Source organism: Thalassolituus alkanivorans (assembly GCF_020447205.1).
In the GTDB taxonomy this organism is placed as follows: Bacteria; Pseudomonadota; Gammaproteobacteria; order Pseudomonadales; family Oceanobacteraceae; genus Venatoribacter; species Venatoribacter alkanivorans.
In genome coordinates, this window is record NZ_JAJAEL010000037.1 from 232402 (window position 1) to 290072 (window position 57671).

The window sequence follows — 57671 nt, forward strand, 5'->3', positions numbered from 1 at the left end:
GTCGGGCAGGTGGTCCACAGGTATATAAGCTGGACACTGCCAACAAAGAGGTAGTGCGTGTAACCTTTGAGGGTGGCTACAATGCCCGTGCTCGGATTACCGCAGATGGTCGTAAACTGGTGTATGTCCATAAGGCTAATGACCGCTTTCATATCGCATCTCAGGACGTGAAAAGTGGATTAGTGCACATTCTTACCAGTGAGACGGAATTGGATGAGTCTCCTAGTGTTGCACCCAATGGAAGTATGGTAATTTATGCTGCGAGTGAAGCGAACCGAAGCATTCTGGCGGCCGTATCGGTCGATGGCGATGTTAAGTTCCGCTTACCATCAAAATATGGTGACGTCAGGGAGCCTGCTTGGTCGCCGATTTTCCAATAATTCAAACTCACTTTCGGACTGGAAGACTGTTATGCAAACTACTGCACTGTATAAAACCTTAGGTTTGGCCTTTGGGGCTATGTTGATTTCTGCTTGTGCAAGCAAGGGAGACGTAAATGAGGGTGCAGGTTCTACTGTTGCACCAACAGCTACTGAACAACAGGCCGAAGATACCAATGCTGTTGAAAGCGCTGGTGTAAATGGTGAAGCTCTGGAAGCAGAAGCAAACGAAGCTCAGGCTGCACTGCGTGAACAAACTGTATTTTACTTTGACTTCGATCAGAGCACTCTGAAGAGCGAAGGCAAAGCGGCTCTGATGGCTCATGCGGCTTTCCTGGCGGCTAACCCAGCAGCCTCTGTTGTTCTGGAAGGTCACGCTGATGAGCGCGGTACCGTTGAATACAACCTGGCTCTGGGCGAGCGTCGTTCTATGACCGTACGTCGTTTCCTGATGGCTAACGGTGCCAACGGTTCTCAGCTGAAAGTTGTGAGCTTTGGTGAAGAGCGTCCGGTAATGATGGGTCACGACGAAGGCTCTTACGCCAAGAACCGTCGCGTTGAAGTGAAATACCAGAGCCGTTAATGAAATCTGTCGTCCTGACCTTTGCGCTGGTTGCAGTAACTGCCAGCGCCAATGCGGATGATCAGTGGGTATCTGTTGGTGCGGCCCGTCCGGTCGCACCGGCAACCCAGAACACTCCGACCGACTCCTCTGTCCGGGCTGCTGTAACAACCCCGGCAAACAATGCTCCTGCTGTTATTCCCGCTGCTTCTTCTGGTTTGTTATCTGAAATGTCCATGCAAATGGAACAGATGCAACAGGAAATTGCTGAGCTGCGTGGTCGTGTAGAAGAGCAGGATAATCTGATCCGACGTCTGACTCAGGAGCAACAGGAACGTTACCTGGATCTTGATCGCCGGATAGCTGCTTTACTGGCTGGTGGTTCACCTGCGGCTGCTCCGGTGGCGGTAGTGAAAGAATCTCCTGCAGAAGCTTATAAGAATGCGATGACGCTGGTGCGTGAGAAAAAATTCGCTGAAGCCAACGTAGCCTTTAACGATTTTGTGAAAAATTACCCGCAGGATCCGTTAGTAGGTAATGCGCTGTATTGGTCTGGTGAGGTTTATCTGGTTCAGAGCGATCTGGATAAAGCCCTGGAGAGCTTCCGTAAGGTGGTTACCCAATATCCTGATCATGACAAAGCAGCCGATGCGACCTATAAAATGGGAATCACACTGCATAAGAAGGGTGATGTGGCGCAGGCAAAGGTCTGGCTGCAGAAGGTTATTGATCTGTACACCGGCAAGGCCGACGGTACGGTCAGACTGGCCAAGTCCTATCTTGCAAAGCTTTCCTGACAGGCCTTTTAAGGCCTGTTTTTCTTTCTGAATATTCTTTGTTATCGCGCCTGAAAGCCCATGAATTCTGGGCTTATAACCTGTCTTTTGTAGCCACCGGATGACGCTAAGTCCCTGATAGTGAAACTTTTTTCGAAAAAAGGGTTGTCAGCTCCGGAAAATTAAGTATTATATGCGCCTCTTCCGGGTCGTTAGCTCAGTTGGTAGAGCAGTTGGCTTTTAACCAATTGGTCGCAGGTTCGAATCCTGCACGACCCACCAATTTTTACGGAAGAGGTAAGTTACTGAAAAGGTTGACTTTTTTTTAGAACCCGGTAACATACGCAGCACTTAAGGGTCGTTAGCTCAGTTGGTAGAGCAGTTGGCTTTTAACCAATTGGTCGCAGGTTCGAATCCTGCACGACCCACCAACATCTAAAAGGGGAGAAAGCGAAAAGCTTTCTCCCCTTTTTATTTGCCTCCCGGAACCCCATCTGTTCTGTGCAGGGTTCTGGTCCGCAGAGTGACGCAGCGGACAGTGTTCTGTCTGTGATAAAATTGCCACGTTATATCCATGTCTGACAGAGAGATGTATGAACGAAACCATACCTGCCGCACAACAGATTGTCCGTGATTTCTGGTCTGCACCAGCGGCACCGCTGACGGCCGAGCAAAGCGCTGCACTTAAGCAGGAAATCCGTGAATTACTGATTCAGGAAGATGCGGCTCTGGTTGCCCACTATTACACCGACCCGGAAATTCAGGCTCTGGCGGAAGAAACCGGCGGTTGTGTGGCCGATTCTCTGGAAATGGCCCGCTTTGGCCGTGACCACAAAGCCAGCACGCTGATTGTGGCTGGTGTGCGTTTTATGGGTGAAACCGCCAAGATCCTCAGTCCGGAAAAGCGCATTCTGATGCCGACGCTGGAGGCGACCTGCTCGCTGGATATCGGTTGTCCGGTAGAAGAGTTTTCGGCTTTCTGTGATCAGCATCCGGATCGCACCGTGGTGGTGTATGCCAATACCTCGGCGGCGGTAAAAGCGCGTGCCGATTGGGTGGTTACCTCGAGTATTGCTCTTGATGTGGTCAATCATCTTAAACAGCAGGGGCAGAAGCTGATCTGGGCACCGGATAAACACCTGGGTAATTATGTGCAGCGTGAAACCGGGGCTGACATGATTCTGTGGGACAGTGCCTGTATTGTTCACGATGAATTTAAAGCCAAAGCGCTGGAAGATCTGAAGAAGGTTCATCCGGATGCGGCGGTGCTGGTGCATCCGGAATCGCCGGAGTCGGTGGTGAAAATGGCTGATGCCGTGGGCTCGACCAGTCAGCTGATTGCGGCAGCCAAAAACTTACCGAACCCTGTGCTGATTGTGGCTACCGATAAAGCCATCTTTTATAAGATGCAGCAGGCGGCGCCGGATAAGCTTCTTATAGAAGCGCCAACTGCAGGTAACGGTGCAACCTGTCGCAGCTGTGCGCATTGCCCGTGGATGGCGATGAATGGTCTGCAGAGCATCCGTGATGTGCTGGTCAATGCCGATCAGGAAATTCTGATTGAAGAAGGTCTGCGTCAGCAGGCGGTGGTCAGCCTGCAGCGCATGCTGAATTTCAATAAAGGCTGAAATTTAATAAAGCCTTTATAGAATGAAGCCTGAGCACAGCAAATAAAAATGGGCCTTCTGGCCCATTTTTTATGTCTGTTTTTCAGGTGTTATGAGTGCGATCAGGGAAGAACTGCGGCGGTATTGGCCATTACCCGCAGCCGCTGCCCCAGTGCGGCTTCCTGCTGAAAATCATGGCTCTTTTTTGCCAGCTGTAAGGCCAGTTCCATCTGTCGCAGCGCTTTGGCGTGGTAGCCCGAATAAAACAGATATTCAGCATTGGCACGATGGCCCAATAAAATCATATTGGCATCACCTGCGGCTTCACCCAGCATGCGCCAGACTGCCGGATTGGTACTGCGCAATTCGCTCAGTTGTTTGAGAATGGCTACTGCCTCATTTTTCTGGCCAGACTGGCGTAGCAGGGAGGCTTTGGTGCTCAGCAGCAGATAATCCTGGGGATCGAAAGGCAAAGCATCGTTAATGGCGTCGATGGCTTCGGCGAATTTATCTTCCGCCGCCAGGCTGCTGGCATTCAGGGCGACTACGGCAGAGTGATCGCGCCACGGGCTGATGATTTTTTTCAGATAAGCACGGCTGGCGCTGTTGTCGTTATTTTCCAGTGCCAGTCTGGCCAGGCTGTACAGCGCAGCGGCCTGTTCGGCGCTGCTGCGCGGTGTGACCTGTAACTGGTGGGTGAAGTAATCCACGCGCTTGTCAGCATTAAGCTGGTAGCGGATTATGGCTTCGTTCTGCAGTACCCGGAATTCAAAGCTCGCCAGACGGGGTTTGCGTGGGTATTTTTGCGCACGGTCAGCGGCATCGGCGACCCGTGATTCGGTTACCGGGTGGGTGAGTAAGAATTCCGGTGGACGTTCGTTGTAACGATTGGCCAGCAGCATCTGCTGAAACATGGATGGCATGGCGTAAGGATCGAGCCCTGCCGTGGACAGCGTACGCATACCGATACGGTCTGCTTCCTGTTCCCATTCGCGAGAATAGGCCAGGCGGCTCTGAATGCTGGCGGCCTGGCTGGTGAGCAGTCCGGCAAAGCCAGCATCGGGGTTGTTGGTGGCAATCAGCAGAATGCTGGCCAGTAACGTGGCAATGGCAATGGGTTCTTGCTTTTCTGCCGCTTCAATCTGACGCGCGAAATGGCGCTGACTCAGGTGAGCCAGTTCGTGTGCCAGAACGGCTGACAGCTCGTCTTCGTCGCGGGTGTGTAACAAAATGCCGAAGTTGATGCCAATAATGCCGCCGGGTACGGCAAAAGCATTTAATTCCGCGCGATCAACAACAACAAATTCAAATTCGGATTGTTTTACTTCGCTGTGGGGGACCAGGCGGAAAATCAGGTTTTCCAGAAATTCGGTTATCAGCGGGTCATCTAACGTTTTTGCCTGTGCCCGCAGCTGGCGCAGCCAGACCCGTCCGAGATCATGTTCTTCCTGCAGGGATACATAGCTGGAGGCGCTGTCGCCAAGATCCGGCAGATCGGCGGTCGCAGCCTGGGTGGTTGGGATACTAAGGGCGGCATAACTGCTCAGCAGCAACAGCGCCAGACGTGTTAGGCGGAAATTCAAGCCCGGATTCCTGAAGTTGATTTGCGTTAGACCCGCCAGGGTGCAGGAGTTCAGCAGGTCTTATGGATCATTGTCGCTGAACTGCAATTCCCTGTGCAGGCGTTATCAGCAGACATCCGTATATAATGAGGCTTCAGTTTGGCAAAAGGCGTGCGCTGTGTCTAATTCAAACCAATATCATCAGGCTCTTGATGCTTCCGGACTGGAATGCCCATTGCCATTGTTAAAAACCAAGCTGGCGCTTAAAGCGCTGGCGATCGGTGAAGTGTTGTGGGTGAAGGCAACCGATGCCGGCTCGTGGCGTGATATCCGCAAATATATTGCAATGACCAATAATGAACTGGTGGCCGCTTCCGATGTCGATGGTTGCTATCAGTTCTGGATTAAAAAAGGAGCCTGAGGGCATGATTAAGGTATTCCGGCGCTGGATTGACCGCTATTTTTCCGATGAAGAAGCGCTGCTGTTGCTGTTGCTTATTACGGCGGTGTTGCTGGTTATTATCACGTTAGGCAAGGTACTGGCACCGTTCCTGACCGCCATTGTACTGGCGTATCTGTTGCAGGGGACAATGAATTACTGCAAGCGCCGGGGGCTTGGTCATCTGGGCGCAACCGTGCTGGTTTTTATGCTGTTTGTCAGCGTACTGATGCTGTTATTGCTGATTATTCTGCCCGCCACCTGGCAGCAGCTGACACAGTTTTTCTATGAATTGCCGCGTATGGCCAGTAAGGGTCAGGAACTTCTGATGCTGCTTCCACAGCAGTATCCGGATCTGGTGTCGGTCGATCAGGTGAAAGTCTGGACCAAACAGATAGGTGATGAGCTGGCGTCGGTCGGGCAGTTTGCCGTGAGTTTTTCCATTACCGGGATTACTGGTGTTATGGCGGTGCTGATTTATTGTGTGCTGGTGCCGATTCTGGTGTTCTTCCTGTTGAAAGACTCCGATCAGATTCTGGCCTGGTGTACGGCATTTTTACCACAGCGCCGGCAACTGCTGAACCGTATCTGGTCTGAAATGGACGTACAGATTGCCAACTACATCCGCGGTAAGGTGCTGGAAATTGTCATCGTCGGCGGCGTGACCTATGTGGCCTTTCTGATTCTTGGCGTGAACTATGCGGCGCTGCTGGCCATTGCGGTGGGGTTGTCGGTGCTGGTGCCTTATATCGGTGCGGCGGTGGTCACCATTCCGATTGCCCTGGTGGGTTATGTGCAGTGGGGTTGGACCAACGATTTCATCTGGCTGATGGTGGTGTACGGCATCATTCAGGCATTGGATGGCAATGTACTGGTGCCGTTGCTGTTTTCTGAAGTGGTGAATCTGCATCCGGTGGCCATTATTGTGGCGGTGCTGGTGTTTGGCGGGCTTTGGGGGTTCTGGGGTGTGTTCTTTGCGATTCCGCTGGCAACCCTGTTTAAAGCGGTGTTACAGGCCTGGCCCGATAACAGAGTAAGCGATAGTGACTGCGTCTGACTTGTCACCAATCCCTTGCATCAGTAGACTTGCGCCTTTGTTTTTCTGCGCCCGTTCCGGGCGGATATTTTGGAGTAGAGCTCAATGATTACCGGCAGTATTGTGGCTTTGGTAACCCCTATGCACGCTGATGGCAGTGTGGATTGGGAAAGTCTGGACGGACTGGTGGAGTTCCACATCAAACAGGGCACCGATGCTATTGTTGCCGTGGGCACCACCGGTGAATCGGCAACTCTGAGCACAGAAGAGCACTGTGCGGTGATTGAGCGTGTGGTTAAGGTCACCGCCGGTCGTCGTCCGATCATTGCCGGAACCGGCGCTAACTCAACCTCAGAAGCGATTGAGCTGACCCAGGAAGCAAAAAATCTGGGGGCCGATGCCTGTCTGCTGGTTACTCCGTATTACAACAAGCCTCCGCAGCGTGGCCTGATCAAGCACCACGAGGCCATTGCTGCTGCCGTGGATATTCCGCAGATTCTGTACAACGTACCAGGCCGTACTGCTTGTGACATGCTGCCGGAAACCATCGCAGCCCTGGCGGATGTTGAGCAGATTGTGGCCGTTAAAGAAGCAACCGGCGATCTGGAACGTGCGCGTAAAGTCATTGAACTGGTGGGTGACCGTATGGCGGTCTATTCCGGTGATGATGCTACGGCTTATGAGCTGATCCTGCTGGGTGGTAAAGGCAATATTTCGGTAACGGCCAACGTGGCACCAGCTTTAATGCATCAGCTGTGTATGCTGGCGCTGGATGGTCAGGCGGCGGAAGCGAAAGCGCTGAATGAGCGACTGATGAACCTGCACAATGCCATGTTCTGCGAAGCCAACCCGATTCCGGTGAAATGGGCCTTGCATAAAATGGGGCTGATGGGACGTGGTATCCGTCTGCCGCTGGTCGAGCTGGATGAGCGTTACAAGCCAAAAGTTGAGCTGTCTCTGGCTGCTCTTGAACTCATTTAAAGCAGGCGATTGCATGCGTATTTTATTGTTGCCAGCCGTTGTTATGCTGTCCGGTTGCAGCTGGATGTTCGGTGATACCTTCCGCGACCGTGCGATGGACTATCTGGATGCAGAAGAGCAGGCGCCAACCCGGACGGAGCAGAACATCCGCCTGGTAACATCTGATGCCTATGCAATCCCGGCCTTACCGGTTACTCCGGAAAAACCATCCTCGTTCGAGACACCACAACCGCAGCGTTATATTGCGGAAGACGAAGAGGCTGATAACGTTGCCTCTCTGAGTGAATACCGTTCTGAAGCGCTGAATCCGCGTCTGGAAAAAGATGGCGCCGGTACGCTGATCCTGCGTCTTGATGGTGGTTTTGCCAGTGCCTGGGCCTCGGTTACGGAGGCTTTGAGTGCCTCTGATCTGAAACTGACCGACCTTAACCGCAGCACCGGTACCTATTATCTGGAAATGACGACCCGCAACGATGCCGAGCAGCTGAGCTGGTGGGATCGTTTCTGGGGGGGCGACAATGTCGTGACAGAAACCTATCTGCTGAAGATGAACCGCGCCCGCCAGGGAGTGTATTTATCTCTGCTGACCGATGCCGACAATCTGGCCGGCGAAGCCTTAACGGCTGATGTGCTGAACGAGATTAAAGCCCAGCTGGAAAAGTGAGATACGCATCTTTGGGCAGTGGCAGTCGCGGAAATGCCACCATTGTTTTAGAGAATGACCGCGGAGTGCTGATTGACTGCGGCTTTAACCGCAAAAATATTCTGCTGCGGCTGCAGGAGTCCGGTGTCGACCCGCGCCAGCTGGATGGTGTGTTTGTTACTCACGAGCATGGTGATCATGCCAAAGGGGTGGCGGCGTTATGTGAAGCTCTGAGCATTCCGTTTTATGCCTCCTTCGGAACGGCACGCAAAATGGAATGGACGGAACATCCGCTCTGGCGTTGTATCAGCTCTGATCAGGTAACCAGCGTGGGTGGTCTGGCGGTGTTGCCGGTCGTGGTTCCTCACGATGCGGAAGAGCCTCTGCAGTTTGTACTGGAAAACAGCGCCGAAAAACGCCTCGGTGTTTTGTCGGATCTTGGTTCGTTAACGCCGCATATTGTGAATGTTTATCAGCGCTGCCATGCCTTACAGGTTGAAGCCAACCACGATCCGCTGATGTTGCAGAATGGTCCTTATCCGCCCAGCCTGCGTGCCAGAGTGGCTGGCAATTTCGGTCATCTGAGTAATCAGCAGTGTGCTGAGCTGATCAGTCGCGTGCAGTGGGACGGCCTGCAGCATGTCACGGCGGGTCATATCAGTGAAAAGAATAACGACCGTGCTCTGGTCAGCCAGACACTGTCGCAGGCGCTGCAATGTGCGCCGCATGAAGTATCTTTGCTGCAACAGGATCAGGTATCCGACTGGCGGCAGCTGTAACAACCGGTTTTTAAGATCCACCATTTAAGATCATCCTCGGAGAACCCCATGGAAAAGCGTGAATTACTCTACTCAGGTAAGGCGAAGTCTGTGTATACCACTGACGATCCGGACTACATGGTGCTGGAGTTCCGCAACGATACTTCCGCTTTCGATGGCAAGAAAGTCGAGCAGCTGGACCGCAAAGGTATGGTGAACAACAAGTTCAACGCCTACATCATGACTAAGCTGGCTGAAGCCGGCATTCCGACACATTTTGAACGCCTGCTGTCGGATACCGATGCGCTGGTTAAGCGTCTGGATATGATTCCGCTGGAGTGTGTGGTGCGTAATATCGCCGCAGGTTCTCTGTGCCGTCGTCTGGGTGTGGAAGAGGGAATCGATCTGGTTCCGCCAACCTTCGAGCTGTTCCTGAAGAATGATGCGCTGGGCGACCCTATGGTCAATGAATACCACGCCCGTTCTTTTGGTTGGGTGGAAGATCAGCATCTGGCGCGTATGAAAGAACTGACTTTCAAAGTGAACGATGTGCTGAAACAGATTTTCCTTGAAGGTGGTCTGCTGCTGGTTGATTCCAAGCTGGAATTCGGCCTGTTTAAAGGTGAAGTTGTTCTGGGTGACGAATTCTCACCAGACGGCTGCCGCCTGTGGGATAAGGACTCCCGTGAGAAACTGGATAAAGACCGTTTCCGTCAGGGATTGGGCGGTGTGGTTGAAGCCTACGAAGAAGTGGGTCGTCGTATCGGCGTGACCTTCTGATTACCGGCCGGATTGATTTCCGGCTGTCCGTTCTTCACCGTCTTCTGGCGGTGGAGAGCGCATTTTCTTTTCGTTTTATTTTCCTCTCTGTGTTTCTTTCCCTGTTGCATCTCCTCCCTTATTTGTGAAGTATTTCTTGCTGGCTGCGCAAAGAATTGGCATTCGTGCCATTTGCGGGCAAACTAGCTGCACTCGGCCGCACTGACGGTTGACTGGATAAATCATAAGAACGGGAATATCTCCATGAAAAAGACTGCAATCGCTGCGTTTCTGCTGGCTATGACACCAGTAGCCGCACAAGCTGATTTACTTTTTACCGTCGGTGCCAAAGCCAGCGTCTGGAATGCCGAAGCCGGTGGCCAGATTGATGAGGGCGTTTCTGTTGAAAAAGATGGCCTGAATATCGATTCTGACAATGGTCAGCAGCTGACCGTATTTTTTGAGCACCCGCTGCCGTTTATTCCGAACCTGAAACTGAAGCAGACCTCACTGGAATTGGAAGGCGACGGTAATATTAACGCCCAGTTTGCTGATCAGACCTTCAACGAGAATGTCACCAGTACACTGGATCTGAGCCACTCTGATCTGACTCTGTACTGGGGTCTGCCATTACCGGTGCCTTTTGTTGATATTAATTTTGGTCTGACCGCCCGTCAGTTTGATGGCGTTGCGGAAGTCAGTGGAAAAACCAGCAGTGTGAACGAAAGTGTTGATCTCGATTTCGTAATGCCGCTGGTGTACGGTGAAGTGAAAATCGACAGCCCGTTCGGTCTGTACGCTTCTGCCGATATTAACTACATCGGTATGGGTGGTAATAAGCTGAGCGATATCAGTTATGGCATCGGTTACGATCTGCCGATTCCTGTTGTCGATATCGGTCTGGAAGCCGGTTACCGCAGCATTAATCTGAAAGCCGACAAAGACCTGGCTGACATCGATACCGATTTCGATGTGTCCGGTGCTTACTTCGGTGCGTCTCTGGCACTGGGTTTCTGATAAGTGCTTCTGATAAGAGCTGATATGTCAGCATAAAAAAAGCGGCCATTATGGCCGCTTTTTTTATGGCTTGCCGTCAGACTATTCTTTTTCGCGGATAAACTCCGCCAGAATTTCGCCTTTTTTATGGCTGGCCACCAGAACGCTGATAACCTCTGCGCGCACAGCATGAGTCGGATGTTTACGGTAATCCGAATCAAGGTAGCAGCGGTCTTTCAGCAGACAGAAACGCAGGCCTAATTGCAGGCTCAGGGTACGCTCCGAGGTGTAGGGGTAGGCAACTTCCGGCGTCACATCCCAGGACAGGTCATCAAATAAACCCGGCTCCCAGCGCCAGAGAGCACTTTGCCTGTTGTTCTGGTTAACCAGTGAATCATAATTTTTAAAATTCAGAACGGCGGCAACCCAGCGTTGTCCTCGATCGCGCAGAACTTCCTGACCAATGCGGTTAATTTCAGTTTCTTCTTTTAATGCAAATTCCAGTACGGATTTGGCCAGCTGCCCTGGCTGATACTGGGCTTTTTCATCCGGGAATAACGGGCCATAAACGGCGCTGTTCGGTAAGTTGCGCATACCAACAATGGTAAAGCTCTGTTTGTTCTGACCGTAGTTGTATTTGGCCGGCTGCAGATCGAATTGTACGTAATAGATTTTATCAGACGACAGGTCGTCTTCCGGGCTGTTGCTGAATAGAGTGTTGATCTGCTGCTGGCTGAGCTGAGTTTTTTTGCTCCAGGCCGTACGCGCATCAGAGAGACGTTCGCGGGTACGGATTTCGCGCTCCTGTGCTTCTTTTTGTGCGGCGAGGGCGGCCTGTTCCGCGCGCTGCGCTTCAAGCAGCTGCATACGGCGTAGTTCTTCTTTGGATGGGCCGGAGCAGGCTTGTAGTGTCAGTATGCAGGCCAGAATAATCAGCATCCGCATGGTGGTATCTCCTTTATTTTTCTCATTTGCGGCGGATTATATCCTGCTTTTATCCCCTTTGTGTGACGGAAAGGATATTCCTTTGCCGACAGGTTGCAGCCGGTGCGCTGGACACTGCTGCGGTGCTGTGCGAATCTTGGCGAAAATATGCATTTGGATAATGCTGTGAAGGTTCTGTTCTGTCTGTTGTTTCTGAGCTTGTTGGGCTGCGGTGAAGGTTTGGGAAATATACCGGATGCCGAACTGCGCCAGCGTCATTATCGTTGCCAGATGGCGACGGGTCTGTCACAGGCTGAAATTCAGGTCTGCAAAAACATCAAACGGGAATGCGAGCTGCGGGCTAAAAACGGTAATTTTGCCTGCTGAATGTGGTGTGATTCTCTGTTTGCACGGAAAAACTTCGTATTGCTTTTGCTGTCATAGGAATTACTACAGGCTTGTAGTAGTGTACTGGCCTCTTGGATAACTCATGCAAGGAATTTTCATGAATCTGATTAAATCAGCACCTGCGGTCATTCTGGGTGCTTTGTTGTTGGCCGGTTGCGGTCAGGAGGACTCTGTGAAGTTAGAAAATCATGTTGATCAGGCGAGCTATGGCGTTGGTCTGAATATTGGTCGTCAGCTGTCTCGTGAAGAAGTCGACATGAATGCTGATGCGATTGCTGCAGGTATCAAAGATGCCCTGGCAAATGCTGAGCCACGTATCGGTGAAGATGTGATTAAAGCGGCTTTTGATAAAATCCGTGAAGAGCAAACCATGAAGCAGGAAGCACTGAATGACGCCGCTGCAAAAGCGGGTCAGGATTTCCTGGCTGAAAACGCTAAGCGTGAAGGTGTGACTGTGACTGAATCCGGTCTGCAGTACGAAGTTATGGTTGCTGCGGCCGATGGTCAGCCAATGCCTGAAGCTTCTGATACTGTTCGTGTGCACTATCACGGTACTCTGATTGATGGCACTGTATTTGACAGTTCTGTTGAGCGTGGCGAGCCTGCACAGTTCCCGGTTACCGGTGTTATCCGTGGTTGGGTTGAAGCGCTGCAGATGATGAAAGTCGGTGACAAGTGGAAGCTGTTTATTCCTGCTGAGCTGGCTTACGGTGCGCGTAGCCCAAGCCCGCGTATTCCTGCAAACTCCGCTCTGGTGTTTGAGGTTGAGCTGCTGGATATCGTTAAATAATTAACGCCAGTTGCAAGGTGCGGTGTATGCCGCACCTGCTCTTTCTGCTGTTTTCTGCTTGTCTCTTTTCTTATCTTCTTGATTTTTTGTTGTCTGTCGCACTAATCGGTGTGCTTAGTGGCCGGTTGGCCCTGTCTCAGATAATTGCCCATATCGGCCAGTGTACGGCGCAAACTGTTTAGCTGATTTTCGTTTATAGCGATGGTGGATGCGCATTTCCGGCAATCGAGCATTTTATGCTGAAGTAACTCGGCAGCACGTTTGGCATTAATGGTATTGCAGGCAGGGCAGGTAACAGGATATTGAGCTGATTGAGCAACGGAATTCACAGCAGTTCCCGCAAGTTAACATAATTGATGTCACAAGCTAGTGGAAAAGTATGAAGAATAAAAGAAAGGAATGTTAAGAGTGTAAAATTGGTCGGGGTAGAGAGATTCGAACTCCCGACATCCTGCTCCCAAAGCAGGCGCGCTACCAGACTGCGCTATACCCCGAATGCTGTTTGGCTCCCCGAGTTGGACTTGAACCAACGACCAATAGATTAACAGTCTACTGCTCTACCGACTGAGCTATCGGGGAACTTCGTAACAGCGAGGCGTATATTACGGAGGGGGCTGTTGTTCGTCAACACCTTTTTTCAATAAAAACAAAAAACTAGCGAAGATTTTACCATCAGCGGCATTCTGTCTGTGCGCCTCGGCTAAAGTGGATTCAGGGGACGTTCAGCGGTGTATGGTCGTCAGCGGACAAAGCGGCCGAAGATGCGGCGCTGGCAGAGTAATTCATGTCACACTTTATCCGGATCATCAGTCATTGCCATGGTTTTGGCAGACGGAAGTCCGGATTGTGTCTTAGGCTGGTGTTCGGTTGCACTTGATGAGATGTTAACGAGTGACAGGAAAGCCCTGATTTCTTTGCAAAGGAGGTAGCGGATGCATATCAATGCTCCATTCGAGCTGGTTCTGTTTGGTGGTCTTGGCGATCTGGCGCAACGCAAGCTGCTGCCAGCATTGTATTTGTTGCATCGTGACGGGCGTCTGCCGGCCGGGCGTATTTACTCGACCACCCGGCGGGACATCGGCGCCACCGATTTTGCCGAGATGGTTCGCGCTGCACTTAAGCGGCATGTCGCGACTGAATATCTGGAAGAAAGCAGCTGGCAGAGTTTCAGCGAGCGCCTGCACTGTCTGACCGTCGACCTCAGTGATGAAGCCCAGTACAGCCTGTTGGCCGGCGCGCTGATGCCCGGTGATATCAACCGTATTTTTTATCTGGCCACCGGTTCCGATCTCTATACCGGTATAGCCCGTGGCTTACATAACAGTGGCCTGATTCTCAGTCAGAGCAAGATCGTGCTGGAAAAGCCCATCGGCCATGACTTTGCTTCCGCTCAGGCGATTAATAACGCCGTTGCTGAATACTTTGCGGAGTCACAGATTTACCGTATCGATCATTACCTGGGTAAAGAAACGGTACAGAATCTGATGGTGCTGCGTTTTGCCAACTCCCTGTTTGAATCCCAGTGGAATCAGAAGTACATCGATCATATTCAGATCACGATTTCTGAATCTCTGGGCGTAGAAAAACGTGCAGGTTTTTATGATCAGGTCGGCGCCATGCGCGATATGTTTCAGAATCATCTGCTGCAACTGCTGTGTATTACCGCGATGGAACCACCGGCCCGGCTGGAGCCGGATGCGGTGCGTGACGAAAAGGTAAAAGTGCTCAAATCCCTGAAGGCCATTACGGCAGAGGCGGTCAGTGATAAGGTGGTTCGTGGTCAGTACGATGCTGGTGTGTCAGACGGTCAGCCGGTACCGCGCTACCGCGATGAACCCGGTGTGCAGGCAAAAAGCATGACCGAAACCTTTGTCGCGGTAAAAGTCGAGATTGATAACTGGCGCTGGGCAGGGGTGCCGTTTTATCTGCGCACCGGTAAGCGTCTGGCGGACCGCGCCTGTGAAATCGTGGTGCATTTTAAAGCCATTCCGCACTCCATCTTCCCGATGCAGCATAAAAATACCATGGCGAACAAACTGATCTTCCGCCTGCAGCCGGATGAAGGCATCCGCCTGATGCTGTGCGAAAAACGGGTAGGGCCGGGCATGAATGTTCGGCCGATGAACCTCAGTCTGAACCCGGCCAACCATAAGCAGACACGGGTGCCGGAAGCCTACGAGCGCCTGCTGTTTGATGTGCTGAGCGGTAATGCCACGCTGTTTTTACGCGACGATGAATTACTTGAGGCATGGCGCTGGGTCGATCCGATTCTGCAGGCGTGGAACGATTCTGAGCAGCGGCCTGAACCCTATACTTCGGGTTCCTGGGGGCCGGCAGCGGCAACCTTACTGCTGGCCAAAGATGGCCGTCTGTGGGATGAAAACAGCTGAGGAATGCCTATGTTGAACGGAATGCAGGATCTGCGCTTTAACAGCAGTGACACGTTGGCCAGACAGCTGGCGGGTGATCTGGCAACGCGTCTGCAGAGCTGCATTGAACGCCGTGGCCGGGTTTGCCTGGCGGTCAGCGGTGGCAAAACGCCGGTCGGTTTTTTTCAGCAGCTGGCACAGCAGCAGATCGACTGGCAGAAAGTTCTGATTACGCTGGTGGATGAACGCTGGGTGAACGAGCATGATCCGCAGAGCAATGCCGCGCTGGTGCGTGAGCATCTGCTGCAACATCAGGCGGCACAGGCTTACTTTCTGCCATTAAAAAACAAGGCAGCCTCACCGCAGCAGGGCTTTATGGACTGTGAAAATATCCTGCACGAGCAGATTGATCAGCTCGATTATGCCGTACTGGGTATGGGCAGCGATGGTCATACGGCGAGCTGGTTTCCACACAGCCAGGCACTGCCGCGCTGTCTGGATGGCAACTCCGGCGCCTGGTGTTGCCCGGTGAGCGACGAACAGGTCACGCTGCCACGTATGACCCTGACCTGGAGTTTGCTGGCGAACTGCCGCCATCTGTTTTTGTTATTTGACGGTGACGATAAAAACCGCGTGTTCAGTCTTGCTTGCGACGCTGCTGAAGCAGGTAACACCGCGGCCATGCCGGTGCGCCGGGTTTTGTTTCAGTCACAGGTCGGCCTGAGTGTTTATCGCCGGGAAAATTTACACGGAGAGCCTGATGCACCCCTTACTGCTTGATGTTACCGAACGCATCCGCCAGCGCAGCAAAGCCACCCGCGCTGCTTATCTGGCACAAACAGAACTGGCCGTTGCCCGGGGGCCTGTGCGCGAACAGCTGAGCTGTACCAATCTGGCCCATGATTATGCGGCATCCTCAGATACTGAAAAACTGATCCTGAAGCAGAATCATCGTGCCGCCAATATTGCCATCATCAGTGCTTATAATGATGTGCTGTCGGCCCATGCGCCATATCGCGATTACCCGCAGCAACTGAAAAAAGCACTGGCGGCCTGTGGTCATGTCGGACAGATGGCCGGTGGTGTGCCCGCCATGTGTGATGGTGTCACTCAGGGGCAAACAGGGATGGAGTTGTCGTTATTCAGCCGTGATGTGATTGCGCTGAGTACGGCGGTGGCGATGTCACATCAGGTGTTCGACGGCATGCTGTTGCTCGGCATCTGCGACAAAATTGTGCCGGGGTTATTGATGGCTGCTCTGCGCTTTGGTCATCTGCCGGCGGTGTTTGTACCGGCAGGCCCCATGCCCAGCGGTATCAGTAACAACGATAAAGCCAAAGTCCGGCAGGCCTATGCCGCCGGAGAAATTGGCCGCGATGAGCTGCTGCACAGCGAGATGGCCTCGTATCACAGTGCCGGCACCTGCACCTTTTATGGAACCGCCAATTCCAATCAGATGCTGATGGAAATCATGGGCCTGCAGTTACCGGGGTCTTCGTTTATTAATCCGAATGATCCGTTGCGCGCGCCATTAACCGCCGCCGCGGCCCAGCGTGTCAGCGAGCTTACTGCTCTGGCGCCAGACTTTATGCCACTGGGGCAGATGGTGGATGAGCGCACGCTGGTGAATGCCATGGTGGGGCTGCTGGCGACCGGTGGTTCGACCAATCACAGCATTCATTTACCGGCGATCGGACGTATGGCCGGTATTCTGATCGACTGGCAGGATATGGCCGATCTGTCGGATGTTGTGCCGCTGCTGACGCGGGTTTATCCCAATGGCAAGGCCGATATCAACGCCTTTCAGCAAAGTGGTGGTATGGCCTATTTAATGCGCGAACTGGCTTCCGCCGGGCTGCTGCATACCGATGTTAAAACCATTATGGGCGATGGCCTGGAGCCGTATTTTAAGGAGCCGTATCTGAATTCTGAGGGCACGCTGAGCTGGCGTCCGGCGGTAGCCGAGAGCCTCGATTTATCGGTACTGGCACCGGCTCACGCGCCTTTTATGCGCGAAGGCGGCATGAAATTACTGCAGGGCAATCTGGGCCGGGCGATCATGAAAGTGTCGGCGGTGCCGGATGATCGCTGGCAGGTGGAAGCTCCGGCGCGGGTATTTACGACTCAGGAAGCGGTGCTTAACGCATACCGCAATGGTGAACTCAACTGCGATGTGGTGGTGGTACTGAAATATCAGGGACCAAAAGCCAATGGCATGCCGGAGCTGCATCAGCTGACACCGGCACTGACCAATCTGCAGGAGGCTGGCTACCGTGTGGCGCTGGTGACCGATGGGCGCTTATCCGGTGCATCCGGCAAGGTCCCGGCGGCCATTCATGTCTGCCCGGAAGCTTATGCCGGCGGCTGGCTGGATCGGGTTCAGGATGGTGATGTGATTCGCCTAGACGGCCATCATGGTGAACTGACGGTGCTGGCCGAAGGTTTTGCTCAGCGTCCGGCCCATGAGCCGCCCGTATTGTCGGCGACCGGGGTTGGCCGCGAGTTATTCGCCGGCTTGCGCAAATTAGTCACTCCGGCCGATCAGGGCGCGTTGTCTGTCGGCTGGGATTAAAACAGGACACTCGTCCGAGTATTCAGGGTACGTTTAAGGAGAATCGTGATGTGGGATTTATGGTTGGACCGCGCCAAGCCTCTGGTGCCTGTTATGGTGATTGAAGACCCGGAAGACGCGGTGCCGATGGCGCAGGCGCTGGTGCAGGGCGGTGTGCGTCTGCTGGAAATTACCCTGCGTACCCGCCATGGACTGGAAGCCATCACGCGGATAAAGCATGAAGTTCCCGGAGCTATTGTCGGCGTGGGCACCGTAACCAGTGCACAGCAAATGGAAGATGCACTGAACCGGGGCGCCGAGTTTGTCGTCAGTCCGGGTATTTCACCGGAGTTGCTGGAATGTGCCCGTCGTTGGGGAGGCCCTTATCTGCCCGGTGTGGCAACCCCGAGTGAAGTGTTGCAGGCGCGGGCTGCGGGCTTTAAATATCAGAAGTTTTTTCCGGCCGCCGCTGCCGGAGGCATCGAGATGCTGAAAGCCTTTTCAGGCCCCTTTGCCGATGTGAAATTCTGCCCGACCGGCGGTATTGGTCAGAAAAATTATCAGGATTATCTGGCACTGAATAATGTCTTTGCGGTGGGCGGCAGCTGGCTGACACCGGCAGAGGCTGTCTCGGCACGAAACTGGCAAGCCATTACGACCATGGCCATTGCCGGATAACTGAGAACCTATGAATGACCCAATACTGAGCGGTTTTAAACAACGCCTGGAACGTATTTATTCTGAGCGGAATGACCTGCAGGAGCTGGCGCAGAATATTCTGCGTCTGTGCCAGCAGTTTTCTGACAATACTGCCCGGCAGGAAAGCGCAGTCAGGGCGGAACGCTGGTCGGAGCAGGACGTTATTCTGATCACCTACGGCCACAGTATTCAGCACAGTGGTGAGATTCCGCTGCAGACGCTGGGGGATTTTTTACGCGCTCATTTGCAGGACACGGTTAATAATGTGCATATTCTGCCGTTTTTTCCTTACAGTTCGGACGATGGTTTTTCGGTAATTGATTACCGTCAGGTCAATCCCGACTGGGGCAGCTGGGAGGATATCAGTGCCATCGCCAGAGATTTTGATCTGATGATAGATCTGGTGATCAATCATTGTTCGCGTGAAAATTTATGGTTTGTAGATTACATCGCCAACCGCGAGCCCTACAGTGATTATTTTATTGAAACAGATCCCGCAACCGATGTTTCGGCGGTCACCCGTCCGCGTAATACACCATTATTAACCCCGGTTCATACCCACCGTGGCGTACGTCATGTCTGGGCTACTTTCAGTGAAGATCAGATCGATCTGAATTTTGAAAATCCCGCCGTTTTACTCGAATTTATTCAGATATTACTGTTGTATGTGGAGCGTGGTGCGCGCTTTATTCGTCTGGATGCCATTGCTTTTTTATGGAAAAAAATCGGCACCCGCTGTGTGCATCTGCCGCAGACCCATGAGGTGGTAAAACTGCTGCGTGATGTGCTCGATTATGCCGCACCGGAAGTGGTTTTAATCACCGAAACCAATGTGCCGGTCGCTGAAAATCTGAGTTATTTCGGTCAGTCCGATGAAGCGCATATGGTTTATCAGTTCGGCCTGCCACCGCTGGTTCTGCATGCCCTGAACCGCGGTAATGCCAGCTTTCTGACTGATTGGGCGGATAAAATACCGCCACTGCCGCCGGGCTGTACTTATCTGAATTTTACCGCTTCCCATGATGGGATCGGAGTGCGCCCGGTGGAGGGAATTTTACCGGAGCGTGAAGTGCAGGACCTGATTGATTCCATGCACCGTTTTGGTGGCTTTGTCAGTATGAAAGCCAACCCCGATGGCAGTCAGAGCCCTTATGAAATCAATATCAGCTTGTTCGATGCCTGCATGGGCACACGGCGCGGCAGCGATCATTTTCAGGTGCAGCGTTTCCTTTGTTCGCAGGCCATTATGCTGGCCCTGAGGGGAATTCCGGCGTTGTACATTCACAGCCTGGTCGCCACTCCGAACGACCTGGATCATGTTGAACAAACCGGCCGCACACGTTCTATTAACCGTAAAATCTGGGATAAACATGAACTGGAATGCCTGCTGAATAATCCGGTGACACCCCAGGCGGAAGTCTTTACGGAATTACGCCGTATGATCAGGATACGCCGTGAGCAGAAGGCTTTTCACCCGGATGCCAGACAGGACATTGTACGGATTAATTCCGATTTATTTATTGTTAAGCGCACCTGCGTGGATAACAGTCAGACACTGTATGCGCTGTCAAATGTGACGGAGCGTATTCTGCAGCTGCCATTGGCCAGTCTGGGCTTTTTACCCGGTGGACTGACCGATCTTCTGAGTCATCATGAGGCGGATATTGCCGCAACGGAGATATTAACCCTGGCGCCGTATCAGACGGTATGGCTGACGCAGAGTCTGTAAGGGGAATGCATCAGCGGCTGAGGCCGCCGATCATCAGGCGGATAATCTCGTGCCGCCAGGGCTCTATCTGCTCATCGCTGAAGTCATTAAGCGCGACATGTTTAACCGTTTCCATCAGCATAGCGGTGACCAGTTGTGCGGCGATGGCGGTATTCATTTCGCTGCGCAGAAAGGCTTTGCTGATACCGTTTTGCAGATAGTAGGCGGTAAATTCAGCGAATAATTCCTGAATGCGGTTTACCGCATCACTGATGTCGGCATCCACCCCATAGGATTCATAAAAAGCGATGCGTGCCAGTTGCGGCCGTTCGCGGAAAATAGCAATTAACCGGTCAGCAATACGCTCCAGTTGCTGCTGATATTCAGCCAGCGAGTTGGTGTTGGGCGGGTCCTGCTGCACGACGGTCGACATCTCACTCAGCAGCAGATTCAGAATTTCGTTAAAAATATCCCGTTTGTTTTTGTAGTAGCGGTAAACCGTGCCATGACCAATACCCAGGCGGGTGGCGATATCGGCAATGCCACTGGCATGGAAGCCTTTTTCAGCAAAAATATCGATGGCTGCATCCAGAATATCCTGGCGGCGGCGGGCAATTTTTTCAGGTGACGCGATATTAGCCATAACTATCCAACGGTTTACCACAGGCGGTGACTGCGGTGTAAAAACGGAAAGGGACGTCATTTTTGAGGGCATCATCGCATATTGTCAAATACAGAGGTCGGTGTTTTTTTTGATAGCAAAGAATTCTTAACCCTTATGGGGCTGTCTGTGTACATTGTTGTATATGTATTGTATAGGTTTCTGTCTGCGGACACAGGAGAGGTGATATGACTACATCAGAACTTAAAAAAGCACTGCGTCAGGGGGGAGTGGATGTCAATATCCTCACCAATGAGGGCGATCTCTATCTGGTACAGGTGGACTATATGGGGCGTCTGAGTTTGCTGATGGAAGATGGCATGCCGGTACGTTTCCGCGGCTTATCGGAGTGTTCCGGAAAGCTGGCCAGTCTGGGTGTACGCAAAGGTTTTATGGTGCAGCAGTTACCCTACGACGAGATGATCAATAACGCAGAGCGCCCCCAGGCTGACCGCCTGCCGATGTATTTTCACTGATACATGTTGATTAGGGCCTGTCGACACTCATTAAACAGGCCTGTTATTGGCTAAAAATATCTCAGACAAGGCGCTGAGAGTGTGGCCTAACGGGTTAAGCGAGCGAACAGCAACGCAGTATGAGGGATTTTTAGCCATAACCCTTCGGGCTGAGGCCAGTTTTCCCCATTAACGTCGTCGTTCGTCATTCATTTAGCCCGCTAATATCACTCCTCTCTCCTTGTTCTGAGAAAAACCAGCTCTCAGCAGGCCGATTCAATTAGTGTCGACAGGTCCTAACGGCAGGCTGCCGGCAGACAATCACTGACCTCGTCAGTGATTGTCTTCTTCGACAGCTTCATAGATGCGGTCGAGAATATCGGGTACGGCTGAGATTACCCGGTTCCAGCTGGGAATAAAGGGCGTTTCCATCGGATTGGCGAGGAAATGCTCACCGGCAGCCATAATATTTTCGGCAAACAGTTCCACGGCTTTTTCTTCGGCATGGCGGTCGAGTGTTAAACCATTCATCCGCGCATCGTTGTAATAGGTTTCAACAAAATCCAGCGCAATACGGAAGTAGGTGGCTTTAATTGAGCGGAAGGTTTCGGTGGTAAAAATTTCTCCCTGAGTGGCCAGCTTACGGAAAATGGCTTTGCAGATGTCGGTGCTCATTTTCGACAGTCCCCGGCTGGCGTCTTCTTCCGACAGAGGCTGGTGTTTATGGTCATACACATCGGCAATATCGACCTGGCAGATGCGATTGGTTGAATAGTTCCGCTTCATTTCTGACAACACGCCGATTTCCAGCCCCCAGTCGGAGGGAATGCGGATATCGTTCAGCACATCGGTACGCATGGAAAATTCACCCGACAGCGGATAGCGGAAGCTGTCGAGATATTCCAGATAATCGAGAGAGCCATAGACTTTTTTCAGTGCGCGGATTAACGGCGTTACCAGTAAACGGCTGACCCGGCCGTTGAGTTTCTGTGCAGCCACGCGGGCATAAAAACCTTTGGCAAATTCATAGTTAAATGCCGGATTGGCCACCGGATAAATCAGCCGGGCCAGCATACTGCGTTCGTAAGTCACAATATCGCAATCGTGCAGGGCTACGGCTTCGGCGCGCCCGGAAGCCAGTACATAGCCATAGCAGTACCAGACGTTACGGCCTTTACCCATTTCTTTCGGCGCCAGACCTTCATTTTGCAGCAACTCATCAATTTTGCGCAGGCGCGGGCCATCGTTCCATAGAATGCGGTGATGCTGCGGCAGGCGCGAGAAAAACTCCCGGGCATGGGCATATTCTTTTTCATCGGCGCGATCAAGGCCAATCACGATTTCGTTAAGGTAGGGGACTTTGGCAACGTCGTTAATAATGTTGTCCAGTGCCGGGCCGCTGAGTTCGGAGTAGAGAGAGGGCAGCACCAGCGACATGGGCCTGATACGTGAAAAACTGATGAGTTCTTTTTCTAATTCGTCCAGCGGACGGTCAACCAGATTATGCAGAGTGGTAATAATGCCGTTCTGATAAAAATCAGCCACTATGAGCCTCCTTGAACAGGTCATCTAACAGGGAAAGTAAGGTTTCATTCCAGCCCGCCGGTCCGGCTTTACTGGCAATCCGCAGCTGTGGGTGCTGCAGTTCGAGGGTGTTTTTTATACCGGGAATCACAATGGCGTAGTCGGCGGCGCTGAGCATGGCGCGGTCATTTTCGCCATCACCCAGGGCGATAACTTTCACCGGCTGTTGCCATAACGCTTCGTAATGATGACGGCAGAATTCCAGACCGTGGGCCTTATCGTTAGGCCCCATCACATGATGAAAACGGCCGCCACTGAGCAAACGCAAGTTGTGGCTGCTCAGAGCCAGACGAAATTCTGCGAGCTGCTCATCGCTGCCGGTCCAGACCAGAGGCTCGGACGCGCTGCGCTGTTTTGCCAGGTGAGCGTCTTCTACCGATAAACCGGTTAATGCCGCTACTTCGGTGGCGGTCATATCGTTAAAACCACGGAACTGAAAACCCTGCTGACGCAGACTGTGCAGCACTTTCAGTATGGCCAGATAACTGCTGTGCAGAATCTCGCTGTTGTAGCCATTACCGTTACTTTTCGGAATAAAAATCGCACCGCCGTTTTCGCAGACAAAGGGATCGTGGTTGTCCAGCGTTTCTCTCAGAAGCAGCATTTCGGCAAAGGTTTTACTGCTGTTAAATACGCAGGGAATATTCAGGCTGTGCAGTTTTTTTAAGGCTTTTTCCGCCGCCTGTGCGCTGTAGCTGTGATGATCGAGCAAACAGCCATCAAGATCGGTGACCACAACCAAAGGCAGTTCCGGCGGAGTCTTGTGCGGATGTGTGGATGTATTCATGGCTTATCCACCTCCGGGGTTTTACTGTGAATGGCGGCAACCTGATGCTGCGTGTCCAGCTCCAGAACCAGATCGGCATGCTCGGGCAACTCGCGTAATGCGTTCTCGGTCAGACGCTGATAGTGCTGAATAAAGCGTATCAGCCCGGCCTCGCTGAGGCTGCGGTCGGTGGTTTTGCTCAGACTGATTTTGTTCTGCGACAGAGCTGCTGATTGTTTGCGGTTACTTTCTTCCTGTTCGCGGCGCCACTGGTGTACGGCTTTCATGTCGGGGACTTTCAGCATTAGCAGGCGGTCGATCTGGGCGAACCATTCGGCATAGCTGCCGGCCAGTTGCTGATTGACCCAGCGCCGCCATTGGCCGTCGCTGTCGTCGCTGGCTTCAAGGCCGTTGACCGGCTCCTGCAGGTCTTCTTCTGCAACCGGCAGACAGCCTACACACCAACCTTCAAACAGGATCAGATCGACCGTGCCCGTCACTTTATGCCAATAATTATCCGGCAGGCGGTCATCCTGAATTTTATCGAAGACCGGAATCATTAAACGTTCACCTTCGTTCAGCTTGCGCAGCTGACGGGTCAGTAACATGCCCAGTGCCACATCATGGGTGCCGGGCACGCCACGGGTGGTCAGCAGCGGGTGAATATTCAGTGCCAGCTGGCTGCGTTCGGAGTGCGTCAGGTAGAGATCATCAATGGACAGCACTACGGTGTTCCAGCCCAGAGCTTTGCGGTATACCAGTGCCAGGGCTTTACACAGGGTGGATTTCCCCGATCCCTGACCACCATGAATACCAATAACCGGCACTTCTGTTGGCAGACGACCTTTTTCGCTTGCCAGCCAGGCGGCAAGCGGCGCCCAGACATCCGGCCACTGGCTGAGCCAGGCGGCAGGAAAGTCCTGCAGCTCTGTTTCGCCAGCGCTGCGTAATTGTTCCAGCAGTTGTGGATCGCTGCTGAGTGATTGTGGCCAGAGTGTTGGTTGAAAATTCATATCGATACCTGTTATCTGTCCCGGTTAAATTAATGGTAGAGCAGATACCTGAATGAGACAGAGCAGGCACTGTGCCAGATAAGATTTTTCGCCTGATTTTACTGACCCAGAGCACTGCTTTTATGTGCTCTGGTGAACCCGAACAGAGGTAGAATGGGCTGTATAAGCTCAGAAGTGCACGGCAGGCGGTCTGCACGGGCAGGCGTTGATGACGGGATGTCGATGGATATCCTGAAATTTATGTTAGTGCCTTGTTTTGGTGCATTTTATACTGGTGTTTTTCATGCGCCCCATGGTGGTGCAATAATGTGGTGGTGCGATAATGCATTGTCTGGCCTGGCAATGCATTGGCGCAGTGTTCTGTTCGATTAATTTGGGGAGATTTTCATGCAGCCACGGGTTGCCTATCAGGGCACTGCCGGCGCTTATTCGCATCTGGCTTGTTGTAAGGTGTTCCCACACTGGGAGGCGGTTGCCTGCGATGATTTTTTATCGGCGCTGGAGCTGGTGGCTTCCGGTTTTGCCGACCAGGCGATGATTCCTCTGGAAAACTCAACGGCCGGGCGGGTTGAAGAAATTTACCGCTTGATTCCGAAAACCTCGCTGTTTGTTATTGCCGAGCATTTTGAACCGGTCAATCACTGTTTGCTGGCATTACCGGGGGTAAACCTCAGCGATATTGAGGAGGTGGCTTCCCATCCGCAGGCGCTGGCGCAGTGCCATCAGCGTATTGTTAATCTGGGCATGAAAGCGGTGGCCGCGGTCGATACGGCGATGGAAGCGCGTAACCTGAGTCAGGGCAAAAACCGCAAGCGTGGCGCCATTGCCTCGGCGCTGGCGGCCGAACTGTATGGCCTGAACGTGGTGCATGATAATTTTCAGGATGTGATCGGTAATACCACCCGTTTTCTGGTGTTCAGCCGTGAGCAGGAGCATCAGCAGGCTGAGCCCGGTATGGATTACATCACCAGTATTCTGTTTTCGGTGCGCAATATTCCGGCGGCGCTGTATAAAGCCCTGGGCGGCTTCGCCACCAACGGTGTGAACCTGCTGAAGTTAGAAAGCTATATGGATGGCGGCACGATGGAAGCCAGCCATTTTCATGTTGATATTCAGGGGCACCCGCAGCAGCACAATATGATTCTGGCACTGGAAGAGCTGGAATACTTTGCCCGCGAAGTGCGCATATTAGGCAGTTATCCGGCGCACGATTACCGCGTTTAACGCAGATCGTCAGACATAAACCTTCAGCGGATAATCATCCTGTAATTGCAGCACCAGAGCCTGCAGAGGCTGCAGTTGCAGACGGCCATGGTGGAAATCCAGACTCTCCGCTGAGGTTTCTCTTTCATCCTTCTTTTTATTATTCAGCAGACAGCTGGCCAGCGCCTGTGGGTGCAGGCTGGTGGATTGCGTGCGGTTGGAAAAATTCAGCAGTATCAGCAGCCGTTCCGTACGGCCTGCATTTATACCACTGCGCTCATAGGCGAGGACATCCGCTGACGCCTGCAAAAGGCGCAGTTTTCCCTGATGCAGGGCCGGTGTTTTTTTGCGCAGCCAGATCAGTTTTTTATACCAGCTCAGCAGGCTGTGCGGGTCTTGCTGTTGTTGGGTAACGCTGTGCGCAGGGACGGGTTCGTCCGGCAACCAGCTCTGCCCCTGAGTAAAAGTGTTAGGCGGAGCATCCCACATCATCGGCCGGCGGCAGCCATCACGTCCGGGATGCAGTGGCCAGTAACGGATACCCACCGGGTCCTGCAGGTCGCGGCGCTTAACGTTTTGTTCCGGCATTCCGGTTTCTTCACCGTAATATAAAAACGGCGTACCGCGTAAGGTCAGCAGCAGGGCGGCGAGTATTTCAAGGCGGGCCTGGGTGAGTTTACCTGCACGGTAACGGCTGGCATGACGGCAAAAATCGTGATTACTTAATGTGTAATTAGGCCAGTTTTCACTGCCCAATAATTCCGTCCATTTTCTGATGATGGCGTGAAACGCACTGGCTTTAAACGGCGCCCGTAAAAATTCAAAATTAAAGGCCAGATGCAGCTCGTCATTCTGACCATAATAACTGGCCGGTAAATCACTGTTGCCGGCATCGGCAAGCATCACTTCGCCTACCATCATCCGCTCTGGCCAGGCATCGATCCAGTGCCGCATTTCATGCAGCAGACTGTGCATCTCCGGCTGATCACGATCATAGATATGACGCTGACGATCATAAGGCCGTGCCAGTCTGAACCAGTCAGTCGGGTTATTACGCAGTTGCGCATCTTTGTAATACAGATTCACCACATCCAGACGGAAGCCATCGACGCCTTTCGCCAGCCAGAATTCCATAACCTGTTTAACGGCCTGTTTAACCGCAGGATTGCGCCAGTTAAGGTCGGGTTGCTGTGGCAGAAAAGAGTGGTAATACCAGGCCTGACGCTGAGCGTTAAAGGTCCAGCCGCGCCCGCCAAAACAGCCGAGCCAGTTATTGGGCGGCTGTTTACCCTTATGCCAGATATACCAGTCGGCTTGATCAGAATCCGGATCGCAGCTTTGCTGGAACCAGGGATGCTGGTCGGAGGTATGATTGACCACCAGATCGAGAATAATCCGGATCTGGCGCAGATGCGCCTGCTGCAGTAATTCGTCGAAATCATCCATGCTGCCGAACTGCGGATCGATAGCGCAATAGTCGCTGATGTCGTAACCAAAGTCGCGCATGGGGGATGGAAAAAACGGTGACAGCCAGATGGCATCAATGCCGAGTGATTGTTCAGTGCCATCATTTAAATAATCAAGCCGCTGAATCAGGCCCTGCAGGTCACCGACACCATCGCTATTGCTGTCCTGAAAACTGCGCGGATAGATCTGATAAAACACTCCCTGTTGCCACCAGTTCATAAAGGCCTCTGCTGTCAGTAATAAGGCGATTATGGACGGCGCTTTGTGACAGAGGTATGAAGCCCAGAGTAATTACCACCGCTCTTACAGCCATCAGGTTCCGTCGGGTGGTGGCAGCAGCCAGCGCAGGCATAACTGGCGCAGCTGTTCCTGACGGATGGGTTTGCTGAGGAAATCATCAAAGCCGCTGTTCAGGGCTTTTTCCTTGTATTCAGGCAGGGCATGAGCGGTGAGAGCAACCACGGGAATGTGCTTATAGTCCGAGGCTTCCTGCTCATGCTCCCGCAGCCGCTGGGTGGCGGTAAATCCATCCATAACCGGCATTTCACAGTCCATTAAAATCATATCCGGATGAGCCTGTTGCTTTTCCTGCCAGGCCTTAATAAGGCTGCTGCCATCGGAAAAAATTTCATATTTAAGACCAAGGTTGCGCAGCATGCCGACAACCACTTTTTGGTTGACCGGATTATCTTCAGCCACCCAGACCAGGCAATCTTTGAATAATTGTGCCGGTACTATGTGTTTATTTCCGTATTGCGTACCGACGCCATTGAGACGGTGCACGATGCTGGACGTTTTTAACGGCCGTACAATCTGTTGCAAAGGATTGAGTGCAGGGCTGTTTTCATCGCATAAATACAACAGGCGCCGGTAATGCTGAGTGTTGCTTTCCTCCGGGGGCTGGTCACTGAATAAAAGATCAGCCGGAGCCTGTTCCGTTACCTGAAAACCAAGCTCGCGCATAAACCGGGTAACCAGTTCCCGCTCTTCTGCCTTCGACAGCTGAATATGTACAGTACCAGTATCAATGACTTCAATATTCACCGGATTATCTGGCTGGCAGTCGGGCAGGGTAAAAATAAATTCTGTGCCCTCGCCGCTGCGGCTGTGAACGTTGATATCGCCACCGAGTAATTCGCTTAACTGTTTGCAGATACTCAGGCCCAGCCCGGTGCCGCCGTAATTGCGTGAGGTAGAGGCATCGGCCTGGCTGAAGTGTTCAAATAAACGCGTTTGATATTCCTTGCTGATACCGATACCGGTGTCTTTGATACTGAGCAGCATTTTCTGCTCACTGAAACGCAGGGTCAGAACAATACTGCCGCTATTGGTAAATTTAACGGCATTACTGAGCAGGTTGTTGACGATCTGGCGCAGACGGGTTGGGTCGGTATGAATGGTCTGATACAGCGGCAGGTGCAGATGGGCAAGCAGAACCAGACCTTTTTCTTTTGCCTGCTGGGAATACAGCGTCAGGCAGTCACTGATCAGTTCATGTAAAGGTACGTCCTGCATCTCCAGCTGCAGCTTGCCGGAATTCATTTTTGACAGATCCAGAATGTCATTAAGAATGGTGAGCAGGGATTCTCCGGACGTACTGATGGTTTCCAGATAGCGTTGCTGTTGCGGGTCGAGGGGAGTTTGCCCCAGTAACTGCACCATCCCCAGTACGCCATTCAGCGGTGTGCGGATTTCGTGGCTCATCATTGCAAGAAACACCGACTTTGCCTGGTTTTCCAGTTCGGTCTGTTTACGCTGCAGTTCTGCTTCCTGCATGCGATAGCGCGAGCGCAGGCTTTCTCTCTGTGCTTCCGTCATCTGCTCCAGCGTTAGTTTATGTTGCTGGCGTTCTTCATAAAAACGCAGGGCAATGGCCATGCTGTGAGTACAGACCAATAAAATGGAGCCAATGTGTGAAGAGTATTCAATTAATGGCGTGATGGGCAGCAAGCCTTCTTTACTCAGACTGTGCACGATGACCCCCAGCAGCAGGGTCAGCCAGCCGCCGGCATACAATAAACCGGATAAGGTCCGCTGCAGGGCTGCGCTGATACCGACAATCAGACTGAGCAGGCTGATGATAAACGTAGCCGCCATGGTTATTTTTACTGCGGGCTGATAATCAATAAACGGATTAACCATAAACACCAGCAACGCCAGATATAAACAGCCCTGATTAATCCGGTGCAGGCGTGGGTGATTATGTTTTAAGCGCAGAAAACGTCGTGCAAATAACGTAGCAAAGATACAAGCAGCGGCAACAGCCAGAATGGTCAGGCGTTCTTCCAGCCATAAGTTGTCGGGCCACAGATATTCAAAACCATAACCACTCAGTGAAATGTAGAAAAGCAGATAAGCCAGCAGAAAGCAGGTGAAATACAGGATGTACATTTCACGGGTTGTTGCAGCAATAAAAAAATTAAACAGCAGAATGGCTACAATAAAACCGATATACAGACCGGCGCTCAGATAATCACTGGCCGCTTCCGCTTCCTGTTCGTCCCTTAACCAGAAGGTAACAGGCAGTTGCAGAGAGCCTGCGCTTTGTACCCTGAGATAAATCTCGTACTCACCGGCGTAATTCAGCCGCAGGGGAATATGAAAATTACGGTGTCGCAGGGGGCGCTGGCTGAACGGCAAGCGATCACCAAACTGTTCCTGCTGGATGGTTCGCTGGTCAAACTGCAGATACAGATCAACCCGGTCGAGCAACGGGAATTCAATACTTAACCGCCACTGGTCACTGGCTTCTGGCAATGTTACACGCAGCCGGAACCAATAAGCGTCTGGCGATAAACCGAAATTCGGAGTGGTATCCGGGTGGCGTCGCCACTCGGGTTTTAAAGCCTTTAATTCGTCCAGAGTAAGAGCTTGCCGGCTGTCTTCCCGCCAGTACTCAAGTTCGCGCCCGAGGAGACGGCCAGAGTCCTGTTCGCTGAGTGTCCAGCTGGCCGGTGTTACGGCAAGGGCAGTCGCCGACTGGCCAAAAAGGCAGAGCAGAAATATCAGGGAGGCAGCAAACCGGATAACCGACAGATAACCGGAATCAGCGGCGGATGCCTTGTTGTTGGCTGCGATAATCACCCGGTGTCAGTCCCATCCATTTTTTGAAAGCGCGGTGGAATGTGCTGGTTTCGGTGTAGCCCAGATACTCGGCAATTTCACGGATACTGGTATCCTGCTGCGCCAGACGCAGGCTGGCTTCCTCCAGCCGGCATTCATCTTTCAGTTTCTGAAAGGAGGTCTGCTCATCATGCAGGCGCCTCCTCAGTGTAGCACTGGATACACCGAGCTGAGCGGCGCTTTCGGCCAGATCCGGAAGGCTGTCGATATCGTAACGGCGGAACAGCTGACGCAGTTTACCCGTCATGCTTTCATGCGGATTCGGCCGGGCGAGGAAATCGGCCGGAGAGTGATTTAAAAAGGCGCGCAGGGAGGCCGCGGTCTGACTGACCGGCAGGCTGAGTACCCGGCTGGGAATCAGCAGATAGGTGCTGTCTTCGTTGAATTTAACCGGTGTGGCAAACAGGTTCTGATACAGCGCAGCATGCACCGGTGGCGGATAACAGCAGCCCACCGATAACAGGGGAATACCCTGGCCAACCAGCCAGCTGCTCAGCCGGTGCCAGATAGCCAGCAGGGATTCGCTGAGAAAGTGATCGGGGTCTGCAGCCGGGTCATGTTCAATTTGCAGCCGCGATAGCTGCGGACCGCGAATAACACGGATGTTGGGGGCGCCGTCAAACAATGCGTAAAAGCGCCTGGCACGATGCAGGGCATGCTCCAGTGATGAACAGCTGATGATGGCCTTGCACATCATGGCAAAGGTGCCGGAATGGCTGCGTACTTTCGCCAGCCCCATAAATTCATCATCACTGTGGGCCCACAGGGTTGCCATCAGGCTGGCATAGTCATTGGCATTAATCTGCCCCTCAGGATCGGCCAGAATGGCAGCGTCCAGCCCGGCAGCGGCCCACAATTGTTCGGGGTCCAGACCGAGACCGGCAGCGCCGCGCAGTGGCGCATCAATAAAAGGGCGGGGTATCCAGTGACTCGACATGCCTGTAACTCACAGTATCCGGCCGGAGTGGCCGGGTGTGATTTTGTTGTTATTGATCAGGAATGGCAAGGTTTGTTGAGCATATATGTCATGCAGGTTCAGGCTGCCGGCTTAGTGTGCTTTGGGCTGATAGACCGTGGTTTTGTTACGACCACTTTCTTTGGCGTGATACAGGGCTTTGTCGGCGGCCTGCAGCCAGTCCTGAGCACTGGCGAAGCCTTTCTGATAACGGGCAATACCCAGGCTTGCGGTGGCATGGATACTTTGCTGATCATGCCTGACTTCCATGCGTTCGATCATTTTGCGGATACGCTCGGCAAAGACCACGGCCTCTTCTTCATCGGTATCGACCAGCAGAGCAGCGAATACTTCACCGCCGAAACGGCAGACGTGATCGGTCTGACGCAGTGTCTGACGTATGCCCTCCGATACCGAGCGCAGTACCTCGTCACCGGCCTGGTGACCATAGCGGCCATTAATGGTACGGAAATCGTCCAGATCAAACATGACCAGGGTGCTTGGTAATACCGAACGCTGGCAGCGCAGAAATTCACGCTCAATATCTTTCAGCCAGTAACCGCGACTGGACAGCTCGGTCAGTTGGTCTGTGCGGTTCAGTTCATTCAGGGTCTGGTGAGCAGACTGTACGTCTTCGCGGCTGACGGCAATGTCGGTCACGTCATAAATAATCACGCAGATATGATCAACGCTGCGGTTAATCGACTCCAGCGGAATAATGCTGGTGTTCTGATACATCACCGACGCGCGGCCGGTAATGGGGCGGTAATTTTTAAAGCGGAATAAATACGGACGCTGCTCCCAGATGGTAAAGGTGCGGGTTTTCAGCTGATAAACCGGCTCCGCTTTTTTCATGAACCAGTCTTTGGGAATTTCGTTGAACAGCTCGAACAGGTTTTCGCCCTTGGCTTTTTGCGGGCTTAAGCCACTGTGGCTTTCCATAAAGCCATTCCACAGCTGGATATTGTACTGGCGGTCGAGTACCACCAGACCGACGTCGATATTCTGCAGAATATCCATCAGCCAGTGGATGTCACCAAATTCAATGTTTGAATCCGTCATACGTTAATCCAGCAGATAATTAATTTTGTTGTTCAGTTTCGCGACCGAGTCTTCGGTAAACAGCAACAGCAGGTCGCAATCGATATTCACATGCTCGATGGTGTAGTGAATTTCAATCGCCAGGGTTTTGGTCCACTGATGATTGCCACTTTTTAAAATGTCATCGACTTTACAATGCTGGCCAAGCACCACCGGGTGGCCCTGATTAAAGTGAATTTCCAGTTGCTCACCAATACCCTGAATACAGGCGCCGATTAACAGCGAACTGACGTCCATTAATAATTCCAGCTCGCCGTAGCGGTCGAGTTCGCCACCATAATTCATCAGTGCGGCCAGATCTGAGAAGCTGGTGTCGTTAAACAACAGCAGCGCTTCACCGGCAATACCTGAACCAATAAACCCCTGGCATACCGCCGACATAGCCGAATCGGTTTCGGCATCCTGAATTGCCATGTGCAGATCGCTGGATTCAATCAGGTTTACTTTGGGTATCGGCAGCACCACATAGACATCCAGCAGTCGTGCCAGACGGTCGGCGGCCTGGCCCATGGCGACGTTAGTCAGCTCCTGATAACAGTCGCGCTGGTCTTCGTTCAGAGATACTGCGGTAGATGTGACGCTCATATCAGGCCCCTGTCAGAATGCCGTATTCGGTCAGCACTTCGCGGGCTTTATCGGCATCAATCGGCTTTTTGATAAAAGCCATTGCACCGAGTTTTCTGACTCTGTCCTGAGCATCGGGCTGAATATCGCCGGACACAACAATCACCATGGCAGGCAGATCTTCTTTGCGGATGGTTTCCAGTACGCCGTAGCCATCCATATTGGGCATGGTCAGGTCGAGAAAAACCACTTCGCCTTTTCCTTCGCGGATGGCCTGTACGCCTTCCACGCCATCACCGGCAAAATGAATGTCCACTTCCCATTCTTTGGGGATCGCCCGTGCCATTTGTTTACGGGCAAAACTTGAGTCATCGCAGATCAGAACGTTGGTAGCCATAGCTGTCATCGGCAGAGAAATTGATGACTAAGTAATAGTTGCCCGCTGCTTATTGAGCAACTAATCGGAAGGAATAGAGGGAAGAAACTGCTGTTGCAGCCTGATAGTCAGACGAAGGTATCAGGCTACAGTAAGAACGGCCTCAGCGTTTATCGTAAACCACCACCAGCTGACGGCTGAGTGCCAGCAATACACCATCGGCAGTGTAAATCCGGGCCTCAGTATGGCCATAACCATCGTGAGCCTGGCGGATATCCGCCTCGTACCAGAGCCAGTCGCTGCCGCCCGGTAACTGTGGCAGCTGGCTTAACGGCGTCACCATCTCGATGCTCCAGGTCACGCTGGCACAGGGAGCGGGGCTTTTCAGTTTTTGCAGCAGCGTTGGCGGCCAGGCATCGATCAGGGCGACCAGATGGGCATTGCTCAGCGCGCGTTCGCCATCGTTAAAGCGCATCCAGCCACGGATAACATTGTGTTTGCTGTTGGTGAAGGGCAGGCCGCCTTCCACATAGGTGAAATTAATATGCTGGGTAAACTCCGGAGTTATACCTTTGATAAAGGGCATGGCCTGACCTGATCCCGGCGTGCCACAGCTGACAGGTGGCAGCTTAACCTCGATATCCGATTCCCGCTCACGGCCGAAACAGGCATTAACCAGCGTAGTAACCTGATCCTGCTGCACGGTCTGGCCCTGATAGTGAGCAACGGATTTACCAACGCGGATGCTTTGGCTGCTGAGGGTGAAAGGTTCAGCGGTATTAAGCGGGCCGCAAAAACTGACATTCAGTGAACGCAGCACCTGGCCGTCATCCAGACCCTGTTCTATGCGGTGCAGGATTAATGCCGCTGACAGGCCGCCAAAGGTGGTGCGGCCCTGACCCCAGCTGGGGTGGATTTCCAGCTTATCCTGCTGATTAACCTGCTGCAGGTAATCGTCAAAATTCATAGCATTTCTCTTTAGGGGGCAGATCCCTTTTAAGGGCTGATCCGGGTGTGTATCGGGGATATTTCTCAGGCGTCAAACCATAGCACAGGGTGCTTGTTTGTCTTATAGGGTGGTGAGAAAAACGTTCAGTTCCTATGTTTGTTGTGAGCAATTCTGTTAACGACACCGGGCGAAGCGATCATTGCCAAAATTCAGCTTTCCGGTATAACGGGCGCCCTTTGCGCCTGTCAGGCCATTTCCTGATAGAATTCACACAGTCGTGCTGTGCCTGTCTGGCTGTCACAATCACCCTCAGCGGAGATCTTATGAGCTTATCGGTTAAAACACGGGCCGAGCGTTTCGTTGCCACCCTGCGTCACTGTCAGGTTTTGGGGCTGACGGTTGAAAGCGCGCAGGACAATGTACTGGTTATGCGCCTGCCATACAGCGAACAGATTGTAGGCAACCCGGTCACCGGCACTGTGCATGGCGGCAGCCTGACCACGCTGATGGATACCGCCTGTGGTACGGCGGTGTTTTCCTCACTGCCGGGCTTTGAGCTGTGCCCAACGCTGGATCTGCGTATGGATTATATGAAAGCGGCAACACCAAACCGCGATCTGTTTGCCGAAGCACGGGTAACGCGCGTGGCCAGCTCAGTGGTGTTTACCGAGTGCGAAGTATTTCAGGGTGAGGAACGCGATCTGGTGGCCAAGTGCGCCGCTACCTTTATGCGTATCGGCGAAAATATGACCCCACCGGAATTCCGTGCCCGTATCGAGCAGGGCGATGATGTAACGGCTGCAGGAGCTGCACAATGAGTTTTGAAACCGTGCTGCAACAGGCGCAGCAGAGTGGTGATTTCCAGCCGCTGGTGGATGGTATTCCCTATGCCAATTTAATTGGTCTGAAATTTCAGCGTTTTGGTCAGGATGTGCTGTTTCATCTGCCGGCCAACGAAGACAATATCGGCAATCCGATTTTACCGGCCATTCATGGCGGCGTAATCGGCGGCTTTATGGAGCTGGCGGCGTCACTGCATCTGATGATGACTATGGATACCGCCGCCTTACCGAAAATGATCGATTTCTCCCTCGATTATCTGCGTGCCGGACGTCATCAGGATACCTTTGCTGAATGTCAGGTCTGGCGTCAGGGTTCGCGCGTCGCCAACGTCGCCATTACCGCCTGGCAGACTGAGCGTACCAGCCCGATCGCCACGGCCCGCGCGCATTTTCTGCTGGCGCGTTAATGTCCGGCTGTTTCTCTTACGGCGGCTTTTCTGACCGCCGTTGATGCCTGCCCGGCGCGGATGTTTTGCATAAATAACCCGCCGGGTGTCTTGTCCGCGTAGTCTTCTCTGCCGTACACTCTGTGCCGATTCTGTCGGGGTGCCTCAGGATGTTCAGCGTGTTGAAACATCAAAGAGGTTGAGATCGCAATGTGTTTGCGGATCCCGTTGAACCTGATCTGGTTAGTGCCAGCGTAGGGAACAGAAAAGCGGGTTTTTCGCGGCTGTCGCCGATTTCTTAAACCCCGGTCAGTCACCGTTTACGGTGCGGGTTGTCAGTATTTTGCTGCTGCCTGTGATCATCTTTTTCTTTTCTTCGCTGCCTGCCGTTATTTTTCTTCCGTCGTCTGCGACGGCTAAAAAGGTATTGAGCATGGGCAAAAACAATTCAGCGCATACATCGTTAAGCGAACAGATGCGTGTTGACGAACTCTCTCTGCAGCCATTTCCGGCGTCCAGCAAATTCTATGTGCAAGGCAGCCGTGCCGATTTAAAGGTTGCACTGCGCGAAATTGCGCTGTCCGATACACAGCTGGCTAACGGTAAAACCGAAGCCAACGCGCCGGTGCGGGTGTATGACACCTCCGGCCCTTATACCGACCCTGCAGTCAGTATTGATGTGCGCAAAGGCCTGCAACCGCTGCGTCAGAACTGGATTAATGAACGGGCCGATACTGAGGAGCTTGCCGGTTTCAGCTCCGAATATGCGCGTATCCGCGATATGAACCTGACGCTGGAAAAACTGCGTTTTGAACTTAAGCGTCGTCCGCGCCGGGCATTAGCGGGCAAAAATGTCACCCAGCTGCATTATGCGCGACAGGGCATTATCACCCCGGAAATGGAATATGTGGCCATCCGCGAAAATCTGGCATTAAGCCGGGCGCAGCTGGATGAGGCACAAAAAAGCCAGCATCCGGGCATGAGTTTCGGCGCGTCGATTCCGGCGGAAATTACCCCGGAATTTGTCCGTTCAGAAATTGCCCGCGGGCGGGCTGTGATTCCCAATAATATTAACCACCCGGAAACCGAGCCGATGATTATCGGCCGTAATTTCCGCACCAAGGTCAATGCCAATATCGGTAATTCGGCGGTGACGTCTTCTATTGAGGAGGAAGTGGAAAAAATGGTGTGGGCCACCCGCTGGGGCGCCGATACCGTGATGGATTTATCCACCGGCGATCATATTCACGAAACCCGCGAATGGATTATCCGTAATTCACCGGTGCCTATTGGTACCGTGCCTTTGTATCAGGCGCTGGAAAAATGCAACGGCGTGGCCGAAGACCTGACCTGGGAATTATTCCGCGATACCTTAATTGAGCAGGCCGAGCAGGGCGTGGATTATTTCACCATTCACGCCGGTGTGCGTCTGGCGCATGTGCCGCTGACCGCCAAACGGGTGACGGGCATTGTCAGCCGTGGTGGTTCGATCATGGCGAAATGGTGTCTGGCGCATCATAAAGAGAGTTTCCTGTACACCCATTTCGAAGACATCTGCGACATTATGAAAGCCTACGATGTCTGCTTCTCCCTCGGCGATGGTCTGCGCCCCGGCTCCATTGCCGATGCCAATGACGAAGCGCAGTTTGCCGAATTAAAAACCCTGGGTGAATTAACCAAAATCGCCTGGAAGCACGATGTGCAGACCTTTATTGAAGGTCCGGGCCATGTGCCAATGCATTTAATTAAAGAAAATATGGAGATGCAGCTCGAACATTGTGACGAAGCGCCGTTTTATACCTTAGGACCGCTGACCACCGATATTGCGCCGGGCTACGACCATATAACCTCTGGCATCGGCGCGGCGTTAATTGGCTGGTATGGCTGCGCCATGCTGTGCTACGTCACGCCGAAAGAGCATCTGGGCCTGCCCAATAAAGATGATGTTAAACAGGGCTTAATTACCTACAAAATTGCTGCTCATGCCGCTGACTTAGCCAAGGGCCATCCGGGCGCACAGCTGCACGATGATGCGATGTCGAAGGCGCGTTTTGAATTCCGCTGGCAGGATCAGTTCAACCTTGCCCTTGATCCTGATACGGCGCGCAGTTACCACGACGAAACCCTGCCGAAAGAAGGCCATAAGCTGGCACATTTCTGTTCTATGTGCGGGCCAAAATTCTGCTCGATGAAAATCTCGCAGGAAGTGCGCGATTTTGCTTCGGCCCAGGAGGCGGAAGATGCACAGCAAAGCGAAGGCGTGCTGCAGAGCGAAGAAGCGCAGCAGGGCATGGCTGAAAAAGCCGCAGAATTCCGCGCCAGCGGCAGTGCGCTGTATCAGGAGGCCGAAGCATGAGTGAGCAGCGTCGGGTTTGTATTGCCGGCGCGGGCCTGATGGGCAGCTTGCTGGCGTGGCGTCTGGCCCGTCAGGGCTTTCAGGTGGAGGTGTACGAAGCCGCCGCCGAAGATCAGCCCGCCAGTGCGGCGCACACCGCCGCGGCAATGGTCGCGCCTTACAGCGAGCGCTCACTGGCGCATCCGGATGTCTTTGCGCTGGGCCTGCAGTCGTTACAACTGTGGCCGCAGTTATTACCGGAGCTGCACGCCGACAGTGGCATTGCCGTGCATTATGGCCAGAGCGGCAGTCTGGTGGTGGCCCATCCGGCGGATCAGGCCGAGCTTGCGCAGTTTGCTCAGGATCTGCGTCAGGGCGGTTTATGGAATCCGGCCGATGACGGGTGTGAAAACGAAGCTGCCATTCAGCGTTTGAATCAGGCGCGGTTGCAGGACCTTGAGCCAGCGCTGAATCCGCAACTTGCTGAAGGTTTCTGGCTGCGCCACGAAGCCTGGGTCGATAACCGTGCGTTATTACCGGCCCTGCATCAGGCCGCCCGCAGCTTTGGCACGCGCTTTTATTTTTCAACAGCGCTGAACGATTTCCCGCCTTACGCCGATATTAAGCTCGATTGTCGCGGACTGGGCGCCAAACCCGCCTTGCCACAGCTGCGTGGCGTACGCGGTGAGGTGTTGTGGATTGAAAGCCAGGAGGTGCAGATTTCGCGGCCGATACGGTTGCTGCATCCGCGTTATCACCTCTATCTGGTGCCGAAAGGGCGCCATCGTTATGTGCTGGGTGCTACCGAAATCGAAAGCGAAGACCGCTCGCCGGTCAGTGTGCGCTCCGCGCTGGAAATGCTCAGTGCGTTGTATTGCCTTAGTCCGGCGCTGGCCGAAGCGCGGATTCTGAACTTCGACGTCAATTTACGCCCGGCACTGGCCGATCATCGTCCGCAGATCCTTGCTCAGGATGATGGGGTGCTCAGCATTAACGGCCTGTTCCGTCACGGTTATCTGCTGGCGCCAGCGCTGCTGCAGCGCCTGCAACAACAGCATGGCTTAGCTCTTGGACTGGAGCCTGCGCCAACCGGGCAGTCCGCCCCTTCAAAGTCTATCCCCTCGCAAGCCATCGCCTTCGGAGGTGAAGCATGCGCCTGATTATTAATGGCGATTCTTGTGATCTGCAGGTCAGCACAGGGCTTAGCCTGCAGCAATTGCTGCAACAGCTTGGCTATCTGCAAATACGGCCGGAGGATGCGGCTGTGAGTGGCAATTTTATTGTTGCCGTGAACCAGCAGATCGTCAGTGCAGCGCTCTATGCGGGTACATACCTTAACGAAGATGACTGCATCGATATTCTCGGTGCCATTACCGGTGGCTGAGCAGGGTTCTGGAGAAGGATATGAATACAGAAAATAATGTTGCACCTGACGCTGGTGCCGACGTGCTGCAGATTGCCGGTGAAACCATCGGCAGCCGTTTGTGGCTGGGCTCCTCCCTGTACCCGTCACCACAGGTGATGGGGGATGCCATTGCCGCGGCAACCCCCGGATTTGTCACCGTCTCGCTGCGCCGGCAGAGTGCTGCTCAGGTACAGGAGCAGGTGAGTGAACATGGTCACTGGCATCTGCTGCATCAGCAACTGGCCAGTACCGGGGCAAAGCTGCTGCCCAATACAGCCGGTTGTCACAGTGCCCGTGAAGCGATTCTGCTGGCGCAGATGGCGCGCGAGCTGTTTGCCACCGACTGGATCAAGCTCGAAGTTATCGGTGACGACTACAGCCTGCAGCCGCATCCGCTGCAGCTGGTGGAAGCGGCGCGCGAGCTGGTGGCGCAGGGGTTTAAGGTGCTGCCGTACTGCACCGACGATCTGGTGCTGTGTCAGACCCTGCTGGAACTGGGCTGTGCGGCGGTGATGCCCTGGGGTGCACCTATTGGCACCGGCAAAGGACTGATGAATCCGTATCAGCTGAAAACCCTGCGCGAACGTCTGCCACAGGCGGTATTGGTGGTGGATGCTGGACTGGGCAAACCTTCTCAGGCGATGGCGGCGCTGGAAATGGGCTTTGATGCGGTACTGCTCAACACGGCGGTGGCGCGTGCGCATGATCCGGCGGCGATGGCAGCGGCGTTTAAGCAGGCGGTGGATGGCGGCCGGGCTGCCTATCGCGCTGGCCTGATGTGCGAGCGTGATCAGGCATCGCCTTCCACACCGACGCTGGGGCTGCCGTTCTGGCATCAGACCGGAGGCGGAGTATGAGTCTCTGTTCAGGCCCGGTGAGCCGGGCAAAAATCTGGAGCATTGCCGCCTCCGACTGCAGTGCCGGTGCCGGCAGTCAGGCGGATTTAACCATGGCGCGGGCGCTGGATACCGATTGTGCCACGCTGATCTGTGCCATAACCGCGCAGAACAGTCAGGGCGTGCAGGCCGTTGAGGTGTTGTCGCGGGCAATGCTGGAGCAGCAATGGCAGAGCCTGAAAACCGATGGTTGGCCGCAGGCAATTAAAATCGGCTGGCTGCCACCGGGCAATCTGCTGCTGCCCTGGTTACTGGAAAAACTGCAGGAATATCCCGGGCACGTCATCTGGGACCCGGTGTTGTCGGCCTCACAGGGTGGTTTCCCCCAGGCCAACTGGCCGAAAGAGGCATTGCAGGCCCTGCTGCAGCGGGTTGATGTACTGACGCCTAACCTGACAGAAGCACAGGCGCTGCTGACGTTATTACAGCCGCAGGATGATGGCGGCGCTGTACAAAACGATTACGAGCCAAGCGATTACGAGCCAGGCCATTGCGCAGACATCTCCGCCGCACTGCAGGCACTGGGCGTTAATCATCTGCTGATTACCGGCGGCGACAGCGCTCGGGCTGGCAGTGCTGAATCTGACGAATGGATTCAGGATGCGTTCTTTGCGGCTCCTCTGAATGCTTCTGCAGATGCTTTCGGTGATCAGCTGCCGGGCCCGGATTTATTGCGGGCGTTTGTTTTCCGCCACCGGCGCTTACCGCTCAAGGTACACGGCACCGGCTGTCATCTGGCCAGTGCCATTGCCTGCGGTCTGGCGCAGGGCTATACGCTTTACGATGCCCTGAGCAGAGCGGTGGCGGCGGTACGCCTGGCGATCCGTTCAGCCAGTGAGCGCGTCAATGGTTACCACAATGCCTGGGCGCGCCCGCTGAATGAGTCGCTGGCCGAAGACTGGCCGCAGGTGGTTCCTGTGCAACAGCGGGCATCAGCTGTGCATTTTCCGCGCTTGCCGCAGCCTCTGGGGCTTTATGGGCTGGTGGATAATCTGCCGCATCTTAAGCGTCTGCTGGCGCTGGGTATCGACAGCCTGCAATGGCGGGTTAAATCGCCGGGGGCAGAGCATAAAGCTCAGACCGCTGAGGCAATTCATTATGCTGCAGAATCCGGAGTACCTTTGTTTATCAACGATGACTGGCAGCTGGCGCTGGAGCTGGGGGCCTTTGGTGTGCATCTGGGGCAGGAAGATCTGCTCACGGCGGATCTGCAGGCGCTGGCGGAAGCGGGTATCGCGCTGGGCATCAGCACCCACAGTGACTGGGAGATTGCCCGTGCGCGCGGGGTGAATCCGTCTTATATCGCCTTTGGCCCGGTGTTTACGCCGCTGTCGAAAGTGTTGCGTTACCAGCCTTTGGGCACGGAAACGTTAGCCCTGTGGGTTGAACGTTTTACCGATCATCGGCTGACCTGTATCGGCGGGATTACAACAGCGAATATTGCTCAGGTCATGGCCAGTGGCATTGATTCGGTCGCCATTGTAACTGAGCTTGCCGACGATGAAGCGCTGCCGCAGCGGCTGGCCGATTTGCGTAAGTGTATTCCGGCGCTTGAAAAGCGTTGCGACGTCCCCATTTAAACAACACTGTTTTTTATGGCGCGTTGTAAAGGAGACGAACATGACCGCAGCCAGCAAAGAAACCTTGGGTTTTAAAACCGAAGTTAAACAACTGCTGCATCTGATGATTCACTCTTTGTATTCCAACAAAGAGATTTTTCTGCGTGAGTTGATTTCCAACGCTTCAGACGCCTGCGACAAGCTGCGTTTTGAAGCCCTGCAGAACGATGCTCTGTTTGAAGGTAATGCAGATCTGGGCGTACATATCGATTTTGACAGCGAAGCCCGTACCCTGACCATTGAAGACAATGGTATTGGTATGAACCGTGAAGAGGTGATTAATCACCTCGGCACCATCGCTAAATCCGGTACGGCCGAATTCCTCAGCAAACTGAGCGGCGATCAGAAAAAAGATTCGCAACTGATTGGCCAGTTTGGTGTTGGCTTTTATTCGGCCTTTATTGTCGCCGATAAAGTCACGGTTGAAACCCGTCGTGCCGGTGATGATGCGTCTGAAGGCGTGTGCTGGGAATCGGCCGGTGAGGGTGAATTTACCCTGGAAAGCATCGACAAAGCGGAACGCGGCACCCGCATTACCCTGCACCTGAAAGAAGACGATGCAGAATTTGCCGACAGCTTCCGCCTGCGTTCGCTGATTAAAAAATATTCAGATCATATCGCGGTGCCTGTGTATCTGCCGCAGGAAGTCAGTGAAGATGACGCTGACGGCGAGAATAAACAGATTCCGGAAGCGGTTAACCAGGCCAAGGCGCTGTGGACCCGCAGTAAGTCCGATCTGAGCGATGACGAATATAAAGAGTTTTACAAGCACGTTTCCCATGATTGGAACGACCCGCTGCTGTGGTTGCACAACCGTGTGGAAGGCAAACTGGATTACACCAGTCTGCTGTATATTCCGGCCAAGGCGCCGTTCGATATCTGGAACCGCGAAGCGACCCGTGGTCTGAAACTGTACGTGCAGCGTGTCTTTATTATGGATGACGCTGAGCAGTTCCTGCCGCTGTACCTGCGCTTTGTGAAAGGTGTGCTGGATTCCAACGACCTGTCGCTGAACGTTTCCCGCGAAATTCTGCAGAAAGACAAACAGGTCGACAGCCTGCGCAGTGCGCTGGTTAAACGGGTACTCGATTCACTGGAAAAACTGGCGAAAAATGAGCCGGAAAAGTACCAGAGCTTCTGGGATGAATTCGGTGATGTGCTGAAAGAGGGCCCGGCAGAAGATTTCGCTAACCGTGAGAAAATTGCCAAGCTGTTCCGCTTTGCCACCACCAAGAGTGACAGTTCCGTACAGAATGTCGGTCTGGAAGATTACATTGCGCGCATGCGTGAAGGTCAGAAAAAGATTTACTACATCACCGGCGACAACTATGCCGCGGTGTCCAGTAGCCCGCATCTGGAATATTTCCGTACTAAGGGTGTTGAAGTGCTGCTGCTCACCGACCGTGTTGACGAGTGGATGGTTGGTCACCTGACCGATTTCGACGGCAAGGTCTTCCAGGATGTAACCAAAGGCGAACTGGATCTGGATGAACTGGCGGATGCTGCGGAAAAAGAGCAGCAAAAAGCGCTGGAAGAAACCCATAAAGATCTGGTTGAGCGCGTGCAGAAAGCCCTCGAAGGTGAAGTGAAAGCCGTCCGTGTCAGCTCGCGTCTGACTGATTCTCCGGCTTGTCTGGTGGTTGGCCAGTACGATATGGGTGGTCATATGCGCCGGCTGATGGAAGCAGCGGGGCAGGCGGTTCCGGAGCCTGAAACGGCCCTGGAAATTAATCCGTCGCATCCGCTGATCGAACGTCTCGACAGTGAGCAGGATGAAAGCCGTTTCGCCGAATTGGCGCAGGTGATTCATGCCCAGGCACAACTGGCGGAAGGCAGCCAGTTAAAGCAGCCGGCGGAATATGTCGCGCGCCTGAACAAACTGTTGCTCGATTTAATGCGTTAATTACAGCGTTTACTGGTCTAAGGGCCTGTTGATATTAATCAAACAGGCCTTGCTTGCGGCGGCCGTGGTTTAACCACTGCCGCCGCACTGCTATTATGCCGGCAAATAAAAATCAGCTGCTGTCTGTTGCCTCCATTAGTGGGAGAACAGTGACGGGTTATCCGCGCAGCAGCCGGTACTGTGATCTGATTATTGGGGAATACTATGAAAATGTTGCGTATGACCGCTCAGGGAATTCTGACGGCCGGTGCACTGGTTTTACCGACTCTGGTACAGGCAGGTGGTTCACTGGATATCAGTCTGGCCGATGATGTCGCCCGTGTTGCTTACGATGCCACCCAGATGGGTTCCGGGCTGCACATTAATCTGGCTGCGCTGCATCATGAAGATGACGGTGATATGGTTTCTGCGGGATTGCACGTAGTGGATGTGCGCCCATCGACCAGTCACCTGTATATCGGTGTGGGCGCGAAAGTGATTGCCTTTACCACCGACGATTTTGATGGCGCGGCTATGGGTGTTGGTGGCTTTTTCCGCTACAGCTTCCCGGCAGCTCCGGATGTCGGTCTGGCGGGTTATGCCTATTACGCGCCGCCGGTTGTATCATTCGGTGATGCCGAAAACATGATCAACAGCGATATCCGTCTGCAGTTCAGTCTGCTGCCTACGGCACGAATCTATGGCGGCTATCGTTACAACAGCATCCGTATTGAAGATATTAATGACCGTTACAAACTGGGCGATGGTGCTCACTTCGGTCTGACCATCGACTTTTAATCTCAATTTTCCGCCGGAGCAGGCTATGTCGCAGTGGATTGGCTTCACCAATCAGAAACTCTATCAGTGCCGGTTGTTGCTGGAACAGCTGGCTGCTCAGCAGTCGGCTGCTCCAGCCTTGAAGCAGGCGCTGGAAGAGAGTGCGCTGTATCAGCTGCGCGATGCCTGGCTGTCTTACCTGGCCGAACTGGGTGATATGGTTGCTTATCGTCAGCCTGTCCGCTCTCTGGAATCACTGCTGCAGAATGCGCCGCTGACCACCGGCGAAATGCGCGAGCTGCAGCATCTGGCGGAGAATGGATTTTCCTGGCTGGCACAGATGCTGGCAGCGGCAGATGCTCAGGGACGTCCGTCCGGAATGAATCAGCCAGCAGCGGCCGTACAGACGGTTGAGGCCCAGGGCCGGATTGCGTTGGTTGCCGCCCCGCACTCACCGGTTGCCGGTTGGCTGCAGGATCTGACCCGCCTGATTGAAGATCAGCGCGCCAACCGTCAGGAAAGCTGACTCCTCGCTGAGCATATTTATGCAGAACCGTTTACTTTTTATTACTAACGGTTCTGTGTGTCGTTCAAGCTATTGAAAACATCCTGTGATACACTCCCGCGCCCAGTTTTGAGAGGCGGTTATGGCGCGCTTTTTTGAAATCGTAGAACTTTCCAATGGTGATATCGCCCTGCGTCGTGCCGACGATCAGGACAGCGATGCACTGGTGTGTATTCATTTTTCCGAAGATGCCAAGGCCAGCCTGCAGGCGCATCATATGGATGTTGCGCGGGTAATGCTGGAAGCCGGTGTACGTAAAGTCGGCGAGCTTTCCGGTATGGAAGTTGAGCGCGAAGACTTCGACACCCCTGAGTATCAGCAACGACTGCACTGAGCTGTGCTGTAGTGAATTGCTACAGTCTGTACGTGTGAAGCTGTGCTGAAAACATAAAAAAGCCCTGATCAAGATCAGGGCTTTTTTTGTGTTCGTCGTTTTCTGCGCCTCAGGGGCGGCGCTGAATCAGCACCACATGGCTGCCGCTCTGGTCGGCCTGCTGGCGGATGATCTGCCGTTCGTGGTTGCTCAGCTCGCCTTGCCATTCAACAATCATATGGCTGTTGCCGGCGGCGAGAACTTTGCTGCACAGGGCCAGCTGGGTGTCATTGCACAGGTCGAGATGAATCACCGGCGAATGCTGCAGGCCCATGCTTTCCAGCCAGCTTTTATTCATCGGACGGTGTGGACTTAGCCACATCAGCCAGCGCTTATGCGCATTGCACTGTGCCAGCATCGGCAGCAAATGCATGGGCTGAATCGCACCACCTTCGCTGACGATGACTTCGGTCAGGCTGCCGCGCAGCGCACTGGCGCTGACTCTGGTCATTCTGCCTGGTTGCTGGCTGCTGAGAGATAAGCCGGCTTCTTCCATTCCGAGTAATAACTGACGCATAACAATCACCCCGAACCTGTGAACAGTTGCTGTTAGCTGCGGCGTACAACGCCGACGTATAAACCTTCAACGGCAAATTCCGTTTCCCGCAGATCAACTTCAATGGGCTTAAAGTCGTCATTTTCCGGGTGCAGAATCACCTGATTACGCTTCTTCTCGTAGCGCTTGACCGTTACTTCGTTATCGACGCGGGCAACGATGATTTCGCCATTACGGGCGGTTTCAGCTTTGTGCACGGCAATGTAGTCGCCGTCGAGAATACCGATGTTCTTCATGCTGTCGCCATGAACTTCCAGCAGGAAGTCGGCAGAAGGGCGGAAGAAGCTGGGTGGAATCTCGCAGTAATCGGCGATGTGTTCCTGAGCCAGGATGGGCTCACCGGCGGCTACACGGCCAACGATCGGCAGACCCGGGTTCTGCTCTTCAACAATGCGCAGGCCGCGGGAAGCACCGGGCATAATTTCAATCGCACCTTTACGTGCCAGCGCCTTCAAGTGTTCCTCTGCGGCGTTAGGCGATTTAAAGCCCAGCTCGGCAGCGATTTCGGCGCGGGTGGGCGGAAACCCTGTTTCTTCCAGTGAGGAGCGGATGAAATCCAGAACCTGCTGTTGTCGTGCCGTGAGCTTGATCATGATGCTTATCCAGTCTGTTGATCCATACAGTATGGTGTAAATGTATACAGTATTTTATCCAGTGTAAACCCCTGTTATCAGAGGTCTGTGGATTGCGGTGTATTCACCGCCGTTGTACTGACCCGGATAATGGAATGAGGCTTTTAGCCTTTGGCCGTATATGGGGTTGCCTAAATCTCGTTTTAAACGTATGTTTGAAACAGTTGTTTTGTACTGTCGGCGATGGCAATAAAGCCGCGACAGCGTGATAGGGCAGATGCAGGGTTATGGCACAGAAAGATACGGTAAAAAGTATCCTGAATGCGGCAGAGGAGTTGTTTTCGGAGCGTGGCTTTGCCGAGACCTCATTGCGGAATATCACCACCAAGGCCGGAGTGAATCTGGCGGCGGTGAATTATCATTTTGGCTCTAAGAAGGCGTTGATTCAGGCGGTATTTGCCCGTTTCCTGACGCCATTCTGTGAAGATCTGGAACGTGAGCTGGATGCCGTACAGGCACGTCTGGATGGCAAGGTACCGGAATTACCGGGCATCTTAATGCTGCTGTCGCAGACGGCGCTGCGTGCCGGACATGACAGCCCGCGCCGTCTGGGTATCTTTATGCGTCTGCTGGGGCTGGCTTATACCCAGGGGCAGGGGCATTTACGCCGTTTTCTGCAGAAAGAATATGGCCCGGTGTTTAAAGCCTTTATGCGTCTGGTGACGGCTGCGACTCCTGAACTTTCCGATGAAGACCGTTTCTGGCGTATCCACTTTATGCTGGGGGCGACGGTGTTTACATTGTCGGGGGCTGATTCACTGACGGCGATGGCGGAACACGATCTGGGCAAGGGGTCGGATATTGCGCAGGTTGTTGATAAATTGATACCTTTCCTCGCATCCGGTCTTAACGCTCCGCATCAGGCTGGTTGAGCGGAGCCGGGCTTTCCGTTTTTCGCTTTTTACCAACAGGCCTTTGCTATGGCGCCCACGGCTGCGCAATCTGCGTTACCGCAAACATTAATAGAAGTTTCCATTGCTGATCAGGTACTGCGCGTGTCCAGCGCCGGTATCTGCCACCTGTATCCGGTTTCCACGGCGCTTAATGGTGCCGGTGAACAGGAACATTCCGGTTGTACCCCCCGTGGCTGGCACCGTGTCCGTGCGGCTATTGGTGCCGGTTTGCCATTGAACACCGTATTTGTTGGCCGGCGCCCGACCGGTGAAATTTATTCGCCTGAACTGGCGCTACAGCAACCACAACGCGACTGGATTTTAACCCGCATTCTGTGGCTGCAGGGACTGGAAGTCGGCGTCAACCGTATGGGCAATGTCGATTCCATGCGCCGTTATATTTATATCCATGGCACACCGGACTCTGAACCTATGGGCCAGCCACTGTCTCATGGCTGTATCCGTATGCGTAACAGCGATATTGCTGAATTATTTGAACTGGTCAGTGCCGGTACGCCGGTGTGGATTCAGCCGCACAGTTTTTCGAGGATTCCATGCCGCAATCTGTAACACAGAATTTAAACCAGTGTATCGGTGTGGTTGCCGATATTGACGGTACAGAATTAACCGCTGCCGACCGGGAATTTTTATTACAGCCGGAAATCTGCGGGTTAATTTTTTTCGCGCGTAATTATCAGTCGCCGCAGCAGTTAAAGGCGCTGACCAGCGATATTCTCAGCCTGCGTCCGGATTTATTACTGTGCGTGGATCAGGAAGGCGGTCGCGTACAGCGTTTCCGCGAAGGCTTTACCCGTCTGCCGCCGATGCTGGCGCTGGAAAAAGAATATCAGCACAACAGCACAAAAGCGCTGACCCTGGCCCATGAACTGGGCTGGCTGATGGCCGCCGAGCTGCGTCAGCAGGGAGTGCATCTGAGCTTTGCGCCGGTGCTGGATATTGAAACCGATGTGTCGCAGGTGATTGGCGACCGTGCCTTTGGTCATGATGCAGATACCGTTATTGCGCTGGCTTCTGCTTTTGTACGTGGTATGAATGAGGCCGGCATGCTGGCGGTAGGTAAGCATTTTCCCGGTCACGGTGCCATTGCCGCAGACTCGCATCTGGCGCTGCCGGTGGACACTCGTTCGCGCATTGAACTGAATAACGATATCGAGCCTTTTCATGCGCTGATGTCGATGGGGCTGTTAAGCGGTATTATGCCCGCCCACGTGATTTATCCGGCGGTCGACAGTGACAATACCGCCGGTTTTTCTGCGCACTGGCTGCAGAATATTCTGCGCACCGAGCTGCAGTTTAATGGTGTGATTTTCAGTGATGATTTATCCATGGCCGGTGCGGCCAGTGTTGGCAGTTACGCCGAACGTGCCGGCTGTGCCATGCGTGCCGGTGCCAATGCGCTGTTGGTGTGTAATGACCGTTCGGCCGCGCAGCAAGTCATCCTTGCTGTACGTGAGCAATTGCAACAGCCGGGCTGGCAGACGCTGAGCCTTACCGGGTTGCAGGGAGCGGCAGACGATATGTCGGAAAACATGCTGGCCGAACGCCGCTCTGCGATCTTACCGCAGCTGGAAAAGCTGCGCTGAATACTGAATAACGGTGCCTTTAAAAACGCCGTCTGAATACGTTGGAATGATATGAGCATTAATAAAATAGCCATTATTGGTGGCACCGGTTTGACCCAACTCGAAGGTCCGGAAATTATCGTCAGCCATGATGTAAATACCGCACTGGGTCAGCCTTCATCGGCGGTTCAGGAAGGTCGCTGGAATGATAAAACCGTACTGTTTTTAGCGCGCCACGGACACCCGCATGCAGTGCCGCCGCATAAAATTAATTACCGTGCAAATTTACTGGCGCTGCAGGAGCAGGGTGCAGAGGCCATTATTGCGGTGAATGCCGTAGGTGGTATTCATCCGGCCATGCAATCCGGTGCAATTTCGGTTCCGCATCAGGTGGTTGATTACACCTGGGGGCGCGAGGGTACCTTTTTTGATGGTGAATTCCGCCCGCTGGATCATATCGACCTGACGCATCCCTACGATGAAAATCTGCGTCAGGCTTTAATTTCTGCCGCCGCCGATATTGCCTTGCCGGTGTGTGATTTTGGCGTGTACGCCGCGACTCAGGGCCCGCGTCTGGAGACCATCGCCGAAATTAACCGTCTGGAAAAAGACGGCTGTGATCTGGTGGGTATGACCGGTATGCCGGAAGCCGCTCTGGCGCGTGAACTGGGTATTCCCTATGCCAGTATCTGTCTGGTGGTTAATCCTGCAGCCGGTAAAAGCGAAGGAGAAATTACCATGGATGAAATCCGTGCAGTATTAAGTGGCGGTATGCAGCAGGTGCGTGATTTGCTGGCGGCGACGCTGAAGCGGATTTAAGACGTCATTTTTTGCTGAAACTGACAAATAAAAAAGCCCGGAATTTCCGGGCTTTTTTTATTTGGTATTTCTTATATCAGTGGGCCTCAACCGATACGGTAATGACTCTGCACAAAACCATTAGCGTAGCTTTTATTGGCAAGCAGGGTCAGCAGAGTATCGCAGTTCAGTTCGCCGAATAACGGAATCCCACGGCCCAGCAGCAGCGGAATGCGGGTCACGATCAGCTCGTTGAGCAATCCGGTGCGCAGAAACGACTGAATCAGGCGGCCGCCATCAATATAAAGTGAGTCTTCGCCTTCGCGCTGCAGGCGTTCGGTTAAGGTCAGTGGTGATTCGGCACTTAATTCTGCTTTATCCCGGTGTGTTTCCGGCAGGGCTTTAAGCGATTGGCTGAGCACAATCACGCGTGTGCCCTCATAGGGCCATTCACCAAAGGTGAGGACTTTTTCGAACGTATTGCGACCCATCACCAGGCAGCTGGTGCCGGCCATAAATTGCGCATAGCCGAAATCTTCTTCTGCGATGGTAAAGGCCGGATTTTCCAGCCAGTCGAGTGCACCATCCGGCCGGGCAATAAAACCATCCAGGCTGCAGGCGATAAAGGAGCGGATTTTCATGGTCGGCTTAAAGGTCTTCGGCACGTTCAACGGGAATAATTTTCAGCACAATGCCGAGCATCGGGTGATCAATGTAGTGCAGCTCGTTACTGCGCATACGGCGGCTCTGTTGTACCCGTGCGGCGCGGATTGGGGCTGGTAAATCAACCGCCATGGACGCTTCCATATCTGTCTGGGCCAGCAGGTCGCTGCGGTAATCGGCGCGGTTGTCGCTGGCGGGTAAGGTCAGCGCACTCAGTTCGGCCGGTTCGTGGATTTCGTATTGCTGTACCTGTAAGTCGGTATTGATATGCAGATAACGGCTGCGGTGCAGTTCAAAGTTGCCGGTCAGCTGAATATCCAGTTTGTCCTGCAGGCGCACATTCAGATTGTGGCGGATCGCCTGGCCTTCTTCCTGAATGGGTTCCACCCAGGCCTGATGCCAGATCACTTTCATATCACTGCGCTTATTAATGCGTTCGGCTTCATTGGCCATTTTCAGTTCTGCCAATGGCTGCAAAGGGGCAGGCCATTCCGCTTTCGGGATACGGGCAAAACCAAAGCCTGCAAATAATGCATTATGCAGTTGCTGGTAGCGTGCCGGACTCAGCCACCAGGCGTAGTCGGGTGTGGTATCCGCTTCGGTCTGCAAACTGCCTGATTCATTGTCCTCGCTGGCGCTGGTTTCCAGCACTTCAGGCCAGAGTTCCTGATCAATCAGGCTTTCGTCTTCATAAGCGACCAGGATCATTTCCACCCGATACCAGGGCGCGGCACTGGCCGATAAGGGCAGGGCAACAGAGCACAGAAGCAGAAAGGCACGGCAAAACAGCTGGCTCACAGATTAGGGTCCTTTTGTAATTCGGTTAATACCTGATCGATCTGGTTAAAGCGCTGATCGATACTGGTCATATTGAGGTTGAAACGCAAGGTATGACCACCTTCGAGTTTGAAGGTGCCGGATTTGCTTTGCACCAGTTTTACCAGTACGAAAGGGTTGATATTGGTTTCGGCGGCAAATTCAATGCGGCCACTTTGCTCGCCGGCATCCAGCTTGGCAATACCGAGGGGTGTCAGTTTCAGTTTTAATGAGGTCTGACGGAACAGGTTTTTGACGGCATCCGGCAACAGGCCGAAACGGTCGATCATTTCTACCTGCAGTTCTTTCAGCTCGTTGTCGTCGCGCGCGCTGGCAATGCGCTTGTACAGTGTCAGGCGACTGTTAACGTCGGGCAGATAATCCTGCGGAATCAGTGCCGGAATGTGCAGATTCACTTCGGCACCCTGATTCAGTGACAGATCAGCGGATGGGGTTTTACCGGATTTCATGGCTTTTACGGCCTGTTCCAGCATTTCCATATACAGGGTAAAACCGATGGTTTCGATCTGGCCGCTCTGTTCTTCACCGAGCAACTCGCCGGCGCCGCGGATTTCCAGATCGTGGGTGGCGAGCATAAAGCCGGCACCCAGATCCTGCGCGGCCGAAATGGCTTCGAGGCGTTTTTCGGCGTCTTTGGTCAGGGTTTTCGGCGGCGGAGTCAGCAGGTAAGCGTAGGCCTGATGGTGTGAGCGACCGACGCGGCCACGCAGCTGGTGCAGCTGGGCAAGACCGAATTTATCGGCGCGCTCAATAATAATGGTGTTGGCCGACGGTACGTCGATACCGGTTTCGATAATGGTGGTACACACCAGCACGTTAAACCGTTTGTGATAAAAATCGCCCATCACCCGTTCCAGCTCACGTTCGGACATCTGGCCGTGTGCGACCACCACGCGCGCTTCGGGAATGGCTTCGCTTAATTCGCGGGCGGTTTTCTCGATGCTTTTAACTTCATTGTGCAGGTAATAGACCTGACCGCCGCGCAGAATTTCACGCAGAACCGCTTCTTTAATGGTCGGTTCGTCATGCTGGCGCACAAAGGTTTTGACGCTTAGGCGCTTGGCCGGCGGTGTGGCGATAATGGACAAATCGCGGATGCTGGCCATGGCCATATTTAACGTACGCGGAATCGGCGTGGCGGTGAGGGTCAGAATATCCACTTCGGCACGCAGGGCTTTAATGCGCTCTTTCTGCTGCACACCAAAGCGGTGTTCTTCGTCGATAATCAGCAGACCGAGGTGATCGAATTTCACATCTTTCTGCAGCAGTTTATGGGTGCCGACAACAATGTCGGTTTTGCCTTCGAGCATACGGTCGAGGGCGGCCTGGGTTTCTTTGGCGGAATTAAAACGTGACAGCACGTCGACCTTAACCGGCCACTCGGCAAAGCGGTCGGCAAAATTCTGATAATGCTGCTGCGCCAGCAGGGTGGTGGGCACTAACACGGCCACCTGTTTGCCGCTCTGCACTGCCATAAAGGCTGCGCGCATGGCGACTTCGGTTTTACCGAAACCAACGTCACCACAGACCAGACGGTCCATGGGGCGTGGTGAGCACATATCGTTAATGACGGCATCGATGGCGGCCTGCTGATCCGGGGTTTCCTCAAACGGGAAACCGGCGGCAAAACGCTCGTACTCTTCATCCGGGCCGCTGAAAGCGAAGCCTTTACGCGCTTCACGGCGGGCATAAATATCCAGCAGTTCGGCGGCAGTATCGCGGATTTTTTCGGCGGCTTTACGTTTCGCCTGCGCCCATTTATCGGTGCCGAGTTTATTCAGTGGTGCGGCACCCTGTTCGGCGCCACCGTAGCGGGCAATTAAATGCAGGGCAGAAACCGGCACGTACAGTTTGGCGTTACCGGCGTATTCCAGTACCAGAAATTCATTCACCTGACCGCCGGCTTCCAGTGTCTGTAAGCCCTGATAGCGACCAACGCCGTGATCGAGGTGCACCACCGGCGCGCCGGGTTGCAGCTCTGACAGATCGCGGATGACCAGTTCAGAATCGGTTTTCTGTTTACTGCGGCGGCGGGTCTGGCGGATGCGCTGACCGAATAACTGATTTTCGGTAATGATGCTCAGCGTTTGCTGGCCGTCGCTGACGGTGACGCCATCATCAAGCGGGCCAACAATTAACCCCAGTGGCTCGCTGCCGGTAATAAAGTCAGTCCAGCCGTCTTGATCTTTCGGCCGCAGCTGAATGCGGCCGAGTAATTCTTTTAACGCTTCACGGCGACCGGCGGATTCGGCGCAGAACAGCACGCGCTGATCTTTGTTATCTGTCAGCCAGGTCTGCAGGCGCTGTAGCGGTTGCTCAAGGCGCGAATCAACGCTGATATCACTCAGCACCTGAGTATCGAAGTGCTGGCTGCCGGCGCGCTCCGGAGGTGCATCGGCCTGCCACTGAATACGCGGGAATTCGTTCAGGCCGGAAAATAACTGTTCGGCGGATAAAAACAACTGTGCCGGTGCCAGTACCGGACGCAGGCGGTCGTAGCGGCGGCTTTCGTAGCGCTGCTCGGCGTCTTTGCGGAACTGGTTGGCGGCCTGCTCCAGCCGGGCATCGTGAATCACCAGGGTTTTGCGCGGCAAATAGTCGAGAAAGCTGGCCAGATCTTCACTGAAAAACAGCGGCAGATAATATTCGATACCGGCCGGCGCAATGCCCTGAGAAACGTCGGTGTACACCGGGCAGGCTTTCGGGTCGTGCTCAAAAAAATCAAACCAGCGCGTTTTAAAGGTACGGATAGCACCGGTATTCAGCGGAAATTCACGCGCCGGCAGAATGCGGATGGACTCTACTTTATCCAGGGTGCGCTGGTTTTCCGGGTCGAAGGTACGCAGGGTTTCGATTTCGTCATCGAATAATTCGATACGGAAGGGTGTGTCCTGACCCATCGGAAAAATATCAATGATCGAACCGCGTACGGCAAATTCACCATGCTCGTAAACGGTATCGACACAATGGTAACCGGCTGATTCAAGCTGCAGGCGGGTATTGTCAACGTCAAAGCGCTGGCCGATATCGAGGGCAAAACTCTGGCCCTGATAAAAGCTGGCCGGTGGCAGACGGTGCAGCAGGGTGGTGACCGGCAGAATCAGCACGCCCTGTTTCAGGTCGTGCAGGCGGCTTAAGGTGGCAATCCGCTGGGAGACGATGTCCTGATGCGGCGAGAACACATCGTACGGCAGAATTTCCCAGTCGGGGAAATGCAGTACGGTCAGGTCGCTGGCAAAAAAGCGGATTTCTTCTTCCAGTCGTAATGCACTGGCCGGATCGGCACTGATCACCAGCGTCAGCCCCTGTTGCTGGCTGGCCGCACTGGCGATGGCCAGAGCCTGGCTGGCGCCATGCAGATTCCCCCAGAAGCGCCGCTCGGCGGCTTTGGCGGGTAGTTCCGGATGGAATGGGCTGACCATTCAGGCTCCTCAGGCAGTCAAAAAATAAGCGCGCTAGTGTAACCAAAGGGCAGGGGGCTGTTAAGGAACCTCTGCATAATGGCCGCCGCCGGGAAATGCGCTCAGGTTTGTGCATTGTCTGACATACAGGCATAATATGCGCCCCGAATTTGCCCACTGATTTTTACGGAAGGTGAACCCGTGAGCCAAGACATGCGCGAAGCCTGTTTGCAGGACTGGATGGACCGTGAAGCCATCGCCGAATCTATGATTCCTCTGGTTGGTACTATGTACCGCAAGAAGAACGTTGTGACTTCCATCTATGGTCGTCCTGTTATCAACCGTTCTGTTATCGATCTGCTGAAAGCGCACCGTTTTGTGCGTCATATGGAAAAGCAGGAACTGTCTGTACACGACACTTTCCCGGTTCTGGCTGCGCTGAGTGAGCTGGATGTGGGCCGTGCCCATGTGGATATCGGTAAGCTGGCGGTTAAATTCCGCGCTGAAGGCAATGGTCGTGACCTGAATACCTTCCTGCAGGATGAACTGGCTGACGTAATCGGCAAAGATCTGCCGGATGGCGAGAACCGTGATGTGGTTCTGTACGGCTTTGGCCGTATCGGTCGTCTGCTGGCCCGTATCTTGATTGAAAAATCCGGTGGCGGCCGTGGTCTGCGTCTGCGCGCTATCGTTGTGCGCCGCGGTAAAGGCGATGATCTGGTGAAGCGTGCTTCCCTGTTGCGTCGTGATTCTGTACACGGTACCTTCCGTGGCACCCTGACTGTGGATGCAGAAAATGAAGCGCTGATCGCCAACGGTAACTTCATCAAGATCATTTACGCTGGCAACCCGGCTGAAATCGATTACACCCAGTACGGCATCAAAAACGCGCTGGTTATCGATAACACTGGTGTATGGCGTGACGAAGCTGGCCTGGCTCAGCACCTGCAGGCTAAAGGTACTGCCCGTGTACTGCTGACTGCACCTGGTAAAGGCGATCTGAAAAACATCGTATACGGCATCAATCACGGTGATATCGAAGAGTCTGACAAAATTCTGTCTGCTGCTTCCTGTACCACCAATGCCATTACTCCGGTACTGAAAGTGATGGATGATGCTTATGGCATCAACAGCGGTCACGTTGAGACCGTTCACTCCTACACCAATGACCAGAACCTGATCGACAACTACCACAGTGGTGATCGTCGTGGTCGTTCTGCGCCACTGAACATGGTTATTACCGAAACCGGCGCTGCGAAAGCCGTTGCCAAGGCGCTGCCTGCTCTGAAAGGCAAGCTGACCGGTAATGCGATCCGTGTACCGACGCCAAACGTTTCTATGGCGATTCTGTCTCTGAACCTGAAGAAAGAAACCACGGTTGAAGAGCTGAACAACTACCTGCGTGAACAGTCTCTGCATTCTGCAGTGCAGAAACAGATCGACTGGGTGAACTCGCCTGAAGTGGTATCTACCGACTTCGTAGGTAACAGCCATGCCGGTATCGTGGACGCTAAAGCCACCATCGTTAACGGTAACCACGTTAACCTGTATGTGTGGTACGACAACGAGTACGGCTACAGCCGTCAGGTTGTGCGTATTGCTCAGCAGGTGTGTGGCGTTGAGTATCCGACTTTCCCTAAAGTGGTGTAAGCCAGCTTTAGCCGGATTGTGCATTAAATGCTCAATAAAAGAAGCCGCTGCAATCGCAGCGGCTTTTTTATTGGCTAAGCTTTAACCAGTTTTGCTGTGGCCGTACGGATAAGCCAAAAGGGGTAGTCAATTGCCGGGATGACCGGTGGATTAATCCGTTAGCGGTCATTATACTTAGCGCGATTTTTAACTTGGAAAATGAGTCCAAGTACTTGTTTCCTGTGTAAAAAGTGATCGAACGTACCGCAACCTTGGTGAGAGAGGGGGTGTTGTGCGTCTTTTTTTGCACGCCGGGAGCAACGACCTTGGAAGCAACAGTGATTAGGCGAGGCGTATGATCAATATCAGGAAGGGTCTCGACTTACCAATCACCGGAACTCCTGAACAAGTCATTTCTGCAGGGCGTGCCGTTACGCAAGTAGCTGTACTCGGAGCAGATTACGTTGGTATGAAGCCAACAATGGCAGTACAGGAAGGTGATCGAGTCAAGAAAGGCCAGGTGTTATTCACCGATAAAAAAACCGAAGGTGTTCAGTACACAGCTCCTGCTGCCGGCGTGGTAAAAGCCATTAACCGTGGCGAGCGTCGGGTATTCCAGTCCGTTGTTATCGATGTGGATGGCGCGGATGAAGAAACCTTCCAGAGTTATGCGCCGCAGCAGTTGTCATCGCTGTCTGCTGATGATGTTCAGGCGAATCTGGTGAATTCCGGATTGTGGACAGCACTGCGTACCCGTCCGTTTTCCCGCGTTCCTGCGCCGGGTTCACGTCCGCAGGCGGTTTTCGTCAATGCCATGGATACCAATCCACTGGCGGCGAACCCGGAGCTTGTGATTAATGAGCAGGCTGAAGCGTTCAAGAACGGTCTGACCGTGCTGAAGCAGCTGACTGAAGGTCCGTTGTTTGTCTGTAAAGCGCCGGGAGCCAATATCCCGACGGCTGGTGTTGAAACCACTGAAGAATTTGCCGGTCCGCACCCGGCAGGTCTGACCGGTACCCATATTCATACCCTGTTTGCCGTGAGTGCAGAGCGTGTGGTGTGGAGCATTGGTTATCAGGATGTGATTGCAGTGGGTCAGCTGTTTACCACCGGTAAACTGTACACTGACCGTGTGATCTCTCTGGCGGGTCCTCAGGTTAAGCAACCGCGTCTGGTCCGTACTCAGGTCGGTGCCAGTCTGGCACAGCTGACTGAGGGTGAGCTGGCCGATGGCGAGAACCGCATTATTTCCGGTTCTGTATTTGGTGGCCGTACCGCCACTGGCGAAAGTCAGTTCCTGGGTCGTTACCACAATCAGGTTTCCGTGCTGCGTGAAGGGCGTGAACGTCCGATGCTGCATTACCTGACCCCGGGTGCTAACCGCTTCTCCGTAATGCCTATCTACCTGTCCAAGTTGCTGAAGAAAACCTTTGC

General features: G+C 53.5%; 55 protein-coding genes, 4 tRNA genes and 1 riboswitch (2 of these 60 only partly in view). Of the genes, 39 read left to right on the top strand and 20 right to left on the bottom strand.

Features of this window, described 5'->3' with window-relative positions:
• The 6 genes from tolB to nadA form a co-directional block, all read left to right on the top strand.
• A protein-coding gene (gene tolB / locus LGT44_RS14015) for a Tol-Pal system beta propeller repeat protein TolB (protein WP_145470352.1) crosses the window boundary here: on the top strand, positions 1-380 show its 3' end. 901 nt of this gene lie to the left of the window's left edge; only the last 380 of its 1281 coding nucleotides appear in the window; its start codon lies beyond the left edge, outside the window; its stop codon occupies positions 378-380.
• A gap of 31 nt (positions 381-411) precedes the next feature.
• A complete protein-coding gene (pal, locus tag LGT44_RS14020) occupies positions 412-963 on the top strand; it encodes a peptidoglycan-associated lipoprotein Pal (protein WP_145470354.1) in 552 nt (183 codons plus the stop codon).
• A complete protein-coding gene (gene ybgF, locus LGT44_RS14025; protein ID WP_145470356.1) occupies positions 963-1739 on the top strand; it encodes a tol-pal system protein YbgF in 777 nt (258 codons plus the stop codon). Before pal ends, ybgF begins: the two co-directional genes overlap by 1 nt.
• A gap of 185 nt (positions 1740-1924) precedes the next feature.
• A tRNA-Lys gene (locus tag LGT44_RS14030) sits at positions 1925-2000 on the top strand.
• Positions 2001-2073: 73 nt separating this feature from the next.
• Positions 2074-2149 (top strand) — tRNA-Lys (locus LGT44_RS14035).
• Positions 2150-2311: 162 nt separating this feature from the next.
• Positions 2312-3346, top strand: a complete 1035-nt coding sequence (nadA, locus tag LGT44_RS14040) for a quinolinate synthase NadA (RefSeq protein WP_145470358.1) — start codon at positions 2312-2314, stop codon at positions 3344-3346.
• Between the two features lie 101 nt (positions 3347-3447).
• Here nadA and LGT44_RS14045 read toward each other — a convergent pair whose 3' ends face one another.
• A complete protein-coding gene (locus tag LGT44_RS14045; RefSeq protein WP_230331441.1) occupies positions 3448-4908 on the bottom strand; it encodes a M48 family metalloprotease in 1461 nt (486 codons plus the stop codon).
• Positions 4909-5065: 157 nt separating this feature from the next.
• Between LGT44_RS14045 and LGT44_RS14050 the strand changes: the two genes are divergently transcribed.
• From LGT44_RS14050 to LGT44_RS14080, 7 genes are all read left to right on the top strand, one after another.
• A complete protein-coding gene (locus tag LGT44_RS14050) occupies positions 5066-5308 on the top strand; it encodes a sulfurtransferase TusA family protein (protein WP_225690714.1) in 243 nt (80 codons plus the stop codon).
• Positions 5309-5312: 4 nt separating this feature from the next.
• On the top strand, positions 5313-6383 hold the full coding sequence (locus tag LGT44_RS14055; RefSeq protein WP_145470364.1) for an AI-2E family transporter: 1071 nt from the start codon (positions 5313-5315) through the stop codon (positions 6381-6383).
• A gap of 84 nt (positions 6384-6467) precedes the next feature.
• Positions 6468-7343 carry a 4-hydroxy-tetrahydrodipicolinate synthase gene (gene dapA / locus LGT44_RS14060; protein WP_145470366.1) on the top strand — a complete coding sequence of 292 codons (876 nt, stop codon included), beginning with the start codon at positions 6468-6470 and terminating at the stop codon, positions 7341-7343.
• 13 nt (positions 7344-7356) lie between these two features.
• The gene (gene bamC / locus LGT44_RS14065) at positions 7357-8007 is read left to right on the top strand and encodes an outer membrane protein assembly factor BamC (protein ID WP_230331440.1); all 651 of its coding nucleotides are present in this window, start codon (positions 7357-7359) and stop codon (positions 8005-8007) included.
• Positions 8004-8765 (top strand): MBL fold metallo-hydrolase, encoded by a 762-nt coding sequence (locus tag LGT44_RS14070; RefSeq protein WP_230331439.1) that lies wholly within the window; start codon positions 8004-8006, stop codon positions 8763-8765. Before bamC ends, LGT44_RS14070 begins: the two co-directional genes overlap by 4 nt.
• A gap of 48 nt (positions 8766-8813) precedes the next feature.
• Positions 8814-9524 carry a phosphoribosylaminoimidazolesuccinocarboxamide synthase gene (purC, locus tag LGT44_RS14075; protein WP_145470372.1) on the top strand — a complete coding sequence of 237 codons (711 nt, stop codon included), beginning with the start codon at positions 8814-8816 and terminating at the stop codon, positions 9522-9524.
• 243 nt (positions 9525-9767) lie between these two features.
• Complete coding sequence (locus LGT44_RS14080) at positions 9768-10520, top strand: TIGR04219 family outer membrane beta-barrel protein (RefSeq protein ID WP_145470374.1); 753 nt, start codon at positions 9768-9770, stop codon at positions 10518-10520.
• An 81-nt stretch (positions 10521-10601) separates the two neighbouring features.
• Here the strand turns inward: LGT44_RS14080 and LGT44_RS14085 are convergent, their stop codons facing one another.
• Positions 10602-11444, bottom strand: coding sequence for a hypothetical protein (locus tag LGT44_RS14085; RefSeq protein WP_225690710.1), 843 nt, complete (start codon positions 11442-11444; stop codon positions 10602-10604).
• A gap of 165 nt (positions 11445-11609) precedes the next feature.
• On the opposite strand from LGT44_RS14085, the gene LGT44_RS14090 reads away from it, so the two are divergent.
• Positions 11610-11810, top strand: coding sequence for a hypothetical protein (locus LGT44_RS14090; RefSeq protein ID WP_225690708.1), 201 nt, complete (start codon positions 11610-11612; stop codon positions 11808-11810).
• A gap of 118 nt (positions 11811-11928) precedes the next feature.
• Entirely contained in the window at positions 11929-12621 is a 693-nt protein-coding gene (locus tag LGT44_RS14095; RefSeq protein WP_145470378.1) for an FKBP-type peptidyl-prolyl cis-trans isomerase, read from the top strand.
• 417 nt (positions 12622-13038) lie between these two features.
• Here the strand turns inward: LGT44_RS14095 and LGT44_RS14100 are convergent.
• Both LGT44_RS14100 and LGT44_RS14105 read right to left on the bottom strand, forming a co-directional pair.
• Positions 13039-13115, bottom strand: a tRNA-Pro gene (locus LGT44_RS14100).
• Between the two features lie 9 nt (positions 13116-13124).
• Positions 13125-13200, bottom strand: a tRNA-Asn gene (locus tag LGT44_RS14105).
• Positions 13201-13553: 353 nt separating this feature from the next.
• Here LGT44_RS14105 and zwf point away from each other — a divergent pair.
• Genes zwf through LGT44_RS14130 form a run of 5 tightly spaced genes read left to right on the top strand, consistent with a single transcriptional unit; the run spans position 13554 to position 19969 of the window.
• Positions 13554-15011, top strand: a complete 1458-nt coding sequence (zwf, locus tag LGT44_RS14110) for a glucose-6-phosphate dehydrogenase (protein WP_230331438.1) — start codon at positions 13554-13556, stop codon at positions 15009-15011.
• Between the two features lie 9 nt (positions 15012-15020).
• Entirely contained in the window at positions 15021-15770 is a 750-nt protein-coding gene (pgl, locus tag LGT44_RS14115) for a 6-phosphogluconolactonase (protein WP_230331437.1), read from the top strand.
• On the top strand, positions 15751-17562 hold the full coding sequence (gene edd, locus LGT44_RS14120) for a phosphogluconate dehydratase (protein ID WP_230331436.1): 1812 nt from the start codon (positions 15751-15753) through the stop codon (positions 17560-17562). The genes pgl and edd overlap by 20 nt, the downstream gene beginning before the upstream one ends.
• A 48-nt stretch (positions 17563-17610) precedes the next feature.
• Positions 17611-18219: a bifunctional 4-hydroxy-2-oxoglutarate aldolase/2-dehydro-3-deoxy-phosphogluconate aldolase gene (gene eda, locus LGT44_RS14125; protein WP_145470386.1), complete on the top strand. Its 609-nt coding sequence runs from the start codon at positions 17611-17613 to the stop codon at positions 18217-18219.
• 10 nt (positions 18220-18229) lie between these two features.
• Complete coding sequence (locus LGT44_RS14130; RefSeq protein ID WP_230331435.1) at positions 18230-19969, top strand: sugar phosphorylase; 1740 nt, start codon at positions 18230-18232, stop codon at positions 19967-19969.
• 10 nt (positions 19970-19979) lie between these two features.
• On the opposite strand, the gene LGT44_RS14135 is transcribed toward LGT44_RS14130, so the two are convergent.
• Positions 19980-20591 (bottom strand): TetR/AcrR family transcriptional regulator, encoded by a 612-nt coding sequence (locus tag LGT44_RS14135; protein WP_186436009.1) that lies wholly within the window; start codon positions 20589-20591, stop codon positions 19980-19982.
• A 206-nt stretch (positions 20592-20797) separates the two neighbouring features.
• Here LGT44_RS14135 and LGT44_RS14140 point away from each other — a divergent pair, with 206 nt between their 5' ends.
• Positions 20798-21085 (top strand): DUF6482 family protein, encoded by a 288-nt coding sequence (locus LGT44_RS14140; protein ID WP_225690694.1) that lies wholly within the window; start codon positions 20798-20800, stop codon positions 21083-21085.
• 312 nt (positions 21086-21397) lie between these two features.
• Here the strand turns inward: LGT44_RS14140 and LGT44_RS14145 are convergent, their stop codons facing one another.
• From LGT44_RS14145 to LGT44_RS14155, 3 genes are read right to left on the bottom strand one after another with little or no spacing between them, the layout of a single operon-like run.
• A complete protein-coding gene (locus tag LGT44_RS14145; RefSeq protein ID WP_145470393.1) occupies positions 21398-22609 on the bottom strand; it encodes a glycosyltransferase family protein in 1212 nt (403 codons plus the stop codon).
• A complete protein-coding gene (locus tag LGT44_RS14150) occupies positions 22602-23435 on the bottom strand; it encodes an HAD-IIB family hydrolase (protein ID WP_230331434.1) in 834 nt (277 codons plus the stop codon). The genes LGT44_RS14145 and LGT44_RS14150 overlap by 8 nt, the downstream gene beginning before the upstream one ends.
• Complete coding sequence (locus tag LGT44_RS14155; RefSeq protein ID WP_230331433.1) at positions 23432-24427, bottom strand: hypothetical protein; 996 nt, start codon at positions 24425-24427, stop codon at positions 23432-23434. The genes LGT44_RS14150 and LGT44_RS14155 overlap by 4 nt, the downstream gene beginning before the upstream one ends.
• Before the next feature lie 387 nt (positions 24428-24814).
• Here LGT44_RS14155 and LGT44_RS14160 point away from each other — a divergent pair, with 387 nt between their 5' ends.
• Positions 24815-25651: a prephenate dehydratase gene (locus LGT44_RS14160; RefSeq protein WP_230331432.1), complete on the top strand. Its 837-nt coding sequence runs from the start codon at positions 24815-24817 to the stop codon at positions 25649-25651.
• 9 nt (positions 25652-25660) lie between these two features.
• Here the strand turns inward: LGT44_RS14160 and LGT44_RS14165 are convergent, their stop codons facing one another.
• The 7 genes from LGT44_RS14165 to LGT44_RS14195 form a co-directional block, all read right to left on the bottom strand.
• Positions 25661-27316, bottom strand: coding sequence for an alpha-amylase family glycosyl hydrolase (locus LGT44_RS14165; RefSeq protein ID WP_230331431.1), 1656 nt, complete (start codon positions 27314-27316; stop codon positions 25661-25663).
• A 93-nt stretch (positions 27317-27409) separates the two neighbouring features.
• On the bottom strand, positions 27410-30181 hold the full coding sequence (locus LGT44_RS14170) for a hybrid sensor histidine kinase/response regulator (protein ID WP_230331430.1): 2772 nt from the start codon (positions 30179-30181) through the stop codon (positions 27410-27412).
• On the bottom strand, positions 30144-31157 hold the full coding sequence (locus tag LGT44_RS14175; protein WP_230331429.1) for an AraC family transcriptional regulator: 1014 nt from the start codon (positions 31155-31157) through the stop codon (positions 30144-30146). Before LGT44_RS14175 ends, LGT44_RS14170 begins: the two co-directional genes overlap by 38 nt.
• Before the next feature lie 111 nt (positions 31158-31268).
• Positions 31269-32237 (bottom strand): GGDEF domain-containing protein, encoded by a 969-nt coding sequence (locus LGT44_RS14180; RefSeq protein WP_225690684.1) that lies wholly within the window; start codon positions 32235-32237, stop codon positions 31269-31271.
• A gap of 3 nt (positions 32238-32240) precedes the next feature.
• Entirely contained in the window at positions 32241-32861 is a 621-nt protein-coding gene (locus LGT44_RS14185; protein ID WP_186436011.1) for a histidine kinase, read from the bottom strand.
• Between the two features lies 1 nt (position 32862).
• Positions 32863-33237 (bottom strand): response regulator, encoded by a 375-nt coding sequence (locus tag LGT44_RS14190; RefSeq protein WP_230331428.1) that lies wholly within the window; start codon positions 33235-33237, stop codon positions 32863-32865.
• A gap of 142 nt (positions 33238-33379) precedes the next feature.
• A complete protein-coding gene (locus LGT44_RS14195; protein ID WP_230331427.1) occupies positions 33380-34183 on the bottom strand; it encodes an acyl-CoA thioesterase in 804 nt (267 codons plus the stop codon).
• 305 nt (positions 34184-34488) lie between these two features.
• Here LGT44_RS14195 and LGT44_RS14200 point away from each other — a divergent pair, with 305 nt between their 5' ends.
• The 11 genes from LGT44_RS14200 to LGT44_RS14250 all read left to right on the top strand — a co-directional run bounded on the left by LGT44_RS14200 (position 34489) and on the right by LGT44_RS14250 (position 45206).
• Entirely contained in the window at positions 34489-34983 is a 495-nt protein-coding gene (locus LGT44_RS14200) for a PaaI family thioesterase (RefSeq protein ID WP_225690682.1), read from the top strand.
• Positions 34980-35414 carry a PaaI family thioesterase gene (locus LGT44_RS14205; protein WP_230331426.1) on the top strand — a complete coding sequence of 145 codons (435 nt, stop codon included), beginning with the start codon at positions 34980-34982 and terminating at the stop codon, positions 35412-35414. The genes LGT44_RS14200 and LGT44_RS14205 overlap by 4 nt, the downstream gene beginning before the upstream one ends.
• A gap of 125 nt (positions 35415-35539) precedes the next feature.
• Positions 35540-35671, top strand: a riboswitch (TPP riboswitch).
• Between the two features lie 155 nt (positions 35672-35826).
• A complete protein-coding gene (gene thiC / locus LGT44_RS14210) occupies positions 35827-37749 on the top strand; it encodes a phosphomethylpyrimidine synthase ThiC (protein WP_328296351.1) in 1923 nt (640 codons plus the stop codon).
• Positions 37746-38888 carry an FAD-dependent oxidoreductase gene (locus tag LGT44_RS14215; RefSeq protein WP_230331425.1) on the top strand — a complete coding sequence of 381 codons (1143 nt, stop codon included), beginning with the start codon at positions 37746-37748 and terminating at the stop codon, positions 38886-38888. The genes thiC and LGT44_RS14215 overlap by 4 nt, the downstream gene beginning before the upstream one ends.
• Positions 38879-39112: a sulfur carrier protein ThiS gene (thiS, locus tag LGT44_RS14220; RefSeq protein WP_145470415.1), complete on the top strand. Its 234-nt coding sequence runs from the start codon at positions 38879-38881 to the stop codon at positions 39110-39112. Before LGT44_RS14215 ends, thiS begins: the two co-directional genes overlap by 10 nt.
• Positions 39113-39132: 20 nt before the next feature.
• The gene (locus LGT44_RS14225) at positions 39133-39990 is read left to right on the top strand and encodes a thiazole synthase (RefSeq protein ID WP_230331424.1); all 858 of its coding nucleotides are present in this window, start codon (positions 39133-39135) and stop codon (positions 39988-39990) included.
• Positions 39987-41609 (top strand): bifunctional hydroxymethylpyrimidine kinase/phosphomethylpyrimidine kinase, encoded by a 1623-nt coding sequence (locus LGT44_RS14230; RefSeq protein WP_230331423.1) that lies wholly within the window; start codon positions 39987-39989, stop codon positions 41607-41609. The genes LGT44_RS14225 and LGT44_RS14230 overlap by 4 nt, the downstream gene beginning before the upstream one ends.
• A 40-nt stretch (positions 41610-41649) precedes the next feature.
• Positions 41650-43551: a molecular chaperone HtpG gene (gene htpG / locus LGT44_RS14235; protein ID WP_230331422.1), complete on the top strand. Its 1902-nt coding sequence runs from the start codon at positions 41650-41652 to the stop codon at positions 43549-43551.
• 204 nt (positions 43552-43755) lie between these two features.
• A complete protein-coding gene (locus tag LGT44_RS14240; protein WP_145470423.1) occupies positions 43756-44328 on the top strand; it encodes a YfaZ family outer membrane protein in 573 nt (190 codons plus the stop codon).
• A gap of 25 nt (positions 44329-44353) precedes the next feature.
• Positions 44354-44833, top strand: coding sequence for a DUF6586 family protein (locus LGT44_RS14245; RefSeq protein WP_230331421.1), 480 nt, complete (start codon positions 44354-44356; stop codon positions 44831-44833).
• Between the two features lie 121 nt (positions 44834-44954).
• Positions 44955-45206, top strand: a complete 252-nt coding sequence (locus LGT44_RS14250) for a hypothetical protein (protein WP_145470427.1) — start codon at positions 44955-44957, stop codon at positions 45204-45206.
• A gap of 109 nt (positions 45207-45315) precedes the next feature.
• Here LGT44_RS14250 and LGT44_RS14255 read toward each other — a convergent pair whose 3' ends face one another.
• Positions 45316-45762, bottom strand: a complete 447-nt coding sequence (locus LGT44_RS14255; RefSeq protein WP_145470429.1) for a cell division inhibitor SulA — start codon at positions 45760-45762, stop codon at positions 45316-45318.
• Between the two features lie 32 nt (positions 45763-45794).
• Positions 45795-46394, bottom strand: coding sequence for a transcriptional repressor LexA (gene lexA / locus LGT44_RS14260; protein ID WP_145470431.1), 600 nt, complete (start codon positions 46392-46394; stop codon positions 45795-45797).
• A gap of 266 nt (positions 46395-46660) precedes the next feature.
• Between lexA and LGT44_RS14265 the strand changes: the two genes are divergently transcribed.
• From LGT44_RS14265 to LGT44_RS14280, 4 genes are read left to right on the top strand one after another with little or no spacing between them, the layout of a single operon-like run.
• The gene (locus tag LGT44_RS14265; RefSeq protein WP_145470433.1) at positions 46661-47305 is read left to right on the top strand and encodes a TetR/AcrR family transcriptional regulator; all 645 of its coding nucleotides are present in this window, start codon (positions 46661-46663) and stop codon (positions 47303-47305) included.
• A gap of 48 nt (positions 47306-47353) precedes the next feature.
• Positions 47354-47896, top strand: a complete 543-nt coding sequence (locus tag LGT44_RS14270) for a L,D-transpeptidase (protein ID WP_230331420.1) — start codon at positions 47354-47356, stop codon at positions 47894-47896.
• A complete protein-coding gene (gene nagZ, locus LGT44_RS14275; protein WP_230331419.1) occupies positions 47881-48930 on the top strand; it encodes a beta-N-acetylhexosaminidase in 1050 nt (349 codons plus the stop codon). Before LGT44_RS14270 ends, nagZ begins: the two co-directional genes overlap by 16 nt.
• A 51-nt stretch (positions 48931-48981) precedes the next feature.
• Positions 48982-49728 carry an S-methyl-5'-thioinosine phosphorylase gene (locus LGT44_RS14280; RefSeq protein ID WP_230331418.1) on the top strand — a complete coding sequence of 249 codons (747 nt, stop codon included), beginning with the start codon at positions 48982-48984 and terminating at the stop codon, positions 49726-49728.
• A gap of 86 nt (positions 49729-49814) precedes the next feature.
• On the opposite strand, the gene LGT44_RS14285 is transcribed toward LGT44_RS14280, so the two are convergent.
• The 3 genes from LGT44_RS14285 to mfd are packed head-to-tail and all read right to left on the bottom strand — an operon-like array spanning position 49815 to position 54629.
• Complete coding sequence (locus tag LGT44_RS14285) at positions 49815-50348, bottom strand: dihydrofolate reductase family protein (RefSeq protein ID WP_145470439.1); 534 nt, start codon at positions 50346-50348, stop codon at positions 49815-49817.
• A 7-nt stretch (positions 50349-50355) separates the two neighbouring features.
• The gene (locus LGT44_RS14290; RefSeq protein WP_230331417.1) at positions 50356-51168 is read right to left on the bottom strand and encodes a CsiV family protein; all 813 of its coding nucleotides are present in this window, start codon (positions 51166-51168) and stop codon (positions 50356-50358) included.
• On the bottom strand, positions 51165-54629 hold the full coding sequence (gene mfd / locus LGT44_RS14295; RefSeq protein WP_230331416.1) for a transcription-repair coupling factor: 3465 nt from the start codon (positions 54627-54629) through the stop codon (positions 51165-51167). Before mfd ends, LGT44_RS14290 begins: the two co-directional genes overlap by 4 nt.
• 180 nt (positions 54630-54809) lie before the next feature.
• On the opposite strand from mfd, the gene LGT44_RS14300 reads away from it, so the two are divergent.
• Positions 54810-56258: a glyceraldehyde-3-phosphate dehydrogenase gene (locus LGT44_RS14300; RefSeq protein ID WP_230331415.1), complete on the top strand. Its 1449-nt coding sequence runs from the start codon at positions 54810-54812 to the stop codon at positions 56256-56258.
• Between the two features lie 334 nt (positions 56259-56592).
• Positions 56593-57671, top strand: the 5' portion of a protein-coding gene (locus LGT44_RS14305; protein ID WP_230331414.1) for a Na(+)-translocating NADH-quinone reductase subunit A. It continues 256 nt past the right edge of the window; the window shows 1079 of its 1335 coding nt (coding positions 1-1079); the start codon lies at positions 56593-56595; its stop codon lies beyond the right edge, outside the window.

Coding starts and splice junctions, on each gene's coding strand:
- lexA (WP_145470431.1), bottom strand. CDS start 46,394: ATGATCAAGCTCACGGCACGACAACAGCAGGTTCTGGATTTCATCCGC.
- LGT44_RS14180 (WP_225690684.1), bottom strand. CDS start 32,237: ATGACGGATTCAAACATTGAATTTGGTGACATCCACTGGCTGATGGAT.
- LGT44_RS14085 (WP_225690710.1), bottom strand. CDS start 11,444: ATGCGGATGCTGATTATTCTGGCCTGCATACTGACACTACAAGCCTGC.
- LGT44_RS14205 (WP_230331426.1), top strand. CDS start 34,980: ATGAGTTTTGAAACCGTGCTGCAACAGGCGCAGCAGAGTGGTGATTTC.
- LGT44_RS14240 (WP_145470423.1), top strand. CDS start 43,756: ATGAAAATGTTGCGTATGACCGCTCAGGGAATTCTGACGGCCGGTGCA.
- LGT44_RS14165 (WP_230331431.1), bottom strand. CDS start 27,316: ATGAACTGGTGGCAACAGGGAGTGTTTTATCAGATCTATCCGCGCAGT.
- LGT44_RS14270 (WP_230331420.1), top strand. CDS start 47,354: ATGGCGCCCACGGCTGCGCAATCTGCGTTACCGCAAACATTAATAGAA.
- LGT44_RS14140 (WP_225690694.1), top strand. CDS start 20,798: ATGACTACATCAGAACTTAAAAAAGCACTGCGTCAGGGGGGAGTGGAT.
- LGT44_RS14245 (WP_230331421.1), top strand. CDS start 44,354: ATGTCGCAGTGGATTGGCTTCACCAATCAGAAACTCTATCAGTGCCGG.
- LGT44_RS14155 (WP_230331433.1), bottom strand. CDS start 24,427: ATGAATTTTCAACCAACACTCTGGCCACAATCACTCAGCAGCGATCCA.
- htpG (WP_230331422.1), top strand. CDS start 41,650: ATGACCGCAGCCAGCAAAGAAACCTTGGGTTTTAAAACCGAAGTTAAA.
- pal (WP_145470354.1), top strand. CDS start 412: ATGCAAACTACTGCACTGTATAAAACCTTAGGTTTGGCCTTTGGGGCT.
- LGT44_RS14285 (WP_145470439.1), bottom strand. CDS start 50,348: ATGAAAATCCGCTCCTTTATCGCCTGCAGCCTGGATGGTTTTATTGCC.
- LGT44_RS14095 (WP_145470378.1), top strand. CDS start 11,929: ATGAATCTGATTAAATCAGCACCTGCGGTCATTCTGGGTGCTTTGTTG.
- purC (WP_145470372.1), top strand. CDS start 8,814: ATGGAAAAGCGTGAATTACTCTACTCAGGTAAGGCGAAGTCTGTGTAT.
- LGT44_RS14225 (WP_230331424.1), top strand. CDS start 39,133: ATGAATACAGAAAATAATGTTGCACCTGACGCTGGTGCCGACGTGCTG.
- LGT44_RS14080 (WP_145470374.1), top strand. CDS start 9,768: ATGAAAAAGACTGCAATCGCTGCGTTTCTGCTGGCTATGACACCAGTA.
- LGT44_RS14055 (WP_145470364.1), top strand. CDS start 5,313: ATGATTAAGGTATTCCGGCGCTGGATTGACCGCTATTTTTCCGATGAA.
- dapA (WP_145470366.1), top strand. CDS start 6,468: ATGATTACCGGCAGTATTGTGGCTTTGGTAACCCCTATGCACGCTGAT.
- LGT44_RS14185 (WP_186436011.1), bottom strand. CDS start 32,861: ATGAGCGTCACATCTACCGCAGTATCTCTGAACGAAGACCAGCGCGAC.
- nadA (WP_145470358.1), top strand. CDS start 2,312: ATGAACGAAACCATACCTGCCGCACAACAGATTGTCCGTGATTTCTGG.
- LGT44_RS14200 (WP_225690682.1), top strand. CDS start 34,489: ATGAGCTTATCGGTTAAAACACGGGCCGAGCGTTTCGTTGCCACCCTG.
- LGT44_RS14280 (WP_230331418.1), top strand. CDS start 48,982: ATGAGCATTAATAAAATAGCCATTATTGGTGGCACCGGTTTGACCCAA.
- LGT44_RS14255 (WP_145470429.1), bottom strand. CDS start 45,762: ATGCGTCAGTTATTACTCGGAATGGAAGAAGCCGGCTTATCTCTCAGC.
- thiC (WP_328296351.1), top strand. CDS start 35,827: ATGGGCAAAAACAATTCAGCGCATACATCGTTAAGCGAACAGATGCGT.
- pgl (WP_230331437.1), top strand. CDS start 15,021: ATGTTGAACGGAATGCAGGATCTGCGCTTTAACAGCAGTGACACGTTG.
- zwf (WP_230331438.1), top strand. CDS start 13,554: ATGCATATCAATGCTCCATTCGAGCTGGTTCTGTTTGGTGGTCTTGGC.
- LGT44_RS14230 (WP_230331423.1), top strand. CDS start 39,987: ATGAGTCTCTGTTCAGGCCCGGTGAGCCGGGCAAAAATCTGGAGCATT.
- LGT44_RS14215 (WP_230331425.1), top strand. CDS start 37,746: ATGAGTGAGCAGCGTCGGGTTTGTATTGCCGGCGCGGGCCTGATGGGC.
- LGT44_RS14265 (WP_145470433.1), top strand. CDS start 46,661: ATGGCACAGAAAGATACGGTAAAAAGTATCCTGAATGCGGCAGAGGAG.
- eda (WP_145470386.1), top strand. CDS start 17,611: ATGTGGGATTTATGGTTGGACCGCGCCAAGCCTCTGGTGCCTGTTATG.
- LGT44_RS14135 (WP_186436009.1), bottom strand. CDS start 20,591: ATGGCTAATATCGCGTCACCTGAAAAAATTGCCCGCCGCCGCCAGGAT.
- bamC (WP_230331440.1), top strand. CDS start 7,357: ATGCGTATTTTATTGTTGCCAGCCGTTGTTATGCTGTCCGGTTGCAGC.
- nagZ (WP_230331419.1), top strand. CDS start 47,881: ATGCCGCAATCTGTAACACAGAATTTAAACCAGTGTATCGGTGTGGTT.
- LGT44_RS14130 (WP_230331435.1), top strand. CDS start 18,230: ATGAATGACCCAATACTGAGCGGTTTTAAACAACGCCTGGAACGTATT.
- LGT44_RS14250 (WP_145470427.1), top strand. CDS start 44,955: ATGGCGCGCTTTTTTGAAATCGTAGAACTTTCCAATGGTGATATCGCC.
- LGT44_RS14150 (WP_230331434.1), bottom strand. CDS start 23,435: ATGAATACATCCACACATCCGCACAAGACTCCGCCGGAACTGCCTTTG.
- LGT44_RS14190 (WP_230331428.1), bottom strand. CDS start 33,237: ATGGCTACCAACGTTCTGATCTGCGATGACTCAAGTTTTGCCCGTAAA.
- LGT44_RS14175 (WP_230331429.1), bottom strand. CDS start 31,157: ATGTCGAGTCACTGGATACCCCGCCCTTTTATTGATGCGCCACTGCGC.
- LGT44_RS14195 (WP_230331427.1), bottom strand. CDS start 34,183: ATGAATTTTGACGATTACCTGCAGCAGGTTAATCAGCAGGATAAGCTG.
- ybgF (WP_145470356.1), top strand. CDS start 963: ATGAAATCTGTCGTCCTGACCTTTGCGCTGGTTGCAGTAACTGCCAGC.
- edd (WP_230331436.1), top strand. CDS start 15,751: ATGCACCCCTTACTGCTTGATGTTACCGAACGCATCCGCCAGCGCAGC.
- LGT44_RS14160 (WP_230331432.1), top strand. CDS start 24,815: ATGCAGCCACGGGTTGCCTATCAGGGCACTGCCGGCGCTTATTCGCAT.
- mfd (WP_230331416.1), bottom strand. CDS start 54,629: ATGGTCAGCCCATTCCATCCGGAACTACCCGCCAAAGCCGCCGAGCGG.
- thiS (WP_145470415.1), top strand. CDS start 38,879: ATGCGCCTGATTATTAATGGCGATTCTTGTGATCTGCAGGTCAGCACA.